This is a genomic window from Streptomyces sp. NPDC057307 (assembly GCF_042667665.1).
In the GTDB taxonomy this organism is placed as follows: domain Bacteria; phylum Actinomycetota; class Actinomycetes; order Streptomycetales; family Streptomycetaceae; genus Streptomyces.
Window position 1 is genome coordinate 1 of the sequence record NZ_JBHUZM010000021.1, and the last position, 56224, is coordinate 56224.

51 protein-coding genes are annotated in these 56224 nt (G+C 71.4%); 29 read left to right on the forward strand and 22 right to left on the reverse strand.

All coding sequences use genetic code 11. From position 1 onward, the window contains the following. Positions 1-29: 29 nt before the first annotated feature. The 5 genes from ACFUN8_RS11115 to ACFUN8_RS11135 form a co-directional block, all read right to left on the reverse strand. Positions 30-962 (reverse strand): LLM class flavin-dependent oxidoreductase, encoded by a 933-nt coding sequence (locus ACFUN8_RS11115; protein ID WP_383634496.1) that lies wholly within the window; start codon positions 960-962, stop codon positions 30-32. A gap of 105 nt (positions 963-1067) precedes the next feature. After that, on the reverse strand, positions 1068-1763 hold the full coding sequence (locus ACFUN8_RS11120; protein ID WP_383634498.1) for an HAD family hydrolase: 696 nt from the start codon (positions 1761-1763) through the stop codon (positions 1068-1070). 18 nt (positions 1764-1781) lie between these two features. Continuing rightward, positions 1782-2486 (reverse strand): phosphatase PAP2 family protein, encoded by a 705-nt coding sequence (locus tag ACFUN8_RS11125; RefSeq protein ID WP_383634500.1) that lies wholly within the window; start codon positions 2484-2486, stop codon positions 1782-1784. 33 nt (positions 2487-2519) lie between these two features. Beyond that, positions 2520-3455 carry a M56 family metallopeptidase gene (locus ACFUN8_RS11130; protein WP_383634502.1) on the reverse strand — a complete coding sequence of 312 codons (936 nt, stop codon included), beginning with the start codon at positions 3453-3455 and terminating at the stop codon, positions 2520-2522. Between the two features lie 163 nt (positions 3456-3618). Beyond that, on the reverse strand, positions 3619-4293 hold the full coding sequence (locus ACFUN8_RS11135; protein ID WP_383634504.1) for a DUF5134 domain-containing protein: 675 nt from the start codon (positions 4291-4293) through the stop codon (positions 3619-3621). Between the two features lie 371 nt (positions 4294-4664). Here ACFUN8_RS11135 and ACFUN8_RS11140 point away from each other — a divergent pair, with 371 nt between their 5' ends. Further along, complete coding sequence (locus ACFUN8_RS11140) at positions 4665-5936, forward strand: glycoside hydrolase family 71/99-like protein (protein WP_383634506.1); 1272 nt, start codon at positions 4665-4667, stop codon at positions 5934-5936. 77 nt (positions 5937-6013) lie between these two features. Here the strand turns inward: ACFUN8_RS11140 and ACFUN8_RS11145 are convergent, their stop codons facing one another. The 4 genes from ACFUN8_RS11145 to ACFUN8_RS11160 all read right to left on the reverse strand — a co-directional run bounded on the left by ACFUN8_RS11145 (position 6014) and on the right by ACFUN8_RS11160 (position 14501). Further along, the gene (locus ACFUN8_RS11145; RefSeq protein ID WP_383634508.1) at positions 6014-8713 is read right to left on the reverse strand and encodes an ROK family protein; all 2700 of its coding nucleotides are present in this window, start codon (positions 8711-8713) and stop codon (positions 6014-6016) included. Beyond that, complete coding sequence (locus ACFUN8_RS11150) at positions 8706-11894, reverse strand: alpha-mannosidase (RefSeq protein WP_383634510.1); 3189 nt, start codon at positions 11892-11894, stop codon at positions 8706-8708. Before ACFUN8_RS11150 ends, ACFUN8_RS11145 begins: the two co-directional genes overlap by 8 nt. A 427-nt stretch (positions 11895-12321) precedes the next feature. Beyond that, a complete protein-coding gene (locus tag ACFUN8_RS11155; RefSeq protein WP_383634512.1) occupies positions 12322-13608 on the reverse strand; it encodes an enolase C-terminal domain-like protein in 1287 nt (428 codons plus the stop codon). Positions 13609-13712: 104 nt separating this feature from the next. Continuing rightward, a complete protein-coding gene (locus ACFUN8_RS11160; RefSeq protein WP_383634514.1) occupies positions 13713-14501 on the reverse strand; it encodes an IclR family transcriptional regulator in 789 nt (262 codons plus the stop codon). A 191-nt stretch (positions 14502-14692) separates the two neighbouring features. On the opposite strand from ACFUN8_RS11160, the gene ACFUN8_RS11165 reads away from it, so the two are divergent. The 5 genes from ACFUN8_RS11165 (at position 14693) to ACFUN8_RS11185 (ending at position 19542) form a co-directional block, all read left to right on the forward strand. Next, entirely contained in the window at positions 14693-16039 is a 1347-nt protein-coding gene (locus ACFUN8_RS11165) for an ABC transporter substrate-binding protein (RefSeq protein ID WP_383634516.1), read from the forward strand. Then, on the forward strand, positions 16036-17052 hold the full coding sequence (locus ACFUN8_RS11170) for a carbohydrate ABC transporter permease (protein WP_383634518.1): 1017 nt from the start codon (positions 16036-16038) through the stop codon (positions 17050-17052). The genes ACFUN8_RS11165 and ACFUN8_RS11170 overlap by 4 nt, the downstream gene beginning before the upstream one ends. Beyond that, positions 17049-17969 carry a carbohydrate ABC transporter permease gene (locus ACFUN8_RS11175; protein WP_383634520.1) on the forward strand — a complete coding sequence of 307 codons (921 nt, stop codon included), beginning with the start codon at positions 17049-17051 and terminating at the stop codon, positions 17967-17969. Before ACFUN8_RS11170 ends, ACFUN8_RS11175 begins: the two co-directional genes overlap by 4 nt. Beyond that, positions 17969-18838 (forward strand): NAD-dependent epimerase/dehydratase family protein, encoded by an 870-nt coding sequence (locus ACFUN8_RS11180; RefSeq protein WP_383634522.1) that lies wholly within the window; start codon positions 17969-17971, stop codon positions 18836-18838. Before ACFUN8_RS11175 ends, ACFUN8_RS11180 begins: the two co-directional genes overlap by 1 nt. Positions 18839-18990: 152 nt before the next feature. Further along, complete coding sequence (locus tag ACFUN8_RS11185; protein WP_383634524.1) at positions 18991-19542, forward strand: GNAT family N-acetyltransferase; 552 nt, start codon at positions 18991-18993, stop codon at positions 19540-19542. Positions 19543-19550: 8 nt separating this feature from the next. On the opposite strand, the gene ACFUN8_RS11190 is transcribed toward ACFUN8_RS11185, so the two are convergent. Next, a complete protein-coding gene (locus ACFUN8_RS11190; RefSeq protein WP_383634526.1) occupies positions 19551-20234 on the reverse strand; it encodes a glycerophosphodiester phosphodiesterase in 684 nt (227 codons plus the stop codon). Between the two features lie 262 nt (positions 20235-20496). On the opposite strand from ACFUN8_RS11190, the gene ACFUN8_RS11195 reads away from it, so the two are divergent. The 4 genes from ACFUN8_RS11195 to ACFUN8_RS11210 all read left to right on the forward strand — a co-directional run bounded on the left by ACFUN8_RS11195 (position 20497) and on the right by ACFUN8_RS11210 (position 24604). Next, positions 20497-21897 (forward strand): DUF6421 family protein, encoded by a 1401-nt coding sequence (locus ACFUN8_RS11195; RefSeq protein WP_383634528.1) that lies wholly within the window; start codon positions 20497-20499, stop codon positions 21895-21897. Positions 21898-21950: 53 nt separating this feature from the next. Then, entirely contained in the window at positions 21951-22712 is a 762-nt protein-coding gene (locus ACFUN8_RS11200; protein ID WP_383634530.1) for an SDR family NAD(P)-dependent oxidoreductase, read from the forward strand. Next, a complete protein-coding gene (locus ACFUN8_RS11205; RefSeq protein WP_383634625.1) occupies positions 22709-23779 on the forward strand; it encodes a threonine aldolase family protein in 1071 nt (356 codons plus the stop codon). Before ACFUN8_RS11200 ends, ACFUN8_RS11205 begins: the two co-directional genes overlap by 4 nt. A 132-nt stretch (positions 23780-23911) precedes the next feature. Then, positions 23912-24604 (forward strand): B3/4 domain-containing protein, encoded by a 693-nt coding sequence (locus ACFUN8_RS11210; RefSeq protein WP_383634532.1) that lies wholly within the window; start codon positions 23912-23914, stop codon positions 24602-24604. An 89-nt stretch (positions 24605-24693) separates the two neighbouring features. Here ACFUN8_RS11210 and ACFUN8_RS11215 read toward each other — a convergent pair whose 3' ends face one another. Continuing rightward, positions 24694-25416: a lysophospholipid acyltransferase family protein gene (locus ACFUN8_RS11215; RefSeq protein WP_383634534.1), complete on the reverse strand. Its 723-nt coding sequence runs from the start codon at positions 25414-25416 to the stop codon at positions 24694-24696. A 176-nt stretch (positions 25417-25592) separates the two neighbouring features. Further along, entirely contained in the window at positions 25593-26009 is a 417-nt protein-coding gene (locus ACFUN8_RS11220; RefSeq protein ID WP_383634536.1) for a DUF4395 domain-containing protein, read from the reverse strand. A gap of 92 nt (positions 26010-26101) precedes the next feature. Here ACFUN8_RS11220 and ACFUN8_RS11225 point away from each other — a divergent pair, with 92 nt between their 5' ends. The 5 genes from ACFUN8_RS11225 to ACFUN8_RS11245 all read left to right on the forward strand — a co-directional run bounded on the left by ACFUN8_RS11225 (position 26102) and on the right by ACFUN8_RS11245 (position 30850). Then, the gene (locus ACFUN8_RS11225) at positions 26102-26524 is read left to right on the forward strand and encodes a TlpA family protein disulfide reductase (RefSeq protein WP_383634627.1); all 423 of its coding nucleotides are present in this window, start codon (positions 26102-26104) and stop codon (positions 26522-26524) included. A gap of 216 nt (positions 26525-26740) precedes the next feature. Next, a complete protein-coding gene (locus ACFUN8_RS11230; protein ID WP_382563832.1) occupies positions 26741-27541 on the forward strand; it encodes an electron transfer flavoprotein subunit beta/FixA family protein in 801 nt (266 codons plus the stop codon). Between the two features lie 73 nt (positions 27542-27614). Beyond that, positions 27615-28577 carry an electron transfer flavoprotein subunit alpha/FixB family protein gene (locus ACFUN8_RS11235; RefSeq protein WP_383634538.1) on the forward strand — a complete coding sequence of 321 codons (963 nt, stop codon included), beginning with the start codon at positions 27615-27617 and terminating at the stop codon, positions 28575-28577. Between the two features lie 182 nt (positions 28578-28759). After that, positions 28760-30064 carry a DUF6986 family protein gene (locus ACFUN8_RS11240; protein ID WP_383634629.1) on the forward strand — a complete coding sequence of 435 codons (1305 nt, stop codon included), beginning with the start codon at positions 28760-28762 and terminating at the stop codon, positions 30062-30064. Between the two features lie 93 nt (positions 30065-30157). Continuing rightward, positions 30158-30850 carry a hypothetical protein gene (locus tag ACFUN8_RS11245; RefSeq protein ID WP_383634540.1) on the forward strand — a complete coding sequence of 231 codons (693 nt, stop codon included), beginning with the start codon at positions 30158-30160 and terminating at the stop codon, positions 30848-30850. On the opposite strand, the gene ACFUN8_RS11250 is transcribed toward ACFUN8_RS11245, so the two are convergent. Beyond that, on the reverse strand, positions 30836-31879 hold the full coding sequence (locus ACFUN8_RS11250; RefSeq protein WP_382563836.1) for a LacI family DNA-binding transcriptional regulator: 1044 nt from the start codon (positions 31877-31879) through the stop codon (positions 30836-30838). The two genes, ACFUN8_RS11245 and ACFUN8_RS11250, sit on opposite strands and share 15 nt — an antisense overlap. A 173-nt stretch (positions 31880-32052) precedes the next feature. On the opposite strand from ACFUN8_RS11250, the gene ACFUN8_RS11255 reads away from it, so the two are divergent. The 4 genes from ACFUN8_RS11255 (at position 32053) to ACFUN8_RS11270 (ending at position 36461) form a co-directional block, all read left to right on the forward strand. Then, a complete protein-coding gene (locus tag ACFUN8_RS11255; RefSeq protein ID WP_383634542.1) occupies positions 32053-33036 on the forward strand; it encodes an ROK family protein in 984 nt (327 codons plus the stop codon). Between the two features lie 240 nt (positions 33037-33276). After that, a complete protein-coding gene (locus ACFUN8_RS11260; protein WP_383634544.1) occupies positions 33277-34635 on the forward strand; it encodes an ABC transporter substrate-binding protein in 1359 nt (452 codons plus the stop codon). Between the two features lie 3 nt (positions 34636-34638). Further along, the gene (locus ACFUN8_RS11265; protein ID WP_383634546.1) at positions 34639-35553 is read left to right on the forward strand and encodes a carbohydrate ABC transporter permease; all 915 of its coding nucleotides are present in this window, start codon (positions 34639-34641) and stop codon (positions 35551-35553) included. Beyond that, the gene (locus tag ACFUN8_RS11270; protein ID WP_383634548.1) at positions 35550-36461 is read left to right on the forward strand and encodes a carbohydrate ABC transporter permease; all 912 of its coding nucleotides are present in this window, start codon (positions 35550-35552) and stop codon (positions 36459-36461) included. The genes ACFUN8_RS11265 and ACFUN8_RS11270 overlap by 4 nt, the downstream gene beginning before the upstream one ends. Positions 36462-36510: 49 nt before the next feature. Here ACFUN8_RS11270 and ACFUN8_RS11275 read toward each other — a convergent pair whose 3' ends face one another. Then, complete coding sequence (locus ACFUN8_RS11275) at positions 36511-36687, reverse strand: hypothetical protein (protein ID WP_382563844.1); 177 nt, start codon at positions 36685-36687, stop codon at positions 36511-36513. 229 nt (positions 36688-36916) lie between these two features. Between ACFUN8_RS11275 and ACFUN8_RS11280 the strand changes: the two genes are divergently transcribed. Then, entirely contained in the window at positions 36917-37963 is a 1047-nt protein-coding gene (locus ACFUN8_RS11280) for an NUDIX domain-containing protein (RefSeq protein ID WP_383634551.1), read from the forward strand. Here ACFUN8_RS11280 and ACFUN8_RS11285 read toward each other — a convergent pair. Together ACFUN8_RS11285 and ACFUN8_RS11290 are read right to left on the reverse strand one after the other, a co-directional pair. After that, positions 37904-38647: an MBL fold metallo-hydrolase gene (locus tag ACFUN8_RS11285; RefSeq protein ID WP_383634553.1), complete on the reverse strand. Its 744-nt coding sequence runs from the start codon at positions 38645-38647 to the stop codon at positions 37904-37906. The two genes, ACFUN8_RS11280 and ACFUN8_RS11285, sit on opposite strands and share 60 nt — an antisense overlap. Before the next feature lie 196 nt (positions 38648-38843). After that, positions 38844-40208, reverse strand: coding sequence for a dipeptidase (locus tag ACFUN8_RS11290; protein ID WP_383634555.1), 1365 nt, complete (start codon positions 40206-40208; stop codon positions 38844-38846). 148 nt (positions 40209-40356) lie between these two features. Here ACFUN8_RS11290 and ACFUN8_RS11295 point away from each other — a divergent pair, with 148 nt between their 5' ends. The 3 genes from ACFUN8_RS11295 (at position 40357) to ACFUN8_RS11305 (ending at position 44133) form a co-directional block, all read left to right on the forward strand. After that, a complete protein-coding gene (locus tag ACFUN8_RS11295) occupies positions 40357-41754 on the forward strand; it encodes a geranylgeranyl reductase family protein (protein ID WP_383634557.1) in 1398 nt (465 codons plus the stop codon). Positions 41755-42226: 472 nt separating this feature from the next. Next, a complete protein-coding gene (locus tag ACFUN8_RS11300; protein ID WP_383634559.1) occupies positions 42227-43471 on the forward strand; it encodes a sensor histidine kinase in 1245 nt (414 codons plus the stop codon). Then, positions 43468-44133, forward strand: coding sequence for a response regulator (locus ACFUN8_RS11305; protein ID WP_383634561.1), 666 nt, complete (start codon positions 43468-43470; stop codon positions 44131-44133). The genes ACFUN8_RS11300 and ACFUN8_RS11305 overlap by 4 nt, the downstream gene beginning before the upstream one ends. Positions 44134-44146: 13 nt before the next feature. On the opposite strand, the gene ACFUN8_RS11310 is transcribed toward ACFUN8_RS11305, so the two are convergent. The 3 genes from ACFUN8_RS11310 to ACFUN8_RS11320 all read right to left on the reverse strand — a co-directional run bounded on the left by ACFUN8_RS11310 (position 44147) and on the right by ACFUN8_RS11320 (position 46769). After that, on the reverse strand, positions 44147-44518 hold the full coding sequence (locus ACFUN8_RS11310) for an SCO4225 family membrane protein (RefSeq protein WP_383634563.1): 372 nt from the start codon (positions 44516-44518) through the stop codon (positions 44147-44149). 123 nt (positions 44519-44641) lie between these two features. Continuing rightward, a complete protein-coding gene (locus tag ACFUN8_RS11315) occupies positions 44642-45466 on the reverse strand; it encodes an aldo/keto reductase (protein ID WP_383634565.1) in 825 nt (274 codons plus the stop codon). A gap of 91 nt (positions 45467-45557) precedes the next feature. Next, positions 45558-46769, reverse strand: a complete 1212-nt coding sequence (locus tag ACFUN8_RS11320) for an MFS transporter (protein ID WP_383634567.1) — start codon at positions 46767-46769, stop codon at positions 45558-45560. Between the two features lie 143 nt (positions 46770-46912). Here ACFUN8_RS11320 and ACFUN8_RS11325 point away from each other — a divergent pair, with 143 nt between their 5' ends. Beyond that, complete coding sequence (locus tag ACFUN8_RS11325) at positions 46913-47377, forward strand: MarR family winged helix-turn-helix transcriptional regulator (protein ID WP_383634569.1); 465 nt, start codon at positions 46913-46915, stop codon at positions 47375-47377. A gap of 47 nt (positions 47378-47424) precedes the next feature. On the opposite strand, the gene ACFUN8_RS11330 is transcribed toward ACFUN8_RS11325, so the two are convergent. Beyond that, positions 47425-48753: an MFS transporter gene (locus ACFUN8_RS11330; RefSeq protein WP_383634571.1), complete on the reverse strand. Its 1329-nt coding sequence runs from the start codon at positions 48751-48753 to the stop codon at positions 47425-47427. 76 nt (positions 48754-48829) lie between these two features. Here ACFUN8_RS11330 and ACFUN8_RS11335 point away from each other — a divergent pair, with 76 nt between their 5' ends. The 5 genes from ACFUN8_RS11335 (at position 48830) to ACFUN8_RS11355 (ending at position 54911) form a co-directional block, all read left to right on the forward strand. After that, a complete protein-coding gene (locus ACFUN8_RS11335; RefSeq protein ID WP_383634573.1) occupies positions 48830-50044 on the forward strand; it encodes an ROK family protein in 1215 nt (404 codons plus the stop codon). 147 nt (positions 50045-50191) lie between these two features. Further along, complete coding sequence (locus ACFUN8_RS11340; RefSeq protein ID WP_383634575.1) at positions 50192-51046, forward strand: YhjD/YihY/BrkB family envelope integrity protein; 855 nt, start codon at positions 50192-50194, stop codon at positions 51044-51046. A 168-nt stretch (positions 51047-51214) separates the two neighbouring features. Then, positions 51215-51550, forward strand: a complete 336-nt coding sequence (locus tag ACFUN8_RS11345; RefSeq protein ID WP_383634577.1) for an SHOCT domain-containing protein — start codon at positions 51215-51217, stop codon at positions 51548-51550. Continuing rightward, positions 51547-52344 carry an ABC transporter ATP-binding protein gene (locus ACFUN8_RS11350; protein ID WP_383634579.1) on the forward strand — a complete coding sequence of 266 codons (798 nt, stop codon included), beginning with the start codon at positions 51547-51549 and terminating at the stop codon, positions 52342-52344. The genes ACFUN8_RS11345 and ACFUN8_RS11350 overlap by 4 nt, the downstream gene beginning before the upstream one ends. Next, a complete protein-coding gene (locus tag ACFUN8_RS11355; RefSeq protein WP_383634581.1) occupies positions 52341-54911 on the forward strand; it encodes an ABC transporter permease in 2571 nt (856 codons plus the stop codon). Before ACFUN8_RS11350 ends, ACFUN8_RS11355 begins: the two co-directional genes overlap by 4 nt. 92 nt (positions 54912-55003) lie before the next feature. Here ACFUN8_RS11355 and ACFUN8_RS11360 read toward each other — a convergent pair whose 3' ends face one another. Then, positions 55004-55579: an ATP-binding protein gene (locus ACFUN8_RS11360; RefSeq protein WP_383634583.1), complete on the reverse strand. Its 576-nt coding sequence runs from the start codon at positions 55577-55579 to the stop codon at positions 55004-55006. Between the two features lie 214 nt (positions 55580-55793). Continuing rightward, positions 55794-56111 (reverse strand): hypothetical protein, encoded by a 318-nt coding sequence (locus ACFUN8_RS11365; RefSeq protein ID WP_383634585.1) that lies wholly within the window; start codon positions 56109-56111, stop codon positions 55794-55796. Positions 56112-56224 lie beyond the last annotated feature (113 nt).

Here is a 56224-nt window from a genome sequence, read left to right on the forward strand (position 1 = left end):
GCGTCCGCCTCCCCGTGATCCCCGCCGGCTCAGCCGCTCAGCAGCGCCGCCGTCCGCGCCAGCAGCTCATGACCGGTACGCCAGTCCCCGGCCGAGCCCCCGCTCAGTACGATCCGGTCGGCGCCGGCCGCGACGAACGCGGCGAGCCGCTCCGCCGCCTGCTCGGGCGTGCCCACGATCCCGACGCCCGCGGCCTGGCCGGGGTCGACCCCGTACGCCTCCACGACCATCCGGACCAGTGCGTCCCTGGCGTCGGCCACCTCCCCGGCCGGGACGTCCAGTTGGACCGGCACGGCCACGGTGACGGGCGGGACGGGACGGCCCGCCTCCTCGGCGTACCGTCGCAGTCTCCGTACACCGTCGGCGAGTTGCGCCGGTGAGATCACCGCCGGGAACCACCCCGCGCCGAACGCCACCGCCCGCCGCAGCACGGCCTCCTCCGGGCCGCCCGCGACGAACAGCGGCGGAGCGGACACCGCGGGCGCGAGCGTGATCTCGACCCCGTCCCCGACGCCGTCGGGGGTGATCCGGGTCGGCTCGCCCCCGACCAGCCGGGGCAGCAGCCGCAGCGCCTCCTCGGTACGCGCCTCGGCCGTCGTGCGCCGTACGCCCAGCGCGTCCCACACAGGAGCGTCACGCAGGCCCCCGTGCCAGCGTTCCCACGCGCCGCGCCCGTCCCCGACGCCCACCAGCAGCCGCCCCCGCGAGACGTACTGGAGCGACGCCAGCTCCTTCGCCAGCAGCGGGAGCGGGCGTACGGCGGCGAGCAGTACCCCGTAGCCGACGCGCACCCGCTCCGTGACGGCCGCCGCCGTCGCCAGCACCACCTCCGGGGCGAGCATCGCCGGGTACCGACCCGTGAAGTGGTCCCAGACCCAGACCGATTCGAAGCCCAGGCGCTCGGCGTCGCGCGCGCTCTCCGTGATCTCGTCGGTCCCGAGATAGATACCGATGTCGGTCATCCCTGTCGTCCCCTCCCGTGGCGGCCGTCGCTGTCCACCACGAGGCAACAACGTCAACCACGCTTGAGGTCAACATCCGCCGATCAGGACACGGCAGGGGCGTCCTCAGCGCGTGAGGGCGAGAACGGGCCGCAGGCCCGCCGGGCGTTCCTCCACCGGCAGATGCTCCACGAAGTGCACGGCGCAGCCCAGTTCGGCCGCCCCGCCGTCCGCCGCCCGGTCGTCCCCGACCATCAGCACGTCGCGCGGGTCCTGCCCGATGGCCTCGCAGGCCGCGCCGAAGAGTCGTACGTCCGGCTTCTGGATGCCGTGCTCGTAACTCAGCACGTACGCGTCCACATGGTCGTCCAGGCCGTGCGCGCGGAAGACCGGACGCAGGTCCCAGCCGATGTTGCTGATCACACCGACACCGATGCCCTCGCGCTTCAGAGTGCCCAGCACCTCGGCCGTGTCGGCGTACGGCCGCCAGGCGTCCGGCGTCCGATGGCGCTCGTAGAGCGCGTCGTAGAGCCGGGGGTCGGGGAGAGCGACCTGCCGGGCGAGGCCGGTGTACGCGGCCCGGTGCCGCTCGGCGCTCTCGTCGCGCGTGGCCCACAGCCCGGCCAGGTCCGGCGGCAGCTGCTGCGGCGTCGGACCGCCGGGCAGGGCGCCCGCGACGGCCAGTTGGACCGCGTACCGCCGGACCTCATCGGGCGGCACCGGCACACTCAACTCGTCGAGTACGGCCCGGAGCCAGGAGCCGGCCGATTCGATGCGGAACAGAGTCCCGGAGAAGTCGAAAAGCACACCCTTGATCTTCATGGTTCCGACCTTGCCGGGTCACCGCCACCGGGACAAGGCCCGTCCTTCGTACGTGGCGATCGACAGGGCCACAAGACACGTTCCGAACAGCCAGCCGCCGATGACGTCCGAACTCCAGTGCACCCCCAGCCAGACGCGGGTGAACCCGACGCCGATCACCGACACGATCCCCACCACCAGCAGCACGGTCCACAGCGGACCGGTGAGACCGTGCCGTCGCAGCAGCCACAGGAGCATGCCGACGGTGACGGCCGCGGTCATCGCGTGCCCCGAGGGGAACGCCGCGTAGTGCGCCGAGTCGACCGGGTCCGGCCAGGTGGGGCGCTCGCGCCCGACGGCGGACTTCACACCCTGCGAGATCAGGGCGCCCACCAGGCTCGTCAGCGCGACCCAGCAGGCCAGGAGGCGCGAGCCGCGGAACCAGAGGACGAAGAAGGCGACGGCTGTCAGCAGGCGCATCGTCCAGGGGTCCCACGCCCAGTCGGTGAGAATGCGGTTCGCGTGCGTGAGGCCCGGGTCGGCCACCGCCTGCCGGTGCAGGTCGACGGCGACGCTCCGGTCCCAGGAGAGCAGCGGACCCCACTCGGCGGCCACCAGGGCGACCAGCACCAGGGAGGCCAGGCCCAGCACGACACCCGCACGGGCCGGCGTCACGGCTCCCGGCGGCGTGGACGGGGACGGCGAGTCCGGTCGGGACGGCGGCGGGACCGCGGGGGATTGCATGGACTGATCCTTAACGACGAAGGGCCCGCAAAGCTATCCCAGGGCGCGCAGCGCCGGAACGAAAGCCACCACCAGCGGGACCGCGGGCACCAGTGCCGCCGCGGCCGTCAGCCGCAGCCTGCGGCCCGCCGTGAGCCGGGGGAGCGGGGTCAGCAGCCGGTCCACCCGGCGCGGCAGCTCGGCGTCGGGGGTCGGGCAGGGCCCGAACACCCCGCGGTCCTCGTTCAGTTCGACCAGCGCGAGCGCGATCGTCAGCCGGCCGAAACGGCGCGAGGCGACATCGTCGGCGGCCAGCTCGACCAGTCGGTGCATCTCGCCCTGGAACGCGGCGAAGACCGGCACCTGCGGGAAACCGTTGGCGAGCGCGGACGAGCAGTGCAGCAGCCAGTCGTGCCGAGCGCGGGCGTGGCCCTGCTCATGGGCCAGTACGGCGTCGAGCTGGCGGCCCTTGAGCCGCCGCAGGGCGGCCGTGGTGATGACGAGCTGCGGTGCGGCGCCCGGCAGCCACCAGGCGCCCGGACGCTCGCCCTCCAGGACGACCAGCGGGCCGCCGCCGGACTCCTCGCCGGGCAACAGCGGTGAGCGGACGAGCAGTTCGGTACGGCGCTGCTTGCGGCGCGTGTGCGCCCGGTGGATCTCGCGCGTGAGCATCGCGCCCGTCCACACCCCGCCGGCCGCGAGGATCACGGCCAGCACCGCCGACCACGGACGGTGCGCCCCGAGCGCGTACGCCTCGACGACGCCGCTGGGGGCCGGGGCGAAGACATGTCCCCGTACGGCCAGCCAGGCCGCCGCAGCGCTGAAGGTCATGGCGAGGGCGAAGCAGAGCAGCACGGCGGCCACCACGCACTGCCAGACCCAGAGAGCCACCACGGGCTCGCGCTCGGGCCATTCGGCGCGGGCCAGCAGCCGCGGGGCGACCACGGCGGCCAGCGCGGCGAGCGTCAGCAGCACGAGGGAGACCATCATGGTCACCAGCTTATGAGTGCGGTGCCGCTCAGAGGGTCGGCCGCGGGCGGCAAGTGACGCAGGACACGGTCGTCGTACGTGCGGTACGCGCCGTATCCGAGGTCCGTCCGCCCGCCGTGTCGGTACCTGTCCTCCGTACCCTCCGTGTCCTCCGCTCCGTACGTCAGAGCGTCAGCAGCATGGCGAGCATCGCGATGCCCATGGAGAGCCGGCAGGCCAGTGCCAGCTCGGGCCGGTCCGTCCGCACGCCGGTCTCGGTCCGCGTCACCACTTCCGTCACCACTCCCACTTCCGTCACCACTCCCGCCATCGGTCCGGCAGCAGGACCCGGAAGCCCCGAGCCGCCGCCCTCCGGCGCGGTGACGGTCTGCAACGGGAGCAGTCGCGCGCCCGTCCACAGCACGAAACCCGCGTAGTAGATCAGCAGCACGCCCGTGGCCAGCGGTGTGCCGCCCGCGCCGCCGTCGCCGTGAGCGCTGTGCGCGCCGCCCGGGAGCAGGGCCATCGCCACCGACATGTAGACCATGGCGAGCATGCCCACGAGATGGTGCAGATGGTGCGACGTCCTACGGGCCGGGCCCAGCGTGCGCAGCGCGGCGACCCCGAACACCGCCGCGTACGACAGCCAGACCCAGCGCGGCGGTGTGATCACCGCCGCGGGCACGGCCATCGCCGCCATCCCGAATCCCATCAGCGCCTCGCCGCCCGCCGTGCCGCGTCCCGCGCCAGGGGCGCCGCGCAGCCTCAGCAGACAGTAGGTCCCGGCCGCCACGCAGAGCGCCACGACCAGCCAGCCGGCAGTCGCGGGTCCGTGCACCGCGCACCTCCCCCTCGTCATGCTCCAACGATGTCCACACAAACGGTGTCAACGGAGAAATGCCCCTGTCGTTCGAGGCGCATGCGAGCGCAGAGAGACACGGGGGGAGCGCACCGGGGGGACACGGCCCGCGATCAAGAGGCGTGGAAACCGTGTGCTTTTCGCATTCCATTCGCATTCCACTGGAAACGGAAAGCGTAAAGAAAATAGGCTGACACTTCCTCTGGATTGGTCTGGACAAAGGCCCTGCGCGGGCCTTGTGGTGGCCATCTCGAAACGGTTACTTTGCGATGGTGCGCCACGGAGGCGGGCGGGCTGCCGCCGCCTGTAATTCCCCCCACCCCCGTGGATCCGCGTATTTCAGGCAGATTTCTAGTGGGAGGAAATACTCCGTGAGTATTTCAAGACGCGCCGTGCTCGCATCGGCGCTGGCCGGTACAGCAGCGGCCGGTGGTGTTCTCGGCAGCCAGCAGGCGGGCGCCGCCCCCGCCCCGCGAGGCAGGGCGCAAGCGGCACCCGCCGCGAGTCCCCCCGGCGATGTGGTCGGCAAGATCAGCGTCGGGTATCAGGGCTGGTTCGCCGCCAAGGGCGACGGCTCGCCGATCGACATGTGGTGGCACTGGAGCCAGAACGCCGGCCAGCCGCCGTCCCTCAGCAATAACACCATCAAGTCGTGGCCGGATATGCGGGAGTACACCCGGTCATTCCCCACGGCGTACCCGAATCTGAACAACGGCCAGCCGGCCACGCTCTTCTCCTCGCACGATCAGCAGACCGTCGACACCCACTTCCGGTGGATGCGCGAGAACAACTGCGACACCGCGGCACTCCAGCGGTTCAACCCCGTGGGCGGCGAGGGCCCGATGCGGGACGCGATGGCGCGCAAGGTGCGTCAGTCGGCCGAGGCCAACGGCCGGAAGTTCTACATCATGTACGACGTCACCGACTGGCGGGCCATGCAGTCGGAGATCAAGCAGGACTGGACGAACAAGATGAAGGCGTACACGTCTTCGAGCATGTACGCCAAGCAGAACGGCAAGCCGGTCGTCTGCATCTGGGGCTTCGGCTTCGCCGACGACAAGCGCCCGTTCGCCCCCCCGGAGTGCCTGGACGTCATCAACTGGTTCAAGGGGCAGGGCTGTTACGTCATCGGAGGCGTGCCGACGCACTGGCGCAACGGCAACAGCGACTCCAGGCCCGGCTTCTCCGGCGTCTACCACGCGTTCAACATGATCTCGCCGTGGATGGTCGGGCGGATGGGCACCGTCGCCCAGGCCGACCAGTTCTACCGGGACGTCAACACCCCCGACCAGGCCGACTGCAACGCCAGCGGGATCGACTACCAGCCCTGTGTGATGCCGGGAGACCTCCAGTCCCGGCATCGCGCGCACGGCGACTTCATGTGGCGGCAGTTCTACAACATGTGCCGGCTCAACGTCGCGGGGATCTACATCTCCATGTTCGACGAGTACAACGAGGGCAACCAGATCGCCAAGACCGCGGAGAACGGCTCGCAGGTTCCGGCCGGTTCCGGTATCTGGGCCCTCGACGAGGACGGCACGTCCTGCTCGTCGGACTACTACCTCCGGCTCACCGGTGACGGCGGCCGGATGCTCAAGAAGCAGATCGGGCTGACCGCGACCCGGCCGACACCGCCGAGGTAACTCCCACGCCGACAGCCGACGTGCGGGCCACCGGCTCCTCCCGGTGGCCCGCACGGTCGTGTCGTGTCGTGCGCGGGTCAGCCGACGGGCAGATGCCGCGCCCGCGTCTCCCGCCCCCGCAGCCTCGGCGTGAACGTCGCGTGGAAGATCGTGGACGCCGCCCCGACGGCGGCCGCCCCCGCACTCAGCACGGAGGGCTCCACCTCGACCCGGCGCAGCCGCCGCGCGGTCGGGAACTCGTTGACCGTACGGGCGATCTCGGACAGGTAGAAGTCGGCGACGTCGTCCGTGAAGAACGGCCCGCCGAGCACGATCAGATCGATGTCCAGCAGGTCGATCAGCCCCAGCGCGCCCCGCCCGACCGCCTGGGCCACCTCGCGTACGGCCGCCGCCGCCGCCCGGTCGCCCGCCGCCGCCGCGCGGCCCACCGCCAGATACGCGGCGGTACTCCCGTTCGTCGTGGCCACCGGGCGCATACCGCCGCGCGCCGCCAGGTCGGGCACGGACACCGGCGGATTGCACTCGGGCAGGATCTCGGGACGGCCGTCCTTGTCCACCCGTCCCAGCGCGATGGCGCAGAGCTGGCCGAACTCGCCCGCGTTCGAGCTGACGCCCCGGTAGATGTCGCCGTTCAGATAGAGGCCGGTGCCCACGCCCGTACCGAGGTAGAGATACGCGAAGTCCCTGGCCCGCCGGTCACGGCCGATCCAGCGCTCGCCAGCGGCCGCGGCCGTCGAGTCCTTCTCCATGATGACCGGGCACGGGAAGTGGTCCTTGAGGAGATACAGCAGCGGAAGATCACCCCAGGCCGACATCAGCGGCGGCCCCAGGACGGTCCCGGACGCGATGTCCACCGGCCCCGGCACCGCGACCCCGATACCGAGGAACCCCTCGGGCCGTACCGCCCCGCCCGCCTCGGCCAGCGTCTCGCGGCCCAGCGCCGCCACCCGCTCCACGAACTCCGCCGGGTCGGTGTCCGCGCTGACGGACCGGGTGCGGGTGCACACGATCGCCCCGTCGAGGTCGATCACGACCGCCGTCAGCAGCTCGGGATCGATATGGATACCGAGCGCGTGCGCGGCGGCCCCGCGCAGCCGTACCGGCGTACGCGGCTTGCCCGACGTGGCACGCAACTGCGCGTCCTCGATCAGGATGCCCCGGTCGAGCAGGGAGCGGGCGATGCGGGACACCGACTGCTGGGTGAGGCCGGTGCGGTGGGCGATCTCGCCGCGCGTGATGGTGCCGGACAGCCGGACGGTCTCGATGACCACGCACTCGTTGAACGACCCCAGGTCGATCTGGTTGACGCCGCTCCAGGTGTGGGCGCGCGCCGAGGTGTCCGCCGGGTGCTCGGCCCGCAGATGGCCCGCGACGTTCTCGCGCAGCCAGCGCACACCGCGGTACGGGTCGTCGGCGCGGCCCGCCGCGTACCGCTCCAGTTCGGCGGCCAGATCGAGATAGACACGGCGCGAGGACTCCGGATGGCTGGTGCTGTCGAGGGCGATCATGGCCCGGAGGAACGTGCGCCAAGTGGCGCGCGCGGGAATGTGATGGCGCGTCATTCTGCTTGCGGCGCCGGGTGGTTGGAAGACCTCGGTGGCCGGGGCGGGGTCGCTCCCGGGTGCGTCGTCCCACAGGGTGATCGCGTGCAGGGCGAGCTCGGGGTGCCGTCGGCCCGCCTGTGCGAGATAGCCGGCGAGCGCCCGGTCGGAGGCGATGACGTCCGGGCGGTTCGGGGAGTCCGGGCCGGGTGGCGAGTTCCCTGTGCCCGCGCCGGGCCGGGCGGTGGAGCCGGAGCCCGAGCCGTCCGCCGGACCGGTGATCGAGTCCCCGACGGTGCTGTTCGCCGTGTCGCGCCCGGCGTCCGCGCCGGGCCGACCGGCTCCGGTGCCGGTGCGGACGCCGGGCCGGGTGGTGGAGTCGGGGACGACGGCCGCCGGGCGGGCGTGCCGCCCGGTGCTTCCGTCAGGGGTGGGGGGCGCCGCCTGCTCCGGCTCCGCGCCCGCACCGGACCCCGGCCGATTAACCCGTCCCGCGCCGGGACCGGGCCCGGTGGGAGGCCCTGGATCCCGGTCGTCGGCCGGCCCGGGGCCCCGGCGCCGCGTCGACGCCAGCGCCGCGTCCAGTGAGCTGTCGAGGCCCGCCAGGACGTCCGCCCCTATCACCGTGCCCGCCCTGGCCGGAGTGCTCGGGATCAGGCGGGTGCCCGCCAGGAGGACCCCGCGCAGCGCGTCCACGTAGAGGCCCATCACCCATACGTCGGCCCCCGGCAGAGGTGGGCGGGTCGGGACGGACGGGGACACCGGCTCGTCGGGGACCAGACGCCAGCGGCGGCGGATGCCGGCGACCGTGGCGTGCGAGAGGCCCAACTCCCGTGCCACCGCCCGCGACGCGCCGCTGCCGCCGGGGGCGAGCAGCGTACGCGTCACGACCTCGGCCTCGTCGACCGTCGCCGGTCGGCCGGTCCGCGGCCGGTGTTCGAGACCGTCGATACCCGCGCTCGTCCAGCGCTGGCGCCAACTGCCGACGGTCTGCCGCGACACCCCGAGCCGGCGCGAGATCTCCGCGTCACGCAGCCCGTCGGCCGCCAGCAGTACGACACCGGCCCGGGTGGCGAGCGGGCCGCCTTCGTCGGCCCAACGGCGCAGCACGGCGCGGAGTTCGGGGGAGAGCGCCCCGTCGCCCGGCCGGGTGTCGCCCGGCCGGGTGTCGGACGGTCGGGTGTCGGGCGGTCGCGTGTCGGAGGGGCGGATGTCGGACGGTCGGGTGTCAGACACCGGGGACGCCCTTCGGGCCCGTCCCGCGGACCAGCCGCAGGGTCAGGATCTGGAAGGGCCGCAGCGTCAGCGCCACCGACCGGCCGTTGTGCGCGCGCACGGCGAGCGTGTCCTCCAGGAGGTCCGTCTCGCGCACGGCGGTGAACGGGAAGCCGGCGGTCAATGTCGTACGGGCCCGGCCGCCGCGCGACTCGTACAGCCGGACCACGACATCGCCCGACCGGTCGTCGGCGAGCTTCACCGCCTCGACCACGACGTCCGGACCGGCCACGGTCACCAGCGGTTCCACCGGCGCTGCCGCCGGGCCCGGCCGCAGCGGGAGGTTGAGGGCGTAGCCCTCCGAGATCGCGTCACCGACATCGGCGCCGGGCCGCAGCGTGTGCCGGAAGTGCTGCGGCCCGCGGTCCGCGTGCGGGTCGGGGCTGTGCGCGGCACGCAGCAGCGAGAGCCGTACGAGCGTGGTGGTCCCGGCGTCCGCGCGGGTCAGGCGCGACACGTCGTAGCCGTAGGTGGCGTCGGAGGCGAGCGCCACGCCCCAGCCGTGCTCGCCGACATGGATCCAGCGGTGCGCCCACTGCTCGTAACGGGCCGCGTCCCAGCTGGTGTTCTCGTGCGTGGGGCGCTCGACATGGCCGTACTGGATCTCGCCGCGACTGTTCTCGGCGTGCACGTCCAGCGGCCAGACGGCCTTGAGGAGCGTGTCCTGTTCCCGCCAGTCGACGTCGGTGTCGATGCTCAGCGCGCGACTGCCGGCCGTCAGGGTCAGCCGCTGGGTGACGGTGGACCTGCCGGTGCCGCGTTCCACCCGTACCCGCGCCAACAGCGGTCCCTCGTCGGTCACTTCGACAGACGACGCGACATCGAGATCGCGGTGCGTGTCGTGTCGTGGTGCGTCGAGCCCGGTCGCGCTCCACAACGCCGGGTCGTCCCGGTGCAGTTGAAGCAGATTGCCCGCGCCACCGGGCGCGATGGCCTCGCGGTCCGCCGTCAGGTCGAGCGCGGAGCGTACGAGCCCCGCCGAGTCGACGTGGATCCGCAGCAGCCCGTTGTCCAGCAGATGCCCGCCGCCGCGTTCGGGGCCGGCGGGGGTGACGGTCACCGGGGCCGTGCCGTCGAGCGGCAGTCCCGCCGTGCCCCGGCCGAGCGCGGGAGCCTCGGCCAGCACGGCGAGCCGCCCGCCGGACAGCGGCTGACCCGCGCCCGGCTCCGTCAGCCGGTCCTGGTCGAGCACGACCACCTCGCGGCGGGCGCGCGGCCCGGCGTTGAGGACCGTGGCCCCGTCCGGCCCGCCCGCCGACCGCCGGATCAGGCTCTCCAGCCTGCGGTGGATCGCGCGGTACGTCTGCTCGGCCTCCTCGTGCACCCAGGCGATGGCGCCGCCCGGCAGGATGTCCCGGCTCTGGTGCAGCAGGACCCGCTTCCACAGGGCGTCCAGTTCCTCGTACGGGTAGGGCACCCCGTCCCGTACGGCCGCCGTCGCCGACCACAACTCGGCCTCCCTCAGCAGGGATTCACTCCGGCGGTTGCCGCGCTTGGTGCGGGCCTGGCTGGTGTACGAGCCGTGGTGCGTCTGCGCGTACAGCTCGCCCCGCCACACCGGGGCGTGCGGGTACTCGTCGAGCGCGTCCCGGAAGAAGTGCGCGGGGTGCTGGATCTCGACGCGGGGCGAGCCCTCCAGATCGGCCAGCCTGCGGGCGCGTTCCAGCGTCTCGCGGGTGGGGCCCGCGACCTCGTGGTCCGCGTCGTCGTCGGACCCGTTGGAGGTGTCGGAGGTATCGGAGTCGTCGGGGCTGTGGGAGCCGACGGGGCCCTGGCCGAACGGCATCAGTGAGCGGCTGCCGCCGCCCTTGTCCGCGTACGCCGCGACCGCGTCGGCCAACTCGGGCCCCGTGAGCGCCGCGTGGCGCGGACCGGCGGGCGGGCAGTGGGTGAAGATCCGGCTCCCGTCGGCGCCCTCCCACCAGAACGTGTGGTGCGGAAGGGAGTTGGCGTCGCGCTCGGCGAGCGTGTGACCGAGCAGCCAGCGCGCCCCCGCCAGCACGGCGAGTTGAGGGAGCGCGGCACTCATGCCGCCGGGGCCGGGCAGCCACACACCGTCGGGGTCCAGGCCCAGCTCGTCCCGGTAGAAGCGCCTGCCGAACGTGAACTGCCGTGCCAGCGACTCCCCGCCGGGGAGAGTGAGGTCCGGCTCCACCCACATGCCGCCCACGGGGACCCAGTTGCCCCGCGCGACGGCCTTGCGTATCCGCTCGAAGACATGCGGGTGCTGGTCCTTCATCCAGGCGTGCTGTTGCGCTCCCGGCGCGGCGAACACCAGCTCCGGGTACTCGTCGGCGAGCGCGGCCACGCTGCTGAAGGCGCGGGCACTCGCGCGCACGCTCTCGCGCATCGGCCGCAGCCGGGCGGATCCGGAGCGCGTGTGCCCGACGGCGGCGACGGTGTGCGCGGACTCGTGCGCCCGGCGGGCCAGCACCGGCGCGAGAACGTCCCGCGCGTCGGCGGCCGTCCCCGGGATGTCGCGGGGGTCGACGGCGTCCACGGCCCGGTCCAGCGCCCGCAGAATCTCGTGGCGGCGCGGCAGTTCGGCGGGAAGCGCGCGCATCAGACCGTTCAGGACATCGATGTCATGGATGAGCTGCCAGATGTTCTCGTCGCGTACGGCGAGATCCGCGCGGAGCAGCCGGTGAAGGGGTTCGTCGCCGGCGGTGACCGGGTCGCCGAAGTGGGCCCCGGCGCCCGTGGCCGGATCGATCGCCGGATTGGCCGCGGCCTCGACGAGCAGCCGTACGGGCTCGCCGCCGCGCGCCTGCGTCGCGACGGTCACGGTCCTGTTGTGCGGGTGCAGGCCCTGGAGCGGTGTGCCGTGCTCGTCGTGGACCAGCCCCTCGGCCCGGTCGCCCCCGAGGTCGATGACCGCCTCCACCCGGCGGCCGGCCCAGCGCTCGGGCACCTCGGCGCCGAAGCGGAACCAGCTGGTGGACCAGGGGCCGCCGCCCCAGTTCTCGCCCACGACGAACGGCGTGTACCCGGCGCGGAGCGCCACGTCGACGGGCACCGGCTCGCCCGGGATGTGCCAGGCCCCGACCTCCATGGGAAGCCGCCCGGTGTACAGCGCGGGGCGCAGCCGACGGTCGAGGAAATGCGCTGTTCGCGCCTCTCCGGACTTCCTTCGGTCATGCATGGGCGGCCCTTCCTGTCCAGCCAGTAACCGCCATGTAAAACCAAGAGTGTTATCAAGTCAACGCCTGTCCCGATTACTTCTGAGTTCCTGGTGGTGGGGGCTCTGCGATTGATTTGTCAGTCGAATTCCCGCCCGTAAAGTTCCCCTACTGGACATTAATTCCCCTGACGAATCGGAGAGCGGAAAGCCGTGGGAAACCGCAGGAGAAGCACAAGGGAGGCGCGGAGGGACGCGTAGGAGAGGCGCCGGGGATGCGCAGGAGAAACACGCGGAAGAACGGCAGGAAGGCCGCCGCCTTCCTGCCGTTCGTGTGGGGGGTGGGGGCGGTCGGGCCCCGCGCCGGGAGACTACGGCCGCACGGCCTCCGGCCTCACCCGATCGCCGATCGCCGCGCACTGGCGGCGGGGGCCGGGAGGCGCGGTGGCTGTCACGGTCGTTGCACGCTCCCGTCGGTGTTGCGCAGCAGGGCCCAGCGGTCGTGTTCCAGCGGCTCGGGCACCGGATGTCTGCGTGCCGCCGCCTCGTCGAAGTCGACGCCGTGGCCGGGCCTCTCGTGCGGGGACAGCGCGCCGTCGTTCGCCACGACCGTACCGGGGAAGACGTCGAGCACGGCGGGCTTGAAGACCGCGGCCTCCTGTACGCCGAAGGCGTGGCTGCTGATGTTCATGGCGAGCGTGGCGGCCTGGGCGACGGGGCTGACGTCGGCGGGACCGTGCGGCGCGAGCCGTACGCCGCGCAGTTCGCAGTACGCGGCGAGCTTGCGGGCCGGGGTCAGACCGCCGAGCGTGGGGACCCGGATCCGGGCGAAGTCGATGGCGGGGCCGTCGAGCAGCGGCAGGAACTGGCCGACGTCGTGGAAGAGTTCACCCACGGCGAGCGGTACGGGGGAGCCGGCGCGCAGCGCGGCGAAGTGGCGCGCGTCCTCCGGGGCCAGCACGTCCTCCACGAAGTACAACCCGGCGTCCTCGACCCGGCGCAGGAAGTCCCGGGCCTGCCGCGGGTCGAGGCGTTCATGCACGTCGTGCAGCAACTCGACCTCGTCGCCGACCTGTTCGCGTACGGCTGTCAGGACGCGCGGCACGGTCCGTACGTACGCGGCGGAGTCCCACGGCACCGAGCGGGTGCGCAGCGCGTGGGCGTCGGCGGTGCCCGTGGCGCCGGTGCCGTAGGTGTCGGAGCCGGGCACGGACGCCTGGACGCGGACATGGCGGTAGCCGCGCTCGCGCGCCGCCACGACCTTGTCGGCGATCTCGTCGGCGCTGTCGCCGCTGACATGGGTGTACGCCTCGGCGTGGGTACGGACTCGGCCGCCGAACAGCGAGTACAGGGGTGCGCCGAGGCGCTTGGCCTTGAGGTCCCACAGGGCGACGTCGATCCCGCCCAGCGCGTTCCCGGTGACCGAACCGCCGCGCCAGTAGGCGCTGTTGAGCAGCAGCCGGTGGATGTCGTCGATGTCGTCGGGATCGCGTCCGACGAGCATGGGGGCCAGATAGTCGTCGAGCACGGACCGTACGGCGAGGGTGCGTTGCGGGTCGCTCGCGCAGCCGAGGCCGTACAGCCCCGGTTCGTTGGTCTCGACGCGGACGACGAGATGGGGGCAGCCGTGCGGTGCGGTGAGGAAGGTGGAGACGGCCGTGATGCGGATCTTCGCACCGCGTTCCTCGACCCAGGGAGCGGGGGCGAGGATGTCGGAGCGGGCACCAGGCTGAGCCATTCGAACTCCCACGTACAGATAGCAGGATGATGTACTGCTATCCGAACGTAGAGAGAGCATCTTTAATTTGTCAATGACTCTACCAAATATGGGTCGAACAGTCTTCAGTGCTGTCCGAGCCGTTTGAGGAGGGTCCGCAGCGAATGTGCGGCCTCCGTGACGGCCCCGGCGATCTCCTGTGCGCGGGCGTCGTCCATCCGGCTCTTGGGGGCCGAACAGCTGATCGCGTCGCCGCCGCCGCCGTGCCCCGTGCCGAGCGCCACGGCCACGCACCGGATGTCCACGGAGTTCTCGCCGTCGTCCATCGCCCAGCCCTGCAGCCGCGCCTCGGCGAGCTGGCGGATCAGCTCGTCGGGATCGGTCACGGTGTCGGGCGTGAGCCGAGCCAGCGGCCAGTCCAGCCGGCGCTGCACCTCGGCCGCGTCGTACTGCGACAGCATCGCCTTGCCGAGGGCCGTGGCGTGCGCCGGCAGCCGGCGGCCCACCGCCGAGTACATCCGCAGGGCATGCCGTGACTCGCGTTTGGCCAGGTAGACGACGTCCGTCCCGTCCAGCCTGCCCAGATGCACCGACTCACCGGTCTCCTCGGCGAGGGCGTCGAGCACCGGTCCGGCCAGGCTCGCGACGTCGTCGCCCTCCAGATAGGCCGTGCCCGTCAGCAGGGCCTTGAGGCCGAGGCTGTAGCGGGTGCCCGAGGCGTCCAGGTCCACCCAGCGCCGCGCCTCCATCGTCCGCAGGATCGCGTGCAGGCTGCTTTTCGGCACGGCCATCGCGCTCGCCATCTCGGCGAGCGAGAGCCGGGCGCCCTCGGTGCCGAGCAGTTCGAGCACTTCGAGCACCCGAGCCGCGGACTTGACCTCCTCGGGCTTACGCCCTCGCGCTGCTGCTGCCACCGATTCCACGGAACCTCCGCTCCCCGCACCGGCGCCCCTCGGCGATCCGGTCAGCACGATTCTCGACGTGCGTCTTGACGCTATATCACCGCAACCATAAGTTCAGTCACTCCAACGTCATTCGGCCTTCTGAACGGGTTGATTCTTAGGTAGGGGCCATGCGCATACCTTTCGCACGGAATGTCCGGCTCGTGGCTCTGGCCGCGACCACCGCGCTCACACTCACCACCCTCTCCGCCTGCGGCGGCTCCGACTCCGGCTCGGACTCCAAGTCGCTGGAGATGTGGACGTTCAAGCAGTCCCATGTCGGTGCCCTGCGCGCGGCGGCCACCGAGTTCAAGAAGGAGACCGGCATCTCGGTCAAGGTCGAGGTGTACACACCCGACGACGCCTACACCACCAAGGTGCAGAGCGCGGCCAAGACCGGCGGCCTCCCCGATGTCCTCGAAGTGCACTCCGACGGTGAGGACTTCGTCCTCGGCGCGGCCGGCGTCACCGCCGACCTCAAGGACCAGATCCCGGACGACTGGAGCGGCCGCTTCCAGGAGGCGATCAAGGGCTCCGGCACCGTCACCCCGCAGAAGTTCAAGGAGTCGCAGGCCAAGGACTCCACGTTCAAGGGCGTCGAGGAGGGCCAGCGCTTCAGCGTGCCCCTGACCGCCGGCACGTTCGGCATCGTCTACGCCAACAAGCAGAAGCTGGCCGACGCCGGCATCACCAAGGCCCCCGCCACCTGGGAGGAGTTCCTGGCGGCGGTGAAGGCGACCCACCACAAGGACCCCAAGACGGGCGGGATCAGCCTCGGCCTGAAGGTCAAGTCGACCGGACTGACCTGGGTGCTCCAGCCGCTGGCGTTCGCCCAGCTCGGCAAGCAGCCGTACTGGGACCTCTTCGGCAAGGACAAGGCCACCGACTTCGGCTCGGCCAACGGCACCAAGGTCCTGGGCATGTACGACCAGCTCACCCCGTACTGGATGCCGGGCTCCCAGACACTCAGCATCGACGAGGCCGACCAGGCGTTCGCCCAGGGCAAGTCGGCCTTCGCCGTCGGCGGCACCTTCACCCTCGCCTTCCTCCAGCAGAACGACATGAAGGCCGACGACGTACTCGCCTTCGGACTGCCCGCGCCGAAGGACGGCGCCGTGCCCGACCGGGCGCTCGGCCCGCTCGCGCTGACCGGACTGAGCCTCACCGCCACCAGTGAGCAGCCCGAGAACGCCAAGAAGTGGATGGAGTTCCTCTCCGGCAGCGACGTCGCAGCCCGGTTCGCCAAGGACTCGGCCGACCTGCCCGCCACCGAACTGGGCGCCGACTCGGCGAAGGTCCTCGGCCCCGCGCTGACCTCCATGATGGAGAGCTTCGACGGCACCGGGGAGACCACCTACGACCCGAGCGACAACTCCTTCCGCCCGCCGGGTTACGACCAGGACGTGGCCGGTGAGATCGTCACCGATCTGAGCCCGCTCGGCCGGGACACACCCGCTCAGACGGGAGCCAAGCTCCGCGGACTCAACAGCGACTACTGGGCGACCCAGTGACCACAGCACCTCGGCCCACCACGGTGGGGGAGGCCGGGAGCGTCGGCAAGAGCCGTACGCTCCCGGCCGGGGCGGCGGACACCGCCCCCGGCCCCGGCAAGCGGCCCCGGCGCCGTAAGTTCGGCGGCGAGGCCCTCTCCGGATATCTGTTCGTCGCCCCCGCGGTGGTCCTCTTCGCCGTCATGGGCCTGTACACCGTCGGTTACGGCTTCCTGCTGAGCTTCGCGTCCTGGAACGGCTTCATGCCGCACTGGACCTGGGTCGGCCTGGACAACTACGCCGACCTGCTCTGGCGCAGCCCCGTCTACGCGCCACGCGTGCGCAGCGCGGGACTCAACACCCTCTGGGTGATGATCGCCGTACCGGCGCTGACGGTCATGGTGTCGTTTCCGCTGGCCGTCCTGCTCAACCGGGCCCGCAGGATGCAGGGCGTCCTGCGCTCGGTCTTCTTCCTGCCGTACGTCACCAGCGGTATCGCCGTCTTCTTCGCCTGGCAGTACATCCTCCAGCCCGACGGCGCCGTCAACCTGCTGCTCGGCCAGCTCGGCCTCGGCTCGCTCCAGCAGCCCCAGGGCTGGCTGGGCAACCCCGACACCGCGCTGCCCACACTCATCGTGGTGACCGTCTGGGGCGCCGTGCCCGTCTCCATGCTGCTGTATCTGACCGGGCTCCAGTCCATCGACCGCAGCCTGCTGGAAGCGGCGCAGCTCGACGGCGCCGGCTGGTGGCGGACGAACACGTCGGTCGTCTGGCCGCTGCTGCGCCCCATCACGGCCATCGTCGTCCTGCTCAATCTGCGCGACTCGCTCCAGGGCTTCCAGACCTTCCTGGTGATGACCAACGGCGGACCGGGCGACCACACCAATGTGCTGGGCCTGGAGGCGTACAGCCTGGCCTTCCTGAAACAGCTCCGTCCCACCCTCGGGCTCGCCAGCGCACTCGGCTGGCTGCTGTTCGCCGCCGCCCTGGTACTGGCCCTGATCAATCTGCGAGCGCTGCGGAGCAAGACATGACCTCGATCCCCGTGGCGGACAAGCGCGCCCACGCGACCGCACACCCCGACAAGGGCGACAGGCCGGCCAAACGGCCGGGCGGGACCAGGGCCCGCGGGCGCCGCACCCTGGCGCGCGTCGTCGTCGGTCTGCTGCTCGCCGGATACGGACTGGTCAGCGTCTATCCGTTCCTCTGGATGGTGTCGGCCGCCTTCAAGGACCAGCTGGAGGTGGTCAGCGGCGGTCATCTGATCCCGAAGAACCCCACCTTCGACACCCTGATCGACACCTGGAACAACCTCCACTTCTTCGACTTCTTCCTCAACAGCCTGCTGGTCACCCTCTACACGGTGGTCCTCACGCTGGTGATCTACGCGGCGGCAGGCTACGCCTTCGCCGTGCTGCGCTTCCCCGGCCGCACCTTCCTGCAGCGGCTGTTCATCTCCCTGCTCTTCGTGCCCGGCGTGACGGTGATGCTGCCGATCGTGCTGCTGGAGAACGAGATGGGCATCCTCGGCACCCACTGGGGACTGGTGCTGCCCTTCGTCAACGGCGGTGCCCCGCTGTCGATCCTGCTGATGACCGGGGCGTTCAGCACCATCCCGGCCGAACTGCGCGACTCCGCGCGGGTCGACGGCGCGAGTGAGTTCCGAATCTTCCTGAACATCTATCTGCCACTGGCCCAACCCGCCCTGATCACCGTCGCGTTGCTCACCGCGATCCCGACCTGGAACGAGTACCTGCTCACCCGGGTCTCGCTCACCGACCGGTCGACCTTCACCCTCCCGCTCGGCCTCCAGACCCTCGCGGCCGAGAACGTGCCCCACTACAACAACCTGATGGCCGGAGCCCTCATCGTGGTCATCCCCGTCGTGCTGCTCTTTCTCTGTCTCCAGCGCTACTTCGTCAACGGCCTCGTCGGGGCGGTGAAGGGCTGATGCGCGTCCTGGTCACCGGAGCCGCCGGACACATCGGCGGCCATGTCATCGACGACCTGCTGGCCCACGGCCACCGGATCGTCGCCACCGACCTCGTCCCCGTCGACGACCCACGGCTGGACCGTGTCCACACCGGCGATCTGCGCGATCCCGAACTGGTACGCGACGCCATGGCCGGCGCCGAGGCCGTCGTCCATCTCGGCGCCATCCCGCACCCCAACTCCGACGACGACAGCGCCCTGTTCGCCACCAACTGCCTCACCGCGCACCGGGTCCTGGACGAGGCGGGCCGCACCGGCGTACGCCGCGTCGTCGCCGCCTCCAGCCTGGCGGCGGTGGGACTCGCCTGGTCGCCGAAGCCGCAGTCCCCGCGCTACGTACCGCTGGACGAGGAACATCCCACGCTCGTCCAGGACCCGTACGGCCTCTCCAAGGTGGTCCTGGAGGAGACGGCCCGCGCCACGCACCGGCGCCACGGCACCGACATCGTCTGTATGCGGTTCCCGTTCACCGGCACCGGCGAGCGGCTGGCGGCACAACTCGCCGCCGTACGCGACGATCCGGCCGCCCACCGGATGGACCTCTGGGGATGGCTCGACACCAGGGACGCGGCCAGGGCCGTCCGGTACGCGCTCCGCGCCGAACTGACGGGCTGTCATATTCTCAATGTCGCGGCGGACGACACGTCGTCGCCCGTGCCGACGGCCCAACTGCTCGAAGAACACCACCCGGGCGTGCCGTACTTCGCCGAACTGACCGGCCACGCCTCGCTGTTCGACACCTCGGCCTGCGCGCGGCTGCTGGGCTTCGCCCCGGAACACCGCAGGAGCCCCCTCGCCGCGGAGGCCGACACGGACGCGAAGGGGTGAGGAGAGGTGAGGAGGGAGCGGCGTGACGAGGGGCGGCACGGCCCGGGCACGGAGTACGGCTCCGCGCACCCCGCCGATCCGTGCCCCCGGGAAATGGGGTTAGGCTCGGGCGCGCCGCCGGCCCGCGGCGGAGAAGACGGAGAACGCGCACCATGGACACCACCCCGCGCCCCGCTCCCGGTCAGCTCATCTACCGGGACGCCACCGCAGACGACGTCAAGCCGCTCGTCGCGCTCATAGAGTCCGCCTACCGGGGCGAGAGCGCCCGCGCGTCGTGGACCTCCGAGGCCGACCTGCTGGAGGGCCAGCGCACCGACGAGCGGGGCGTCCTCGACGTGATCGAGGCCGACGGCAGCCGGCTCCTGATGGTCGAGTCGGACGGCGCGCTGGTCGCCTGCTGCCAGCTGGAACACCGCGGCCCCGCCGCGTACTTCGGCATGTTCGCCGTCGACCCCGAGGCGCAGGGCGGCGGCCTCGGCAAGCGCATCATCGCCGAGGCGGAGCGCCGCGCCCGCGCGGACTGGGGCGTCGGCGAGATGCACATGACCGTGATCGTCCAGCGCGAGGACCTGATCGCCTGGTACGAGCGCCGCGGCTACCGCCGTACGGGACAGCTGACCCCGTTCCCGTACGGCGACGAGCGCTTCGGCATCCCGCAGCGCGACGACCTGGCGTTCGAGCTGCTGGTCAAGCCGCTCGGCTGAGCCAGGGCTCAGGCCGTGAAGCGGCCGGTGCGGCGGATCTCCGGGAAGTCGGTGGTCGCGCCGTCCAGGCCGAACGCGCGGACCAGCCGCAATTGGTCGGGGGTGTTCACCACCCACCCGATGATCCCGAGCCCCGCCGCGTGCGCGCGCTCGACGACCTCCAGCGTCAGCCGCCGGATGTTCAGCGCCAGCGAGTCCGCGCCGACCGCGACCGCCCGGTCCACGATGTCGCCGCCCCAGCGGCTGGCGATCAGCACCGTCCGTACGCCGGGCACCAGCGCGGAGATCTCGGCGACCGCCTCGTCGTGGAACGAGGACACCTCCACCCGCCCGACCAGCTTCCGCCGGTGCATGACCTCGGCCAGCGCGCGCGCCGCCGCCACGTCCTTGATCTCCGCCTGGAGCGGTGCGCCCACCGCGTCCAGGACCTCCTCGAAGACCGGCACCCGCTCACCCTGCCCCGCGTCGAGCTCCCGCAGCTCGGCGAGGGTCCGGTCGGCGATCGGGCCCGTTCCGTCCGTCGTGCGGTCCAGCTCGGCGTCGTGCATGACGACGAGCGCGCCGTCCTTGCTCAGATGAAGGTCGAGTTCGATGGCGTCCATACCGGCCCGCTCGGCGTGCAGGAAGGAGCGCAGGGTGTTCTCGGGTTCGACACCCATCACTCCACGATGACCGATGGTGAGGAAAGTCAAGGCTGACTCGCTTCCGTCGTCGGCGGCTCCCGCGCGGCGCTGGTGCCCCACGCGGCACGGCGGCAGCCTAACGGCCACCGTGCCGGTCTGGACCCGTGTCGTACCCGTACAGGCAGGGACCTACCGTCAACGGTATCCATGGCAGGAAAAACGCCCGCAAACATAAAGCGCGGCAGGATAATTTGTCTCGTCCGCCCTTGTACGGGAGAATCGAAGACCGATACGGTGCTTTGACGCCAGCTTCTCCCGTGGAGGACATGACATGACGGAAATTCTTGTGCAGGACCGACCCGGAGGGCACGCGACCGACGACCAGCGGGTGGTCGAGCACCCCGCCTGGACCGAGCTCAAGAACGCCGTCGAGGAGATCCGTCCCTGGCAGTCCAAGGACGGCTCCATAGATTTCGACGCCGACGACGCGCCCCCGCGCGCCCTCGCCGAGGTCACGCTCGACCGCGTGACCGCCGCCGTCGAGCAGCTGACGCCCCTGCTGCCGCACGACGCCGCCTACCACGCCGCGCTCGTCTCGGACCTCCGTAAGTGGGCCGACAGCGCCTTCGACGTACCCGACTTCCTGGACTCGCTGCTGGCCTTCCAGCCCGCGGCCGACCGGGTGGACCGGCTCCAGCACCTGGTTGTCTTCCCCATGTACACGCAGAACGGCAACCCGGACCGCAACCTCGAAGCGGTCGTCCTGCGCATGGTCTGGCCCGAGTGGCTCGCCGAGCTGGAGCGCACCCGCTACGACAACCCCCTCTTCTGCGGCATCACCTTCGAGGACTTCACCGCCGGCTACGACACCAACTCCGCGGTCCTCTTCCCCGAGACGATCGCCGTCCGGCAGGCCCCCGAGCGCTTCAGCTGGGGCGGCATCTTCTGCGACCGCGAGGCCGCCCGCTTCCGCCGGGTCAGCGAGGCCGCCGTCGGCATCCTCGGTGTCGAACTCCCCGACGACATCCGCGAGATGATCGGCGACCAGGACCGCTGCCAGCAGGCGTTCGTCCTCTGGGACATGATCCACGACCGCACCCACAGCCACGGCGACCTGCCCTTCGACCCCTTCATGATCAAGCAGCGGCAGCCGTTCTGGATGTACGGCCTGGAGGAACTGCGCTGCGACCTCACCGCTTTCAGGGAAGCGGTGAAACTGGAGGCCGACGGCGTCGCGCAGGGCCGCGACGTGCAGTACGCGGTGCTCTTCGACCGGATGTTCCGCTTCCCCGTCACCGGCGCCCGTGAGCGCAACTACGACGGCCTCGGCGGCCAGCTCCTCTTCTCGTACCTGCACAAGCACGACGTGGTGCGCTGGACCGACAACACCCTGCGCATCGACTGGGACCGGGCCCCGCAGGTCACCCAGCAGCTGCTCGGCGAGATCGAGAGCCTCTACCGGGCCGGCATCGACCGCCCGAAACTGGTCCACTGGTTCGCCGCGTACGACCTCGTCTCCACCTATCTGGCCCCGCACCCGGGATCGCGCTGGGCCAAGGGCCCGGACGCCCTCGACCTGGATCTGCCCCCGCGCAAGCTGGTCGACGACGTGCTTCCGGACGAGTTTCCGCTCAGCATGTTCTACGAGGCCCTGGGCAAGAAGCTCAAGACCGTCATCGCGTCGACCCGGGGCATTCGGGCGACGGGCAGCACCGAGCAGCGAGCCGCGTGAGCTCGTACGACAGCGGAGACACGGGGGACACCGGCATGACGGAGAAGACGACCATGAGCACAAGCACCGGAGCGGGCGGCGCACTGGACGGCGCCGTCGTCGCGGTCGCCGGAGCGGGCGGCCCCGCCGGGCGCGCCACGCTGCTGCGCCTGGCCTCGGCCGGTGCGACGGTGATGGCCGCCGACGCGGACGCCGCGAGCCTCGCCGAGGCCGTCGAGGCGACGCGCCGCGTCCACGGCGACGCCACCGTCACCGGTGACACCGTCGACCTCCTCGACCCGGCGGCCACCCGCGCCTGGGCGGCCAGGACCGAGAAGGACGCCGGCCGGGTGGACGGACTCGTCCATCTCGTCGGCGGCTGGCGCGGCGGCAAGACCTTCGCCGACACCGATCTCGCCGACTGGGACCTGCTGGAGAAGCTGCTGATCCGCACCGTCCAGCACACCTCCCTGGCCTTCCACGACGGCCTGCTGCGCAGCGACCGCGGCCGCTACGTGCTGGTCAGCGCGGCGGGCGCCGGCAAGCCCACGGCCGGCAACGCCGCCTACGCGGCGGCCAAGGCGGCGGCCGAGGCGTGGACACTGGCGCTGGGCGACGACTTCCGCAAGGCCGGGGGCGACGAGGGGCCGCGCGCGGCGGCTGCGATCCTGGTCGTCAAGGCACTGGTGCACGACGCGATGCGCGCCGAGCGCCCGAATGCGAAATTCGCGGGCTTCACGGACACCGGAGAGCTGGCCGACGCCATCGCCGGAGTCTGGGACCGGCCCGCCGGTGAAGTGAACGGAAAACGCCTGTGGCTGACCCCCGAGTCATGAGGTCCCGTACGACGGCCGCGCGTGCGCACCACGACCCCGACACGCGCGGCTTCGCCAGCGACAACTACGCGGGCGCCCACCCCGAGGTGCTGGCCGCGCTCGCGCTGGCCAACGGCGGCCACCAGATCGCGTACGGCGAGGACGAGTACACCGACCATCTCCAGCGCGTCATGCACGGCCACTTCGGCCCCACCGCGCAGGCGTTCCCGGTCTTCAACGGCACCGGGGCGAACGTCGTCGCGCTCCAGGCGATGACCGACCGCTGGTCCGCGGTGATCTGCGCCGAGTCCGCGCACATCAATGTGGACGAGGGCGGGGCGCCCGAGCGGGTCGGCGGGCTCAAGCTGCTCGCCGTGCCGACCCCGGACGGCAAGCTCACCCCGGAGCTGGTCGACCGGCAGGCGTGGGGGTACGACGACGAGCACCGCGCCATGCCGCAGGTCGTGTCGATCACCCAGAACACCGAACTGGGCACGGTCTACACCCCGGACGAGATCCGCGCGCTCTGCGAGCACGCCCACGAGCGGGGCATGAAGGTCCATCTCGACGGGGCCCGGATATCCAACGCCGCCGCCTCCCTCGACGTACCGATGCGCACCTTCACCAACACCGTCGGTGTGGACGTGCTGAGTTACGGCGGCACGAAGAACGGCGCGATCTTCGGCGAGGCCGTCGTCGTGATCGACCCCGACTCGGTGCGCGCGATGAAGCGGCTGCGCAAGCTGTCGATGCAGCTCAGCTCCAAGATGCGGTTCGTCTCCGTGCAGTTGGAGGCGCTGCTGGCCGGCGACCTGTGGCTGCGCAACGCCCGGCACAGCAACGCCATGGCGCGGCGGCTCGCCGACGGCGTGCGCGCGGTCGGCGGCGTCGAGATCCTGCACCCCGTCCAGGCCAACGCCGTCTTCGCGCGGCTGCCGCACGACGTGAGCGTGCGCCTCCAGAAGCGCTTCCGCTTCTACTTCTGGGACGAGGCGGCCGGCGACGTGCGCTGGATGTGCGCCTTCGACACCACCGAGGACGACGTCGACGCGTTCGTCCAGGCGCTGAAGGAAGAGATGGCCAGGTAGCCGACGGCCGGGATCCCAGGCGGCCGACGGCCGCGACCTCGCACGGGCGGCGCAGCTCCGGCGGTGCATTACAGTAGACCTCTCGGTGTGCTGTGATGCACCGCTTCCGTATGTCCCGAGGCAAGGCTGACGATGACCCTGACACTCACCGTGTCGGACGAGGTGCACACCCTCGTCCCCGGCTTCACCCCGCTCGCCGTCGAGGCCCACGGGCTGGTGAACGGCCCCAGCAACGAGGCGAGTTCGGCGCTGCTCGACGACGCGGCCCGGCGACTCGCCGCCCGGCTCGACGGGCGCGCCCCGCACGAGGACCCGCACATGGCCGCCTGGCGCGCGGCGTACACGGCCTTCGGCAGCAAGCCGTCCCGTACCCGCAACTCGGCCGAGGCGCTGGCCAAGCGCGCCCTCGCCGACGGCGGTCTGCCCCGGATCAATCTGCTCGTGGACCTCTACAACGCGATCAGCGTGGCCCATCTGATCCCGGTCGGCGGCGAGGACCTCGACCGGATCACGGGTCCCATGCGCCTCGTACGGGCCGCCGGCGACGAGCCGTTCCACACCGCCGCGGGCGGCGAGAGCGTCGTCGAGCACCCGGACGCGGGCGAGGTCGTGTGGCGCGACGACGAGGGCGTCACCTGCCGCCGCTGGAACTGGCGCCAAGGTGTGCGCACCCGGCTCACCGAGGAGTCTGTGAACGCCGTCTTCCTGCTGGAGAGCCTGGCCCCGACGACCCGCGCGGAACTCGACGCCGCCGGCACCGAACTCGCCGAATCACTGGAGAAGTTGAGCCCCGGGGCACGGATCACGGTGCACCCCGCGGGCTGACGCACCACCGGACGGCAGGGCGGGGTCACGGACCGGGCATGACGGACCAGCAGTGACGTTTCGGTGCAGTCGTCCGTAGGGCCGTGGGCTCAGCCGGCTTCGCGGGCCTCGGCCGGCGTCGGAGCCGTACCGCCCAGGTGCGCCGGCACCCACCAGGTGTCGTTCGCGTCCTTGGGCCGTACCGGATAGGCGCGCTGGGCGGCTTCGAGCAGCTCCTGCACCCGCTCGCGCAGCCGCCGGGTGATCGCACCCGCGTACTGGTCGGCGGGGGCCTCCAGCGGCTCGCCGACCCGCATCGTCACCGGGATGTGGCTGCGCCGGAAGTTGCGGGGGCGCCCCTTGGTCCAGAGCCGCTGGGTGCCCCACAGCGCCATCGGGATCAGTGGCACGCCGGCCTCCTGCGCCAGGCGCGCCGCGCCGGACTTGAAGGACTTGAGCGTGAAGGACTGCGAGATGGTCGCCTCCGGGAACACGCCGATGATCTCGCCGGAGCGCAGCGAGTCGAGCGCGTGCGAGTAGGCGGTCTCGCCCTGGTTCCGGTCCACCGGGATGTGCTTCATGCCGCGCATGAGCGGGCCCGAGACCTTGTGCCGGAAGACGGAGTCCTTCGCCATGAAGCGGACGAGACGCTTCTGGGGGAGCGCGGTGAGCCCGGTGAAGATGAAGTCCAGATAGCTGATGTGGTTGCTGACGAGCACGGCACCGCCGGTACGCGGAATGTTCTCGGAGCCCTGAGTCTCGATCTTGAGGTCCAGCGCCTTGAACATCGTGCGGGCGGCGCCGATGACCGGCCGGTAGACGAGCTCTGCCATCTGGAGGAGACCCTTCTGTTCCCGGGGAGGGTTCTCCCGACGGAAGCTACGCAGCCGTAGGTTTTCGGCATTGGGCAGATCGTGCCCCAAACACGGCCTTGTGGCCAGTCCTGCCGACGGCGCGGAGCGAGATTCTCATCACGTCATTCCCGGGTGATCAGGGCGTTTGCCGCAGCTCAGCGCAGCGCCGCGGTCGTACGGCGCAGCAGGAGGTACATCTCGCAGCCGAGGCAGTAGCCGAAGACGGCGTTGAGGAAGGCGGCGGCGAGCGCGCACGCCGTGGCGGCCAGTCCGAGCCAGGCAGGCCCCCACAGATAGCCGACGAGCCCCACCACCGCGAAGACCAGCCCGACCGCCTGCGCGAAACGCGGCGGCTCCGGGGACTCGAACTCCGTGGGCGGTCCGAGCCTCGGCCGTACGACGGCGCGGAACAGGAAGCCGTACGGCGACCGCCCCACGCCGGCCAGCGCGCCCACCGCGAAGACCAGCGCCTGCCAGCCGAGAAGCGCGCCGCTGCCGGTGACGAGGACCACGGCCAGCACGACGGTGGTGACGGCCGCGCCGAAGCGGGGACCCCTGACATCAATGTTCATGACACCAGCATCGCTCAGGGCCGCACGCCCGTGACCGCGGAATATTTTGCGGTCGTGTGAACGCTGCACCAGGGATGACGACGACAGGACTCATGGTGTGCGTGGCGGTGCTCGCGGCGGCGAGTCTGTTCGGCGTGCTCCACCGCCGTACGAACGGGAGGCTCAAGGTGCGCGGGCGTGACGGCGAAAGACGGCTCGGCGCGGCCGAGTTGGGCACGGAGTTGGGGGAGCGCGCCACGCTCGTGCAGTTCTCCAGCGCGTTCTGCCAGCCCTGCCGTGCCACCCGGCGCACGCTCGCCGACGTCACCGGCATGGTCGACGGCGTCGCCCATGTGGAGCTGGACGCCGAGGACCGACTGGAGCTGGTCCGTGAGTTGGGCATCCTCAAGACGCCCACGGTGCTCGTCCTCGACGCGGCGGGCCGGATCGTCCGCAGGGCGGCGGGGGCACCCCGTAAGGCCGATGTGATCGCCGCCCTGGGTGTGGCGGTGTCCGGCGCGACGCCCGGCGACTGAGGGAACTCCCGGCCGGCGGGCCGGTGGGGCGCCGGGTGGGCCGCGTTGGCAAGGTCACAGTTCACAGCGCTTGCTCAGCGGGCATCAGGTGGATGTACTGGCGAGTAATATTATGGTCGGTGCGCGGGTCGACCTGACCGGAAAACCCCCCATCAGGCGCCTATGCTGCGAACGACAAGGCAGCCCGGAAAATGACGATGCAGTAGGAGAGCCGGCGTGAGCTTGAGGATCGTTGTCTGTGTGAAGTACGTGCCCGACGCCACGGGTGACCGGCATTTCGCCGATGACCTGACGCTGGACCGTGACGATGTGGACGGTCTGCTGTCGGAGCTGGACGAGTACGCGGTCGAGCAGGCGTTGCAGATCGCCGCGGCCCACAACGACGCCGGCGACGGCGACGCGGAGGTCACCGTTCTGACCGTCGGCCCCGAGGACGCCAAGGACGCGCTGCGCAAGGCGCTGTCGATGGGCGCGGACAAGGCGGTCCACGTCGAGGACGACGATCTGCACGGCACGGACGCGCTGGGCACCTCGCTGGTCCTGGCGAAGGCCGTCGAGAAGACCGGCTACGACCTGGTGATCTGCGGCATGGCCTCCACCGACGGCACGATGGGCGTCCTGCCCGCGATGCTCTCGGAGCGCCTGGGCGTGCCGCAGGTGACGCTGCTGTCCGAGGTGTCGGTCGAGGGCGGCACCGTCAAGGGCCGCCGCGACGGCGACGCGGCGACCGAGCAGCTCGAAGCCTCCCTGCCCGCCGTCGTGTCGGTGACGGACCAGTCGGGCGAGGCCCGCTACCCCTCGTTCAAGGGGATCATGGCGGCGAAGAAGAAGCCGGTGGAGTCCCTGGACCTGGGGGACCTGGACATCGAGGCCGGGGACGTCGGCCTCGAAGGCGCGTGGACGGCCGTCGACTCGGCCACGGAGCGCCCGGCCCGTACGGCGGGCACGATCGTCAACGACGAGGGCAAGGGCGGCGACCAGCTGGCCGAGTACCTCGTGAGCCAGAAGTTCATCTGACGGGTGCGGTCCACCGCCCCCGTAGCCGGTCCCGGTTCCTTCACGCACACGCATTCGCAGGAGAACACATCCCATGGCTGAAGTCCTCGTCTATGTCGATCATGTGGACGGTGCCGTCCGCAAGCCCACCCTGGAGCTGCTGACGCTGGCCCGCCGCCTCGGCGACCCGGTCGCCGTCGCGCTCGGCGCGGGCGCCGCCGCCACCGCCGCCACGCTGGCGGAGCACGGCGCGGTGAAGGTGCTGACCGCCGACGCCCCCGAGTTCGCCGACTACCTCGTCGTCCCGAAGGTCGACGCCCTCCAGGCCGCGTACGACAGCGTGTCCCCGGTCGCCGTACTCGTCCCCTCGTCCGCCGAGGGCAAGGAGATCGCCGCCCGCCTCGCGGTGCGCATCGGCTCGGGTCTGATCACCGACGCGATCGACCTGACCGCCGACGACCAGGGCCCGGTGGCGACGCAGTCGGTGTTCGCCGCCGCGTACACCACCAACTCCCGCATCACCAAGGGCACTCCGGTCATCACCGTGAAGCCCAACTCCGCCCCCGTCGAGCCGGCCGCGGTCGCGGGCGCCGTCGAGGAGCTGGCGGTCACCTTCGGCGCGGCCGCCACCGGCACCAAGGTCGTCGCCCGTACGCCGCGCGAGTCCACCGGCCGCCCCGAGCTGACCGAGGCCGCGATCGTCGTCTCGGGCGGACGCGGCGTCAACGGCGCCGAGAACTTCGCGATCATCGAGGCGCTCGCCGACTCCCTCGGCGCGGCCGTGGGCGCCTCGCGCGCCGCTGTCGACGCCGGCTGGTACCCGCACTCCAACCAGGTCGGCCAGACCGGCAAGTCGGTCTCCCCGCAGCTGTACATCGCCTCCGGTATCTCGGGCGCGATCCAGCACCGGGCGGGTATGCAGACCTCGAAGACGATCGTCGCGGTCAACAAGGACGCCGAGGCGCCCATCTTCGACCTCGTCGACTACGGCGTCGTCGGCGACCTCTTCCAGGTCGTGCCCCAGCTCACCGAGGCCGTCAAGGCCCGTAAGGGCTGAGCCCGAGCAGCACCCGAAGGGGCCGTGCGGCGCACCCGCCGCGCGGCCCCTTCGTGCTGCGCGCTCGCTTCCCGGGCCACTCCGGGCGACCATTGACGCAGCCCGGGTCAGACGATTAACTTCACCATGCGGATGATGAATTCCATATAGCGGAAAGTGGAGGCGTAGGAATGGGCGTGGGAATGGGGCAGGACCGGCAGGACACGGTGACGACGAGCCTTCCGGACGCGGTCGGGACGAGCATCAGCGCCTCCCTCGCACCGGTCGACGCGGAACTCGCCCGCCGGTACCCGGGAGACCCCGGTACCCGCCAGCCCGTCCACACCGTCTACGTCCCCGCGGACGCCTTCGACGCGGGCACCGTCCGCTCCTGGGGCGACCAGGCACTCGCCGCCCTCGACGAACACGCCCCCGACGCCGCCTCCCTGGCACGCGCCCTCGGCCTCTCCGACGAACTGGCGGGCCCGGTGTACGAGCGGGTGCGGGCCAAGCTGGAGCGCGAGCCCGTCGAGGATCTGCGGATCGACTTCGAGGACGGCTACGGGGCGCACTCCGACGAGGAGGAGGACCTCGCCGCCGCGCGCGCCGCGCGCCTGGTCCACGAGGCGTACGCCGACGGCACCGCCGCCCCCTACATGGGCATCCGGATGAAGTGCCTGGAGGCCCCCGTACGGGACCGGGCCATCCGCACCCTCGATGTCTTCCTCAGCGGACTCGTGGCAGCCGGCGGGCTCCCCGCCGGGCTCGTCCTCACCCTGCCGAAGGTCACCTATCCCGAACAGGTCACCGCGATGGTGCGGCTGGCGGAGGAGTTCGAGAAGGCGCGCGGCCTGGAGCACGGCCGGATCGGCTTCGAGATCCAGATCGAGACCAGCCAGTCCATCCTCGCCGCCGACGGCACGGCCGCCGTGGCCCGGATGATCGGCGCGGCGGACGGCCGCGCCACCGGACTGCACTACGGCACCTTCGACTACAGCGCCTGCGTCGGGGTCAGCGCCGCCTACCAGTCCAGCGACCACCCGGCCGCCGACCACGCCAAGGCCGTCATGCAGGTCGCCGCGGCCGGCACCGGCGTACGGGTCTCCGACGGCTCGACCAACGTCCTGCCCGTCGGCCCCACCAGCCAGGTCCACGAGGCATGGCGGCTCCACTACGGGCTCACCCGCCGCGCCCTGGCCCGCGCCTACTACCAGGGCTGGGACATGCACCCCGGCCACCTGCCCACGCGCTACGCGGCCGTCTACGCCTTCTACCGCGAGGGCCTGGAGGCCGCGGCAGCGCGACTCGCGGCGTACGTGGCGAAGGCCGGCGGCGACGTGATGGACGAACCCGCCACCGCCAAGGCCCTCAGCGGCTATCTGCTGCGCGGACTGGACTGCGGAGCCCTCGACAGCGCCGAGGTCACCACGCTGACCGGTCTCACGCGCGCCGACCTGGAGAGCTTCGCGTCCCCGCGCCGCGCGGCCCTCACGGTCTCGGCGCCGTAGGCCCGGTCGGTCCGGTCGGTCCGGTCGCTGTCCTCCCGGCACCGTGCCGGGCCCGGCGACGGCTCCGGCGGACGGAGCCGTAAGAAGTCGCGCGTGCTCGTCGCCGCGGCGGTCGCGGCCGTGCTGCTCGCCGGGGGCGGTGCGACCTACGCGCTCGTCGACCGTGGCGGCTCCGCCACCGACGAGGACGTGGCCGGAGGGTCGCCGGGGAACCCCGACAAGGGCGCCGACGGCCGGGTCCTCGATCCGGGCGCCGTCACGCCCGAGGACAAGAGCCCGAGCGCGAAGCCGAAGGAGCAGGGCGACAAGAAGTCGAAGCCCCCGAAGGGCGACGCGACGTCGCCCGCGCCCGGCGGCGGTCCCGGTGGCTCCGACGCGGGCGGCAAGGGCAACGGCGGTTCCGACGGCGGAAGTTCCGGGTCCGGCGACGGGGGCACGGGCGGGAACGGCGGAGGCGGCGGCTCGAACGGCGGCGGCGGAGGCGGTACGGATCCGGCCCCCGCGCCCGTGTGCCACCCGATCGGCGGCGGCAAGTACAACTGCCAGGTCTGGCGCCAGGCCAACTCGTACACCGCGGACGGCACACAGGTCGGCGTGCTGAACGCGGGCACGAACTACTTCTACTGCCAGCAGAACCTCGGCCGCCGTGAGACGTCCGGCCGGTGGACCAATGTCTGGTGGGCCAAGACCGACGACGACAAGGGCAACACGAACGTCTTCGTCAGCGACGTCTACATCTCCGGCGGCGACAACGATCAGCCGCTGCCGGGCCTACCGGTCTGCTGACGGCGGCAGTTCGCCCGAGCCGCGCGCGATCAGCCGGGTGGGCAGCACCACCTGGCTGGGCGCGTCGGCCGCCCCGTCCAGCCGGCGGAACAGCCGCTCCGCCGCGGTACGGCCCAGGGTGGCGGCGTCCTGTGCGATGACCGTGACGCCGGGCTCCAGCAGGTCGGCCAGTTCGATGTCGTCGAATCCGACGAGGGCGACGGGCCGGTCGTGCGCGGCCAGTGCCCGTACGACGGTCACCGTCACCCGGTTGTTGCCGGTGAAGATCGCCGTGACCGGCTCCGGGGCGCCGAGCATCGTGACGACGGCCTCGTGCACCCGCTCGGGCGCGGTCGTGCCCAGCGACACCCAGGAGTCCTCCACCGGCAGACCCGCCTCCGCCATCGCGGCGCGGTAGCCGCCGAGGCGCTCCACCGCCGTATGGATCCGGGGCTGGTCACCGATGAACCCGATCCGCCGGTGGCCGTGCGCGACCAGATGGGCCGTGCCCGAGCGCGCGCCGCCGAAGCTGTCGGACAGCACGGCGTCCGCGTCGATCTGCCCGGCGGGACGGTCGACGAAGACCGTCGCGACCCCGGCCTTGATCTCCGGCTCCAGATAGCGGTGGTCGTGACCGGCCGGAATGATGATCAGCCCGTCCACCCGGCGCGCGCACAGGGCGAGCACCAGCTCCTGCTCGCGGTCCGGGTCCTCGGCGCTCGAACCGTTGATCAGCAGCGCCCCGTGGGCGCGCGCGACCTCTTCGACGGCGCGGTTCAGCGGGCCGTAAAATGGGTCCGCGAGATCTTCGAGCACCAGACCGATGCTGGCGGTACGGCCCTTGCGCAGCACGCGCGCCGAGTCGTTGCGGCGGAAGCCGAGCGCGTCGATGGCCTCCTGGACGCGCCGCTCGGTGTCCGGTGTCACGCCCGGCTCCGCGTTGACCACGCGGGACACCGTTTTGAGCCCCACTCCGGCACGGGCTGCCACATCTTTCATGGTGGGCCGATTACCGTAGCGGGGCTCGGGGTGACGGGCGGTGTCGGCCACTGTGCGCTGTCCTGTCGTCGTTCGGTTGTCATGCAAGGCTTGTGGCGTTGAGCATAGGCCCTGGACAACGTTGTCAGGTGAATGGAGACTGTTCCACGAACCCGCAGGTCCCACGCGCGTCCGCGACACCCCCGCCCGCGGGGACCCTCTCGTCCACTGGAGATCCGACACTGATGCATACCGACCTCGTAGCCGCTCTCGACATCGGCGGCACCAAGATCGCCGGCGCGTTGGTGGACGGCGGCGGGAAGATCCTCGTACGCGCCCGTCGGCCGACCCCGGCGACCGAGGACGGCGAGTCGGTGATGCGCGCGGTCACGGAGGTGCTCGAAGAGATCGGCGCGTCGCCGCTGTGGGCGCGCACGACAGCCGTCGGCATCGGCAGCGCGGGCCCCGTGGACGCGGCGGCCGGCACCGTCAGCCCGGTGAACGTTCCCGGCTGGCGTGGCTTCCCCTTGGTGGAGCGGGTCCGGCGGGCCACCGGCGGGCTGCCGGTGACGCTCGTGGGCGACGGCGTCGCCATGACGGCGGCCGAACACTGGCAGGGCGCGGCCCGCGGCTACGACAACGCGCTGTGCATGGTCGTCTCCACCGGCGTCGGCGGCGGTCTGGTGCTCGGCGGCAAGCTCCACGCCGGTCCGTCGGGCAACGCCGGTCATATCGGCCACATCAGTGTGGATCTCGACGGCGACCTCTGCCCCTGCGGCGGACGCGGCTGCGTCGAGCGCATCGCCAGCGGTCCCAACATCGCCCGCCGCGCCCTGGAGGGCGGCTGGCGGCCCGGCCCGGACGGTGACACCTCGGCGGCGGCGGTCGCCGCGGCGGCCCGTACCGGCGACGCGGTCGCCATCGCCTCGTTCGAGCGCGCCGCGCAGGCACTGGCCGCGGGGATCGCCGCGACCGCCACGCTTGTGGAGATCGGGATCGCGGTCGTCGGCGGGGGAGTGGCGAACGCGGGCGACGTGCTCTTCCTGCCGCTGCGCCGCGCGCTGCGTGACTACGCGACGCTCTCGTTCGTCCAGAACCTCACCGTGGCACCGGCGTTGACCGGTACGAACGCGGGACTGGTGGGCGCGGCCGCGGCCGCCACGCTGGGGCGCGGGCCGGCCGCCCCGGCCCACAACAACGCGGCGATGACCGCTCCGACGAGCTTGTGACGGACCGTGACGCGCCCTGTTCCAGGGGTATGTGACGGGCCGTCAAAAGCCGTCCCGTACAGCCGTTTTCACCCCTGTGCCATTGCGCGCGTTTGCGGTGGAGGCTGTTCGGCTCTGTTGGAAGAGCCCCGGTAACGGTTGTTCGATATCGCGTCAGAACCCTTGACGACTCCTTCTCAGGGGAGTGAGATCCAACCCTCGCGTTCGGTTGTGTTGGGTCGCACCCCTGAGGAGGGGGACATGTCTCAGTCTCCGTTCAACGGTTCGGTGGTACCGGCGAGTCTGGCCGGACACCGGATCTCCCGGCGAAATCTTCTGCGTGGTGCGGCGGCCGGGGCGGGTGCGATCACACTGCCGTCACTGCTCGCCGCGTGCGGCGGCGGCCCCGGCGGTGACGGAAAGACCGTCACGATGGGCTCGAACGCCTCCGACCCGGTCCCCAAGAAGGCGTTCGCCCAGGCTTTCGCGGCGTACGAGAAGCAGTCCGAGGACAAGCGGACGGTCGACGTGAACACCGTCGACCACAACAGCTTCCAGGAGAACATCAGCCGGTATCTGCAGAGCAAGCCGGACGACGTCTTCATGTGGTTCGCCGGCTACCGGATGCAGTTCTTCGCCGAGAAGGGGCTGCTGCACGACATCAGCGACCTCTGGGGCGACTACACCGGCTTCTCCGCCGCGCTCAAGGCCCAGTCGACCGGCTCCGACGACAAGCAGTACCTCACGCCGTACTACTACTACCCGTGGGCGGTCTTCCACCGGAAGAGCGTCTTCGAGCGGTACGGCTACGAGGCGCCGCGCACCTTCGACGAGTACGTGGCGCTCGCCAGGCGGATGAAGAAGGACAAGCTGATCCCCATCGCGTTCGGCGACAAGGACGGCTGGCCCGCGATGGGCACCTTCGACTACATCAACATGCGCAGTAACGGCTACGAGTTCCACAAGTCGCTGATGGCGGGCGAGGAAGCCTGGACCGACAAGCGCGTCAAGGACGTCTTCGACACCTGGCGCGGCATCCTCCCGTACTGCCAGCAGGGCGCCAACGGCCGTACCTGGCAGGAGGCCGCGTCCAGCCTCCAGAAGGGCGAGAGCGGGATGGCCGTCTTCGGACTCCCGCACCCCGGCCAGCAGTTCGCCGAGGACGAGCAGGACGACATCGACTTCTTCGCCTTCCCCGAGATCAACCCGGAGCACGGCCAGGACGCGGTCGAGGCGCCCATCGACGGATTCCTGCTGGCGAAGAACTCCAAGAGCCTGAAGAACGACCGGACCATGGAGAGTGCCAGGGACTTGCTGTCGTGGCTGGCCACCGGCGAGGCCGAGGACCTCTATCTCGCGGGTGACCCCAACAACGTCGCGGTCAGCGAGGACGCCGACATCTCCAAGTACACGCCGCTGCAGAAGAAGGCGGTGGACCTGATCTCGGGATCGAAGCAGATATCGCAGTTCATGGACCGCGACACCCGGCCCGACTTCGCCTCCACGGTGATGATCCAGGCCATCCAGAGCTTCATCAACGACCCGAACGACGTGGACGGGCTGGTCAACGGGATCGAGCGGCAGAAGAAGACCCTCTTCGCCTCCGACGCCGGCAGCTGATCCGTGGCGTCCCTCACGACGCGTCGCACCCGGCGGCGGGGCCCGCGGCGGTTCTCCGCCCGGGACCGTGCCGTCCTGTGCGTGCTGCTGGGCATACCGCTCCTGCTCGACCTCGTCATCGTGTGGGGTCCCACCGTCGCCTCGATCGTGCTGTCCTTCACCGGCTGGGACGGCATCAGCGACATCGAGTGGGTCGGCACGGAGAACTACGAGAACCTGTTCACCAACTACCCGCAGTTCTGGCCCGCCGTGCGGCACAACCTGCTGTGGCTGGCCTTCCTCGGCCTGATCGCCACACCCTTCGGGCTGCTGCTCGCCGTACTCATCGACCGCGGTGTGCGCTTCAGCCGTTTCTACCAGTCCACGATCTATCTGCCGGTCGTGCTCTCGCTCGCCGTTGTCGGCTTCATCGCCCAACTCGTCTTCTCCCGCGACCAGGGCGCGCTCAACGCGATCCTCGGCGACACCGAGAGTCCCACCGACTGGCTCGGCGATCCGGACCTCAACATCTGGATGGTCCTGCTGGCCGCCGCCTGGCGGCACACCGGCTACGTGATGATCCTCTATCTGGCCGGTCTGAAGGCCGTCGACGCCTCTCTCAAGGAGGCGGCGGCCATCGACGGGGCGAGCGAGACTCAGACATTCTTCCGGGTCGTCTTTCCCACCCTGCGACCGGTCAACGTCATCGTCGGCGTCATCACGGTGATCGAGGGGCTGCGCGCCTTCGACATCGTCTACGCCGTCAACAAGGGCAGGAACGGCCTCGAACTGCTCTCGGTGCTCGTCACGGACAACATCATCGGGGAGGCGAGCCGGATCGGCTTCGGATCGGCCATCGCCGTCGTCCTGCTCCTCGTCTCCATGGGCTTCGTCGTGACGTATCTGGTCCAGGAGATCCGAGGGGAGAAGTCCCGATGAGCGCCACCGTCCACCCCGCCCGCGGACGCCGCGGCACGCCGGGCCGCGGACGCCGCGTCACGCCCGGCCGGCTCGGTGTCCACGCCTTCCTGATGGCGGTCTCGCTCGGGTTCCTGGCGCCGCTGCTGCTGGCCGTGTACGCCTCGCTCAGGCCGTACGACGAGACGGCCGAGCGTGGGTACTTCTCGCTGCCCGACACGCTCTCCTTCGACTACTACCGGCAGGCGTTCACCGACTCCGGGATGACGAAGTACTTCGTCAACACCCTGCTCATCGCCGTCCCCGGCGTGCTGCTCGCGCTCTTCCTCGCCTCGTTCGTGGCCTTCGCCGTGGCGCGGCTGAGGATGCGCGGATCGATCGTGCTGCTGATGCTGTTCACGGCCGGCAACCTGCTTCCGCAGCAGGTGATCATCACGCCGCTGTACGTCCTCTTCAACCGCATCCCGCTGCCGTACTGGATGTCCGACTCGATGACGATGTACGACTCGTACTGGGCCGTCGTCGCCGTCCAGGTCGGCTTCCAGATGGGCTTCTGCGTCTTCGTCCTGGCCAACTTCATGCGCACGCTGCCGATCGAGATCCTGGAGGCGGCGATCGTCGACGGCGCGAGCGTCTGGGCGCAGTACTGGCGGATCACCCTGCCGCTGTGCCGGCCGGCCCTCGCGGCCCTCGGCACGCTCCAGTTCACCTGGATGTACAACGACTTCCTGTGGGCGCTGGTCTTCATCTCCGACGGGGACAAGCTGCCCGTGACGTCGGCGCTCAACAATCTGCGCGGCCAGTTCTTCACCGATTACAACCTGTTGGCCGCGGGCTCGATCATCGTGGCGCTGCCGACGATCATCGTCTTCCTGCTGCTCCAGCGGCACTTCATCGCCGGGCTCACCCTCGGATCCAGCAAGGGCTGACAACCGGAGCCATGACTCCCCTCGCGGCACCCCCGCGGCCGCGACTTCCTCAGGAGGCGGGTTCTCTGGACTGCTGCGGCACCACCACCAGGAAGACGTCCGACTCCAGATCCATCACCACCTCGGCGGGGGTGCCCTCCCGGCGCCGCGCCCGCGCGAACTCCTCGGCGCGCCAGCTTCCGCGCGGGTCCCCGGCGGGAAATCTCTCCAGTACGTCGCGGTGCATCGCGTACCCCCTTGTCATATCCCGCTCCAACGACCTTCTGTCCGCATGTGTTACGGCTCCGGCTGAAAACGCTTCATGAGACAGGACGCGCCGCGGCCTCCGTAAGAGGTGGCGAACTGGCCACGGACCGACAACAGCAAGGTGTCGACGGGGCAGCCGGAATCGGCCACGTGTTTCCACTGCCGGGTGTTGCGGGCAATCCACATGGGGCTACGGAAGAGGGGGAACCGTGATCGTCTGGATCAACGGTGCGTTCGGAGCGGGCAAGACCAGTACGGCGCGCGAGCTGATCGACATGATCCCGAACAGCACCCTGTACGACCCCGGGCTGATCGGAGCCGGGCTGCGGGAGCTGCTGCCACCGAAGAGACTCGCCGAGGTGAGCGACTATCAGGACCTGCCCATCTGGCGCCGACTGGTCGTGGACACGGCCGCCGCGCTGCTCGCCGACGTGGGCGGCGTACTCGTCGTTCCGATGACGCTGCTGCGGCAGGAGTACCGGGACGAGATCTTCGGCGGTCTGGCATCCCGTCGCATTCCTGTCCGGCATGTGCTGCTGGCGCTGGACGAAACGATTTTGCGCGGGCGAATATCGGGGCGCGCCGGTGGTGGGGCGGGCGGCGGCGACCCGGCCCGGACCGAGCGCGCCCGCCAGTGGGCGTACGAACACATCGAGCCCTACCGCTCGGCCCTCGGCTGGCTCACGTCCGACGCGCTCGTCGTCGACGGCGGAGGGCTCACCCCGGCGCAGAGCGCGGCGGTGGTCGCCGAGGCCGTCCACGCGGGCACGGCGGGGCTCTGCGAGATCGTGCAGACACCCGAGCCGACGGCGGAGACCGTCGCGGCGGGTGTGCTCCTCTTCGACGAGCGGGACCGGGTACTGCTCGTCGATCCCACCTACAAGCCGGGCTGGGAGTTCCCCGGCGGTGTGGTCGAGCGCGGCGAGGCGCCCGCCCGTGCCGGGATGCGCGAGGTCACCGAGGAGATCGGGATCGAACTCGACCACGTACCGAGGCTGTTGGTGGTCGACTGGGAGCCGCCGAGGCCGCCCGGCTTCGGCGGTCTGCGGCTGCTCTTCGACGGTGGCACGCTGCCGGCCCACGACGCGGAGCGGCTGCTGCTGCCCGGCTCGGAGCTGCGCGGCTGGCGTTTCGTCACCGAGGACGAGGCGGCGTCGCTGCTGCCGCCCGCCCGCTTCGAGCGGCTGCGCTGGGCGCTATGTGCCCGGGAGCGGCGGACCGTGCTCAATCTGGAGGCCGGTGTCCCGGTCGGCTGACACCCGCAGTACGGAGGCGGCGTCCGTGGTGGCGTCGGTGACGAGCGGATCGCCATGCCCGAAACAGACGGTCGACGGACCGAGCGAGGCCAGCCGGATCATGGACCGCTTGGCGCTCTCGCGGTTGACGTTGAACACGCCGAGCATCACCCGGCGTTCGGCGGCGGCCACGGCGTCGCCCGTGAACAGCACGCCGTGGTACGGCAGATGGACGGCGATGGATCCGTACGTGTGCCCCGGTACGTGCACCACCCGGGCGCCGTCGCCGAAGGGCAGCTCGTCGCCGTCCTCCAGCTCGCGGTCGACCCGGGTGGGCGGCGCGGGCGGCACGGTCAGCCCGTGCTCGTACAGCGGTATCTCCCAGTCGAGGAGCAGCGGGTCGGGCACGGGCCACTCGCCGCGGATGATCGGTGCGTCGAGCCGGTGCGCCATCACCTCGGCGCCGTACCGCCCCGCCAGCTCCTGCGCCGCGCCCACATGGTCGCGGTGGCAGTGGGTGAGGACGACACGGCGCAGATTCCCGGGGGTCAGACCGAGATCGCGGATGGCGTATTCGATGTCCGGTGCCGCGTAGACATGACCGGAGTCGACGAGAGTCAGCTCGTTCTCGTCCTGCCACAAGTACGCCTGACCGATGGGGAAACGGAGCATATGCAGCCGTGGACTGATCGCAACGAGATCCATATCTCGAATGTATGCAGTGTGGAAGGGCTGTGCGCACCACTTCGCTGACGGCGATTTCCGCTGTCCGCAGAACGGCGGAGTGAACCTCCGCGCGGACTCCCGCGTCAGGGCCCGTGACCCACCCCGTGACCCACCCCGTGACCCACCCGGTGACCCACCCGCCGTCCCACCGGCCGTTCCGCGATGTGACGTTCCGTCAGGCTTGCTTCGACCGGGCGTAGTTGACCAGGAAGTGCGCCTCGGCCACGGACAGCCGCTCCAACTCCCGCGGCGACACACTCTCGTTGACCGCGTGGATCTGCGCCTCCGGCTCGCTCAGCCCGATCAGCAGGATCTCCGCGTCCGGGTACAGCGCGGCCAGCGTGTTGCAGAGCGGAATGGAGCCGCCCATGCCGGCGGTTTGCATCTCCTCGCCCGGGTAGGCGACGCGCATCGCCTCGGCCATCGAGGCGTACGCGGGGCTGGCGGTGTCCGCGCGGAACGGCTGCCCCTGCCCGACCTGTTCGACCGCGACGCGCGCGCCCCACGGGGTGTGCGCCTCGATGTGGGCGGTGAGCAGCTTCGTCGCCTCGGCGGCGTCCTGGCCCGGCGGCACCCGCAGACTGATCTGCGCGCGGGCGCTGGCCTGCAGCGACGGGGTCGCGCCCACGACGGGCGGGCAGTCGATGCCGATGACGGTGACCGCGGGCCGGGCCCAGACCCGGTCGGCGACGGTGTCCCGGCCGATCAGCCCGACACCGTCCAGCACCTTGGCGTCTTTACGGAAGTCGTCCTCGGGGTAGGCGAGTCCGTCCCAGTCGGCGTCGGCGGCCAGTCCGTCCACGGTCGTCGAACCGTCCTCGGACCGCAGCGAGGCGAGCAGGTGGATGAGCGCGGCGAGCGCGTCCGGCGCCGCACCGCCGAACTGCCCGGAGTGCAGGTTGCCTTCGAGGGTGTCGACCTGGACGCGCAGCATGGTCATCCCGCGCAGCGTCGCCGTGACCGTCGGCAGCCCGACCCGGAAGTTGCCCGTGTCACCGATGACGATCGTGTCGGCGGCCAGCAACTCCGGGTGCTCCTCGGCGTACCGCTCCAGACCGCCGGTGCCCTGCTCCTCCGAGCCCTCCACGATCAACTTGACACCCACCGGCACGCCGCCCGTCGCCTTGAGGGCACGCAGCGCCAGCAGATGCATCACAAAGCCGCCCTTGCAGTCGGCGGCGCCGCGTCCGTACCAGCGGCCGTCGCGCTCCGTCAGCTCGAACGGCGGAGTGGCCCAGGCGCTCTCGTCGAGCGGCGGCTGTACGTCGTAGTGCGCGTACAGCAGCACGGTCGGGGCCCCTTCGGGGCCGGGCAGGAAGCCGTAGACGGACTGGGTGCCGTCCGGGGTGTCGAGCGCCGCGACGTCCCTGAAGCCCTCGGCCCGCAGGGCGTCGGCGACCCATGCGGCGGCGGCCTCGCACTCGCTGCGGGGGAACTGCGCGGGATCCGCCACCGACCGGAAGGCCACCAGCTCCGCGAGTTCCGCCCGCGCGCGGGGCATCAGCGAAGCGACGGTTTCTGCGATCGGACTGACGGACATGGGCACGCTCCTGGCGGGTGCGACGTTGTGTGTTTGTGTGTGCGTCGAAGACAGGACCGATCCTCCCACAACGGACCGGGTCCGAAGGCGCCGTAGGATGCCGTGCGACAGCAAGGGCCACCGGTCGGATCAGGAGCAGAAGCACATCGTGAGCAGCGAGAACGCAGACGCCGGAAGTGAACCTGGAAGCGCGCCCGGGACTGGTCCTGAGGCCGTTCCCGAGACCGTTCCCGAGGCCGGTCCGGCGGGTGAGCACGACCGGTCGGTGTGGGATGTCGTCGTGGTCGGCGCGGGCCCGGGAGGAGCGTCCGCGGCCTACGCGGCGGCTGTCGCGGGCCGCCGCGTGCTGCTGCTGGAGAAGGCGGAGTTGCCCCGCTACAAGACCTGCGGAGGAGGCATCATCGGCCCCTCGCGCGACTCGCTGCCCCCCGGGTTCGAACTGCCCCTGCGCGACCGGGTGCACGCGGTCACGTTCTCGCTGAACGGCCGGCTGGCCCGGACCCGCCGCTCCCGGCGCATGCTCTTCGGGCTCATCAACAGGCCCGAGTTCGACGCGAGTCTGGTCGAGCACGCCCAGAAGGCGGGCGCGGTGCTCCGTACGGGCGCCTCGGTGTCCCGGGTCCAGCAGCACGGCCCGGCCGTGCCCGACCGCCGCACGGTCGCGGTGGTCCTCGCCGACGGCGAGACGATCCTGGCGCGCGCGGTCGTCGGCGCCGACGGCAGCGCGGGCCGGATAGGCGCTCATGTCGGGGTGAAGCTCGACCAGGTGGACCTCGGTCTGGAGCTGGAGATCCCGGTGCCCCCGACGGTCGCCGAGGACTGGGCCGGCCGGGTCCTCATCGACTGGGGCCCGCTGCCCGGCAGTTACGGCTGGGTGTTCCCCAAGGGCGACACGCTCACCGTCGGCGTCATCTCGGCGCGCGGCGACGGCGCCGCGACCAAGCGCTATCTGGAGGACTTCGTCGCCAAGCAGGGGCTGGCCGGGTTCGAGCCCGCGCTCTCCTCGGGCCATCTGACGCGCTGCCGCAGCGACGACTCGCCGCTCTCGCGCGGCCGGGTGCTGGTGTGCGGTGACGCGGCGGGGCTGCTGGAGCCGTGGACCAGGGAAGGCATCTCCTTCGCGCTGCGGTCGGGGCGGCTCGCGGGGGAGTGGGCGGTACGGATCTCAGAGGCGCACGACGCGGTGGACGCCCGCCGCCAGGCGCTGAACTACGCCTTCGCCATCAAGGCGGGTCTCGGTGTGGAGATGAGCGTCGGCCGCCGGATGCTCTCCGTCTTCGAACGCAGGCCGGGGATGCTGCACGCGGCGATCACCGGATTCCGCCCCGCCTGGAAGGCGTTCGCCGACATCACGCGTGGGGTGACGTCGCTGGGTGGTCTCGTACGGACACATCCGCTGGCCCGGCGCGCGCTCGACGTGCTCGACCGGCAGAAGGCGGGCGCCGCGCAGGGCGCGGAGAAGGGCCGACGGGAGCAGGAACGGGAACCGGCGCGGGACGACGACGACCGGGACAAGGACCAGAAGGACGGCGCGGTCACCACGTAGTCCGGTGTGTCCGGGGGCCGCCGCCAGGACCTTCACGCCCGGGGGACCCGGCGGTGCCTCCGCCGTTCTGGCCCGGTCCCCGGCCTCCCGCACGAGGTCCGTCCGTCGGCCGCCGTGTTCCCGCGCGGACCGCGGACTGCCGCCCGTCCGCCTTGGGCCGTATCCGCGAAGCAGCGCCGTCCGCCCGTGGGGCAGGGGTCCGGGGCCGCCATGTAGCGGCCGATCACACGGTGCCTCGCACGGCGGCGGATCGGCGGTGTCGACGGCCCGCGCGTCCCGTGCCGGTTCCGGCGACGCGGGGGCACCTCCCGTGCCCGAGGGGCTACGAGGTGAGGTTGCCGTCCGAGCGTCGCGGGCCCGGCGGACCGTGCGGACACAGCCGTGCCGGGCAGGGCGTACTCCGCCGGGAGTACGCGCGATCACCACGCCCGGCTGACGCCCGGGGCCCGTCGGCCGGTCTAGCGTGACGGGTATGGCAGAGCAGATCAGACGCACCGGATTCGGTCCCCCCTGGCTCAGGGGTGCGCTGGTGCCGGGCGCCGACGGGACCGGTGACGGGCCGGACCGCGGCGGGAAGTTGTCACGGCTGCCCTGGTTCACCAGTGTGCTGATCGCCGTCTTCGTCATGGTCGGTACGGGCTTCGCCGCGCAGGCGCAGCCCGACCGGGAACCCCTCGACGCGTTCGCCCGCGTCCTGCTGCTCGCCGGACCCGCGCTGCTTCTGCTGCGCCACCGGTACCCGGTCCGCTGCGTCTTCGGCGTCTGCCTGTCGGCGATGATCTACCTCGGGGCGGGCTACCCCTACGGACCGATCTTCATCACCGTCGCGGTCGCCTGCTTCGCCGCGATCGTCTCCGGACACCGCAAAGCGGCCTGGTGGGCGATCGGCCTTCTCTGGGCCGGCCATCTGCTCGTCGGCCATCTGCTCTACCGCGTCCTGCCGCCGAGCGGCGACGCCGCCGCGCCCTGGGGCCCCGAGGCGGGCGTCTCCGCCTGGGTGGTGGCCGTTCTCGTCGGCTCCGAACTGGTCAGGGTGCGCCGCGAGCAGTGGATCCACGACCGGGCGGAGCGCGCCGCCGCCGAGGCGCGCCGCGCCGACGAGGAGCGACTGCGTATCGCGCGCGAACTCCACGACGTGCTCGCCCACTCGATCTCGGTCATCAATGTCCAGGCGGGCGTGGGGCTGGCGCTGCTCGACTCCGATCCGGAACAGGCCCGCACCGCGCTCACCACCATCAAGGCCGCGAGCAAGGAGGCGCTGGGCGAGGTACGGCAGGTCCTCGACACGCTCAGGACCTCCGGCGACGCCCCCCGCACACCCGCGCCGGGCCTCGACCGGCTGCCCGAACTGGTCGAACAGGCGGCGGGCGCCGGTCTGACCGTCCAGCTCCAGAACGAGGGCGAGCCCGTCGCCCTGACACCCGGCGCCGATCTCGCCGCCTTCCGTATCGTCCAGGAAGCCCTCACCAACGTGGTGCGGCACTCCGGTTCCCGTACGGCGCGTGTCCGGGTCGGTTACGGCGCCGGCCTGCTCACCCTCCGTATCGACGACGCGGGACCGGCCACCGGCGACGAGGCCGGCGGCAGTGGCAACGGACTGGTCGGGATGCGCGAACGCGCGGCCGCCCTCGGTGGCACCATCGAGGCGGGTCCACGCCCGGACGGCGGCTTCCGCGTACGGGCCACCCTCCCCCTGAAGCCCAAGGAGACACCGTGATCCGTGTCCTGCTCGCCGACGACCAGTCATTGGTACGGGCAGGCTTCCGCGCCCTGCTCGACGCCCAGCCGGACATCGAGGTCGCGGGGGAGGCCGCCGACGGTGACGAGGCGCTGCGCAAAGTACGCGAACTCGCCCCGGACGTCGTCCTGATGGACATCCGGATGCCCGTGATGGACGGGCTCGACGCCACCCGCAGGATCACCGAGGACGGCGGCCTCGACCAGGTGAAGGTGGTCATGCTCACCACCTTCGAACTCGACGAGTACGTCTTCGAGGCGCTCCGCTCGGGCGCGTCGGGCTTTCTCGTCAAGGACACCGAGCCGGAGGAACTGCTGCGCGCCGTCCGGGCGGTGGTGGACGGCGACGCGCTCCTGTCGCCCGGTGTGACGCGGCGGCTGATCGCGGAGTTCGCCTCGCGCTCCAAGGCGCCGGCGGCCTCGGACGGACTCGGTGAACTCACCGAGCGGGAGCGGGAGGTGATGGCGCTCGTCGGGATCGGGCTCTCGAACGAGGAGATCGCCCGCAGGCTGGTCGTCAGCCCGCTCACCGCCAAGACACATGTGAGCCGCACGATGGTGAAGCTCGGTGCCCGTGACCGGGCCCAACTGGTCGTCAGGGCCTACGAGTCGGGGCTGGTACGGCCCGGCTGGCTGGGCTGACGAACCGTCACGATCACGCCTCGCGCGGAGCGCGCGCGGGACCGGTCCGGTCGCTCAGCAGCCGGACGAACGCCCCGATGGCCGCCGACTGGATGAGCACGGAGGCGATGAGCGCCACGTAGCCGAACGTGGACGACGAGGCGAACGACTCGCCGACCATCGATCCACCGGCGAGGAAGAGGAAGACGGTGGGCGCGGCGAGGAAGTACAGCCACACTCCCGCGAACGACGCGTCGTCGTGGTGCACGAACAGCGTGTCGACGGCGACGAATACCGCCGTCGCGGCGACCACGGCGAGGTAGATCCGCGAGGCCCGGTTGCCGTAGACCAGCCGGGCGGGGCCTTGGGCGAGCCGGACCAGTGCGTTCAGGCGTCCTGACTTCATGATGGGTTTCTCCCGTGTCGGTTGAGTTCCTCCATCGTGGGACGGGCCGAACGGATGTGCCTGAGTACGGCTACTCATCCGTCCCGGCCGCCCCCCCCCTGGACCCCGGTGCCGGCCTACGGGTCAGTTGAGGGTGTCCGGGTCCGGGCCCGTACGCATGCCCCGGTCCAGCGCGTCGAGCGCGTCGATCTCCCGCGCGTCGAGTTCGAAGCCGAAGACGTCGAGGTTCTCGTGGATCCGGGCCTCGGTGACCGACTTGGGGATGACCACGTTGCCGATCTGCAGATGCCAGCGGAGCACGACCTGCGCCGGACTCCTGCCGTGCCGCGCGGCGATCGTGGTGACCGCGTCGTTTTTGAGGACGGCGCCCTGGGCGAGCGGGCTCCACGCCTCGGTGGCTATGCCGTGGCGCGCGTGGAAGTCGCGCGACTCGCGCTGCTGGAGGCCCGGGTGGAGCTCGATCTGGTTCACGGCGGGCACGACCGAGGCGGCCCCGAGCAGGCGCTCCAGGTGGGCGGGCCGGAAGTTGGAGACGCCGATGGCGCGGGTACGTCCGTCGGCGTACAGCTTCTCCAGCGCGCGCCAGGTGTCGAGGTAGCGGTCCCGGGCCGGGGTGGGCCAGTGGATGAGGTAGAGGTCGACGTGGTCGAGGCCGAGCTTGTCCAGGGAGGTCTCGAAGGCGGCGAGCGTGGAGTCGTAACCCTGGTCTGCGTTCCACAGCTTGGTGGTGATGAACAGCTCGTCGCGGGCGATGCCGGAGTCGGCGAGCGCCCGGCCCACGCCGCGCTCGTTGCCGTAGATCACGGCGGTGTCGATGCTGCGGTATCCGGCCTTGAGGGCGGTGGCGACGGCGGCGGTGGTCTCCTCGTCGGGGACCTGGAAGACACCGAAGCCGAGCTGGGGCATGGTCACGCCGTTGTTGAGGGTGACGGTGGGGATGGCGGTCATGGGGTACTCACTTGTCCTTCTCTGTTTCTGTTCTTCTGCGCGGGTCGATCCCGCTGGTCGCCGGTGGGCGACGGGGGTGGGTCGCGTGCGGTCAGCGTCGCGCCGCGACGGACCGCCGGGCCGGAGCCGGAGCCGGAGCCGGAACCTCGGCCGGTACGGCGGCGCGGCGCTCCAGGGTGCTGGAGACCACGGCGAGGACCAGGGCCGAGGCGGCGAGGGCCGCGCCGACCCAGTTGGGCGCGGTGTAGCCGAATCCGGCGGCGATGACGACACCGCCGAGCCAGGCGGCGAGCGCGTTGCCGAGGTTGAAGGCGCCGATGTTGACCGCCGACGCGAGGGTCGGCGCGCCGTGCGCGTAGTCCAGTACGCGCTTCTGCAGCGGTGGCACCGTGGCGAAGCCGAGGGCTCCGATCAGGAACACGGCGACGGCGGCTGTCGCCTTGTTGTGCGCACCCGCCGTGAACAGGGCCAGGACCACGGTCAGACCGCCGAGCGCGGTGAAGAGCATCGGCATGAGCTTGCGGTCGGCGAACCTCCCGCCGATCAGGTTGCCCACGACCATGCCGAGACCGAACAGGACCAGGAGCCAGGTCACGGACGATTCCGCGTAGCCGGCGACCTCGGTCATCATCGGCGCTATGTAGGTGACGGCCGCGAAGACGCCACCGAAGCCGAGCACCGTCATCGCCATGGCCAGCAGCACCTGTACGTGCTTGAAGGCGGCCAACTCGTGGCGCAGCCGTACGCCTTCGGGCTTCGGCGTGTCGGGTACGAGCTTGGCCACGCCGACCAGGCCGACGACACCGAGCGCGGCGACGATGAAGAAGGTGACCCGCCAGCCGGCGCTCTGCCCGACGAAGGTGCCCAGCGGCACGCCGACGACATTGGCGACGGTCAGGCCGGTGAACATCATGGAGATGGCGCCGGCCTTCTTCTCGGGGGCGACCAGTTCGGCGGCGACGACGGAGCCGATGCCGAAGAACGCGCCGTGCGCCAGCGAGGCGACCACCCGGCCGATGAGCATGACCGCGAAGACCGGTGCGACGGCCGAGATGACGTTGCCCACGATGAACAGACCCATGAGCAGCATCAGCATGTTCTTGCGGGACATCCTGGTGCCGAGGGCCGTCATGAGCGGGGCGCCGACCATGACGCCGAGGGCGTATCCGGTGACCAGGAATCCGGCGTGGGGCACCGAGACGCCGAAGTCGGCGGCGACATCGGGCAGCAGACCCATGATGACGAATTCGGTGGTTCCGATACCGAAGGCCCCGATGGCGAGAGCCAGGAGCGCGAGGGGCATGGGTGTGGCCTTCCGAGGCGAAGTTGCGGTAGCTCTTTATGAGCGGCCACAATAATTGCACACGCGCGTTAATTGCAAGCGCGGTATAGTTGCGTACGCCTGGCCGGCCGCCGAAGGCTCTCAAGGAAGGACGCGTGACAACGATGACCGCAACCGACCCCGCGCTCACCGCCCTCGCCCAGGGCTGGTGCGCGCTGTCCCTGCTCCACGGCAGGATCGAGTCGCACGTCGAGCGCGCGTTGCAGGCCGAGCACGGCCTGAGCGTGCGGGAGTACTCGCTGCTCGACGTCCTCAGCCGCCAGCACGACGGCGAGGGCGGTCATCTGCAGATGAAGCAGGTCGCGGACGCCGTCGTCCTCAGCCAGAGCGCCACCACCCGGCTGGTCACCCGACTGGAGGACCGGGGTCTGCTCGCCCGCTACCTGTGCCCGACCGACCGGCGCGGCATCTACACCAACGTCTCCGCCACGGGCCTCGCCCTGCTGGAGCAGGCCCGCCCGACCAACAACGAGGCGTTGCGCGAGGCCCTCGACGCCGCCGCGTCGGAGCCCGACCTGGCCCCGCTCGTACAGGTCGTCAGGCGGATGCCGCAGCCGGTCGAGGTCTGAGGGCCCCTCCGTCCTCCGTCCCGCCCTGCTGCCGGATGTAGGCAGTCTCAGTGACGCGGAACGGCCGGTGCGTCGGCCGGTGCGTCGGCCGGTACGCCCGCTCGCGCCCGATCGGCCGGGACGTCCGTGGGGAGCGCCGGTTCGGGCGCCGAGAGGTTGCGCGCCGCGTACGCGATGAGCGCGGCCGTGGCGGCCAGCAGGGCGACGGTGGTCAGCGCGACGGGCAGGGAGAACCAGTCGGCGAGGAAGCCGATCGCGGGCGGCCCCAGCAGCATGCCGCCGTACCCCAGCGTGGACGCGGCGGCGACGCCGCTCGGACCCGCGAGCGCGCCCGCCCTGGCCACGGCCACCGGAAAGATGTTGGCGAGGCCGAGTCCCGTGACGGCGAAGCCGGCCAGCGCGAGCCAGGTCGTCGGCGCGAGGGCGCCGAGGAGCATGCCGAGCGAGGCGAGCAGGCCGCCGGCGACCAGCGTGCGGGTCTGACCGAGCCGTTCGAGCAGCGCCGTACCGGACAGGCGCCCCACCGTCATGGCGAGGGCGAAGAGGGAGTACCCGGCGGCGGCGAGCCCGGCGCCGGCGTCCAGGTCCTGGGCCAGATGCAGCGCGCCCCAGTCGGCGAGGGCACCTTCCCCGTACGCGGTGCACAGCGCGATCACGCCGAAGAGAACGACGAGCCGGCGCGTACGCCGGTCGAGCCGCCGGGGAGCCGGCGTCCCCTTCGAGGGGGCGGCGGGACCGGCTGCGGCGGGCACCGTGTTGCGCAGCAGCGAAGGACCGGCCAGTGCCGTGACGAGCAGGCCGACGCCGGTGAGGGCGAGAAGGTGCGTCGAGACGGACAGGCTGCCGGCCACCAGACCGCCGAGTCCCGCGCCCGCCATGCCTCCCAGGCTGAACGCGGCGTGGAAGCTGGACATCACGGGGCGGCGCAGTACGGCGACGAAGTCGACGGCCGCGCTGTTCATCGAGACGTTGAGTGAGCCGTACGCGGCACCGAAGACGAGCAGGACCAGGCCGAGCGTCAGCGCCGAGTGCGTCTGCGCGGGCAGGGCGATGCTCAGGGCCAGCAGCGGCATGCTGACCACGGTCACCGGATGGCTGCCGACCCGCTTGCACATCCGCCCCGTGAACATCATCGTCACCACGGCCCCGGCGGACACCCCCAGGAGGGCCAGACCGAGGTCGCTCGCCGACGCGCCGGTCTGCTGCTTGATGGCGGGGATACGGACCACCCAGCCGGCGAAGAGGAAGCCGTCCAGGGCGAAGAACACGGTCAGGCTGATACGGAGGCGGGCGAGGCGGGACAGCGAGGCGTCGGTGGCGGGATCTCCGCCGCGGCCCCCCGATATGGCCGTCCGGAGTTTGTTTAGGTTCGGCACAAAAGAAGGATAGGGGCTCGGGGCCGATCCGTACAAGACGGCGGTTCACCGCCGGGATCATGGGAGACTCACCCATATGAACGGCAAGGCGACGACGACCAGAACACGACTGGAGAGAGGCCGCAGCGCGCTCGGCCCCGCACTGGAACTGGTTCACACGGGCCGCGCGCCCACCCGCGCCGTGCTCACCACCGAACTGGGCGTCACCCGCGCGACAGCGGGCGCCGTCGCCGCCGAACTGGAAGCACTCGGCCTGATCCGGGTCGACTCCCGCCCCGGCGCCGCGGCCGGTTCCCAGGGCCGCCCCTCGCACCGCCTCTCCGTGGACGACACCGGCCCCGTGGTCCTCGCCGCCCAGGTGCACGCCGACGGCTTCCGCGCCGCCCTGGTCGCCCTCGGCGGCCGTACGGTCGCCACGGCGCCCGGCTCCGTGATCGTCTCCTCTGACCCCGCCCAGGTGCTCCGCGCCGTCGTCGCGGAGGGCGCCGCCCTCCTGCGCGAGAGCGGACGGCGCTGCGTCGGCGCCGGACTCGCCGTCCCGTCGGCGGTCGCCGAACCGGAGGGCACCGCGCTCAACCCGCTGCACCTCGCCTGGCCCGCGGGCGCCCCCGTACGCGCCCTCTTCGTCGAACAGGTACGCGCCGCCGGCATCGAGGGCCCCGCCTTCACCGGCAACGACGTCAACCTGGCGGCCCTCGCCGAACACCGGCACGGCGCGGGCCGGGGCGCCGGTCAACTCCTCTGTGTCGCCACGGGACATCGCGGTGTCGGCGGCGCGCTCGTCGTGGACGGCCGTCTGCACACGGGCAGTTCGGGGCTGGCGCTCGAAGTCGGCCATCTGACCGTCAACCCCGAAGGCAGGCCCTGCCATTGCGGCAGCCGCGGCTGTCTCGACGTCGAGACCGACCCGCTGGCGTTCCTCGACGCGGCCGGCCGGGACCCCGGCCCCGAGGTGTCGCTGCTCCAGCAGTCGCGCGACCTGCTCCGTACGGAGTACGCGGACCGGTCCGTACGCGCGGCGGCCGAGGAACTGATCGACCGACTCGGCCAAGGGCTCGCCGGACTCGTGAACATCCTCAACCCGGACCGTGTCATCCTCGGCGGCCTGCACCGCGAACTGCTCGACGCCGACCCGGCTCGGCTACGCGCCGTCGTCGCCGACCGCAGTCTGTGGGGCCGCAGCGGGAGCGTGCCGATCCTCCCCTGCACGCTCGACCACAACAGCCTCGTCGGCGCCGCCGAACTGGCCTGGCAGCCGGTCCTGGACGACCCCCTGGCCGCACTTGCCTGACGGTCCCGGCCCCGATCGCGCGGCCCGCCCGGACCCACCGCCCGGACCCACCGTCCGAACCCGCCGCGTGACCCATGCCCCGGCCCCACCACCCGTCCGGCCGCACCACGGACGGTCCGGCGCGTCATCGCGGGTAGGTCACCACCCATGACCGAGAAGCCGTCCGGCAGCGAGCCCCTGCCGCCCCCGCCACGCTGGTTCCAGCGCCTCGACCGGTGGCTGCGCGCCTCGCCGCTCGGGCTCACCTGGACCCGCGGGCGCGAGATGGAGCTGATGCACCGGGCCATGGGCTTCGCGGCGCTCGGATTTCTCACCCTCGTACCGGTGCTGGTGCTGGTCGCGGCGGCCCAGCCCGAGAGCGGCCACGGCTTCGCGCGCTGGCTCGGCCAGGCCATCGGCGTCACCCGCGAGTCCCAGCTGCAGGTCGAGCGGCTGTTCGGCGTGCCGGACACGGCACTCCAGCGCACCACCGCCTTCGGCCTCGCCGCGCTGGCCGTCTTCGGACTGACCTTCGGCTCCGCCGTCCAGACCGGCTACGAGAAGGTCTGGGACCTGCCCACCGCGCGCTGGCACACCATGTGGCGGCATGTCGTCTTCCTCGCCGTGCTGGTCGCCGCGCTGCTCGGCTTCGTCAACACGCCCTCCCCCTCCGGCGACATCACCGGCCCGCTCACGGTCATCGTGATCGACGTCATCGGCACGTTCCTGTTCTTCTGGTTCGCCCAATGGGTCCTGCTCGGCGGGCGCGTCCGCTGGGACGCGCTGCTGCCGGGCGCCGTCGCCACCACTCTCGGCCTGCTCGGTCTGCGGGGCTTCTCGCAGCTCGTCTTCTCGCCGCTGATCGCCTCCAGCGCCGTCACCTACGGCCCGTTCGGGACCGTCCTGGTCCTTCAGTCCTGGCTCGTCGGTGTCGGATTCGTCGTCTACGGAGGGGCGCTGGTGGGCCGTCTCGCCCACGAAGGCCGGGTGTTCCGCCGGCTGAAGGACCTCGACGAGAGCTGACTCCCTCCGTTCGGCCCACCGGGGGAGCAGCCGGGCAGGGCCCGCGTACTCCCCGCGAGGTACTCGTACTGCCGCTGGCCGTACGACGACCCGGACCCCCTTCCCGCGCGACTCTCGGAAGCGACGGAGAAAGACGGAGAAGAGTCGCGAACCGAGGAGTTGACCGAGATGAACACCTTCGCCGACAGTGGCGGACCCGGCCCCTGGATCCTGCTGTTCCCGATCGTCTGGGCAGCGGTGATCGTCGGTGGCATCACCCTCCTGCGCCGCACCGTCCGGCGCGGACGCCGGGGCGGACCCCCGTGGCGATCCGGCGGTTTCGGGCGCGACGCGCGGGACGCCCGGGACGTACGGGAGACGGCCGACACGCACCACGCGCAGTCACCGATCGCCCTGCTGGGCCGCCGGTTCGCCGCCGGTGAGATCGACGAGGACGAGTACTGGCGCCGGCTGTCCGTCCTGGACGAGCAGTTCGGCCGTACGGGCAAGGGCGGTGCCGCGTGAGCACCACCAAGGCGGCCACCGCCACCGCCGGCCCCAACGTCGCCCGGGTCGTCGACGCCGTGAAGGTCTACGGCAGGGGCGACACGGAAGTGAGGGCCCTGGACGGGGTGAGCGTCGACTTCCCGGTCGGCCGCTTCACCGCGATCATGGGGCCCTCGGGCTCCGGCAAATCCACACTCATGCACTGCGCGGCCGGACTCGACACACTCACCTCCGGCGCCGCGCTCATCGGCGACACCGACCTGAGCACGCTGGACGACCGCGGACTGACACTGCTGCGCCGCGAACGCGTCGGCTTCGTCTTCCAGGCGTTCAACCTCATCCCGACCCTCACCGTCGCCGAGAACATCACCCTCCCGATGGACCTCGCCGGCGCCCCGCGCGACGACGAGTGGTACGACGCCCTCATCGACACCGTCGGGCTGCGCGACCGCCTGCACCACCGGCCCGGCGAACTCTCCGGCGGCCAGCAGCAACGTGTCGCGGTGGCCCGCGCCTTCGCGGGCAGCCCCGACGTCGTCTTCGCGGACGAGCCGACCGGCAATCTCGACTCGCGCTCCGGCGAGGAGGTCCTGCGGCTGCTGGGCGGCACCGTACGCCGTACGAACCGCACGGTCGTGATGGTCACGCACGACCCGGTCGCCGCCGCCCACGCCGACGAGGTCGTCTTCCTCGCCGACGGACGGCTCGTGGACCGGATGACGGACCCGACGGCCGAGCGCGTGCTAGACCGGCTGAAAGCCTTCGACACCACGACGAACATCACCCCCGCGACCCAGGGGGCGCGGTCATGAGCGGGACACGCGCCTCGCTGCGTATCAGCGTCTCCTCGCTCCGCGCGCACAAGCGGCGCTTCGCCGGGACCTTCACCGCCGTCCTGCTCGGCGTGGCCTTCCTGACCGGCACCCTCGTCATGGGCGACACCCTGCGCGGCAGCTTCGACACCATGTTCGGCGAGGCCGCGGGCGGCACCGACGCCGTCGTCCGCGGCGCCGACGTCGTGACCGTGCCCGGTGACGCGCTCGGCACCCGCGAACCGGTCGACACCGCCCTGATCGAGCGGATCGAGAAGGTCCCCGGCGTCGCCGCCGTCGCACCCAGGATCGAGGGCGCGGGACAACTCGTCGGCTCCGACGGCGAACCCGTCGGCGGCCAGGGCCCGCCCACCGTCGCCGGCAACTGGATCGACGACGCCCGGCTCAACCCCTACCGGCTCGCCGCCGGACGGCTGCCGCGGAAGAGCGGCGAGGTCGTGCTCAACCGGGGCGCCGCCGAGGCGGGCAAGCTGGAGATCGGCGACACCACCGTGCTCCGCACGCCTGACCCCGTACGCGTGACGGTCGTCGGACTCGCCACGTTCGGCGGCGAGGACGGCATGGCCCAGGTCACCTACACGGGAATGACCAGGGCCGACGCGGAGAAGTACCTCATGCCCAAGCCCGGCGAGGCGTCGAGCATCCAGGTGCGCGCCGGCCCCGGCACCGGCCAGAAGGAACTCGTGGACTCCCTCCGCACCGTCCTGCCGTCCGGCGTGGAGGCGATCACCGGACAGCGGTCCGCCGACGAGAACCAGGAAATGATCTCCGGACAGTTCCTGAGCCTGTTCACCACACTGCTGCTCGTCTTCTCCGGCATCGTGCTGCTCGTCGCGACCTTCTCCATCCACAACACCTTCGCCATCGTCGTGGCCCAGCGCACCCGCGAGAACGCGCTGCTGCGGGCCCTCGGCGCCTCCCGGCGCCAGGTCGTGGGCGCCACGCTCGCCGAGGCGACCGTCGTCGCGCTGGTCGCCTCGGCCGTCGGACTCCTCGGCGGCATCGGCGTCGCCGCCGGGATGCGGGCCCTGTTCCCGGTCATCGGATTCCCCTTCCCCGAGGGGGCGTTGGTGATCAGCGGGCTCTCGATGCTGCTGCCGCTCGCCGTCGGCGTGGTCGTCTGCCTCGGCTCGGCGCTCCTGCCCGCCGTACGGGCCGGGCGCACCGCACCCCTGGCCGCGCTGCGCGAGACGGCCGTCGACGACTCGGCCGCCTCCAGGACCAGAGCCGTCGTCGGTACGGTGCTCGGCCTGGCCGGGATCGCCACGATCCTGGTCGGCGTGTTCGCCGCACCGTCCCTCGTGCTCGCCGGAACGGGAGCCGTCCTCGCACTCGCCGCCTTCGTGGTACTCGGCCCGGTGGCCTCCTCCTACGCCGTGAGGCTCCTGGGCGGGCCCCTGGACCGGCTGCGCGGTGTCTCGGGCGCCCTGGCCAGACGCAACGCCCTGCGCAGCCCCAAGCGCACGGCGGCGACCGCCACCGCGCTGATGATCGGCGTCGCCGTGGTGTCCCTGTTCACGGTCTTCGGCGCCTCGCTCAAGGCCACCATGGACCAAACGGTGTCCCGTTCCTTCGCCGGGGACCTCGCGGTCAGCGTGCCTGCGTTCGGCGGCGGTGGCAGCGGGCTGAGCCCCAGACTGACGCCCGCCCTGGCCGAACTCCCCGAAGTGGGCTCGGCCGTGGGGCTCGGCAGGGGAGTGGCGAAGGTCGACGGGGACGGCCGTCAACTGACCGTCACCGAACCGGCCGCGCTCGCCGAGGGATTCGAACTCGGGTCAGTGGACGGCTCGTTCGACGGATTCGGCACCAAAAACATCGCCGTGTCGCGGTCGCAGGCCGACGACCGGAAGCTGAGCACCGGCGATACGACACAACTCACCTTCACCGACGGCCGGAAGGAGACCTTCACGGTCAAGGCGGTCTTCGAGCGGTCCGAACTCGCCGGCGACTACGTCATCACCCGCGCGGCCTGGGCCCCGCACCGTACCCAGGACGCGGACACACTCGTCTCCGTCACCTTCGAGGACGGGGTGCCCGCCGCCGAGGCCAGGGCCGCCGTGGAGAGGACGGCGGCGACGTTCGGCGATCCGGACGTCCAGACGCGCGACGAGTACGCGCGGACCTCCGCCGGAGCCATCGACATGATGCTCACCCTGATCTACGCGCTGCTCGCCCTCGCCGTGGTCATCGCGCTCCTGGGCATCGCCAACACCCTCACCCTCGCCGTCCACGAACGCACCAGGGAACTGGGCCTGTTGCGCGCGGTCGGCCAGACCAGGGCGCAGCTGCGGGCGATGGTCCGCTGGGAGTCCGTGCTGGTGGCCGCGTTCGGTACGGCGGGCGGACTGGCACTCGGCGGGCTGCTCGGCTGGGTCGTCGTCAAGGCGTCCGAGGGCGCGGGGGACACGGCCTTCGCCTTCGCCGTGCCGCCGGTGCAGCTGGTACTCGTCGGCGTGGTCGGGCTGACGGCCGGTGTGATCGCGGGCTGGCGGCCCGCGCGCAGGGCGGCCCGCCTGGACGTGCTGCGCGCCATCGCCACCGAGTGACGTGGTGGCGCCGGGCTCGGTCGCGCCGTGACGCGGTGGTGCCGTGACGCTGTTGCGCCGTGACGCGCCGGGGCAGGGCGCCCCCCGCCCGGTCAGCCGACGACGGCTGACCGGGCGGCGGTATGTTCGCGCTTCCCGGCCACGGCGCGGATGCCCGCGAAGGGACCGTCCGCGAAGGGGCCGGACGAGAAGGGACCCGACGAGAAGGAGGGGCCCGTGAAGGGGCCGTCCGTCGTCGCGCCGTACAGCGGATGCCGGGGCGGAGCGGCGCTCGACGGGGCGGGAAGCGTGAACCAGATGACCTTCCCCGTGTCACCCTCCGCGCGTGCGCCCCAGCTCTCGCTGACCGCCTCGATCAGGGCGAGACCGCGCCCGCACATGTCGAGCGGGTCGGCCTCCTTGACGGTCGGCAGGCGCGGATCGTGGTCGTGGACCGCGACCGTGAGCCGGTCGAGCAGGAGTTTGATGTCGACGGTGCACATCTTGTCCGGCTGTGCGTGCCGGTGGACGTTGGTCAGCAGCTCGGTGACACCGAGCGCCGCATGGTCGATGAGTGGGTCGAGCTGCCAGTAGCGCAACTGCGCGGAAACGATTCTGCGGACCTGGCGGATCCGCGACGGCAGGGCCTGGAGCTCCACCGTGCACTGCCTGCTCGGCTGGCTGATCACGGCTGCGACTCCCCGATTGAGGTCCGGAAGAAGGCATGGATCACATCCAGCAGCTCACTCGCGAGCTCGCTGCTGTCTTGCCCGGCGGGGCTGGATCGCAGCGTCACCACCGGTTCACCCTGAGTGATGTACACCAGAGTGAACCACGCGGTACGGGACCGCAACTCGCGCGCCGTGACCGCCCCGGCTCCGGGGCAGGCCACGGCGCCCGGCGTCAGGTCTTCGCCGTACTCGCCCTGCGTACGGTCTCCAGGAAGCGCCCGGCCAGCAGCCGGCCCTCCGGTCGGTGGCCGTCCCCGCCCATGGTCAGCCGGTAGCGCTTGCCGTTCACGGTCGCCACCGTGCTGTCGTCACCCCGGAACCACGGCCTCGCCGCCTGCACCGCCCGTAGGGGCGCACTGTCGATGACCCGTCCGTAACTGGTCAGAAGCGCCAGTCTGCCGTCCTGGATGAGCACCCGGCCCGCTTTGGTGAGCGAGCGGGGCCAGCGCTCTATCTCGACGCCGCTCGCGCTGAACTCCGGTTCCGCCACGGCTGATCCGCCCCCTTCGTGCTGTTCCCTGTAGGGAAGTCTGCACAACTCGACGCGCGGACGCCAGAGCGACTTCCCCGCCAGCCCCTGACGACACGTCACGACCCTTCACC

Bases quoted from the DNA above. Each gene is read 5' to 3' on its own strand.
- ACFUN8_RS11115 (WP_383634496.1), bottom strand. From the start codon at position 962: ATGACCGACATCGGTATCTATCTCGGGACCGACGAGATCACGGAGAGC.
- ACFUN8_RS11120 (WP_383634498.1), bottom strand. From the start codon at position 1,763: ATGAAGATCAAGGGTGTGCTTTTCGACTTCTCCGGGACTCTGTTCCGC.
- ACFUN8_RS11125 (WP_383634500.1), bottom strand. From the start codon at position 2,486: ATGCAATCCCCCGCGGTCCCGCCGCCGTCCCGACCGGACTCGCCGTCC.
- ACFUN8_RS11130 (WP_383634502.1), bottom strand. From the start codon at position 3,455: ATGATGGTCTCCCTCGTGCTGCTGACGCTCGCCGCGCTGGCCGCCGTG.
- ACFUN8_RS11135 (WP_383634504.1), bottom strand. From the start codon at position 4,293: ATGACGAGGGGGAGGTGCGCGGTGCACGGACCCGCGACTGCCGGCTGG.
- ACFUN8_RS11150 (WP_383634510.1), bottom strand. From the start codon at position 11,894: ATGCATGACCGAAGGAAGTCCGGAGAGGCGCGAACAGCGCATTTCCTC.
- ACFUN8_RS11155 (WP_383634512.1), bottom strand. From the start codon at position 13,608: ATGGCTCAGCCTGGTGCCCGCTCCGACATCCTCGCCCCCGCTCCCTGG.
- ACFUN8_RS11175 (WP_383634520.1), top strand. From the start codon at position 17,049: ATGACCTCGATCCCCGTGGCGGACAAGCGCGCCCACGCGACCGCACAC.
- ACFUN8_RS11180 (WP_383634522.1), top strand. From the start codon at position 17,969: ATGCGCGTCCTGGTCACCGGAGCCGCCGGACACATCGGCGGCCATGTC.
- ACFUN8_RS11185 (WP_383634524.1), top strand. From the start codon at position 18,991: ATGGACACCACCCCGCGCCCCGCTCCCGGTCAGCTCATCTACCGGGAC.
- ACFUN8_RS11195 (WP_383634528.1), top strand. From the start codon at position 20,497: ATGACGGAAATTCTTGTGCAGGACCGACCCGGAGGGCACGCGACCGAC.
- ACFUN8_RS11200 (WP_383634530.1), top strand. From the start codon at position 21,951: ATGAGCACAAGCACCGGAGCGGGCGGCGCACTGGACGGCGCCGTCGTC.
- ACFUN8_RS11205 (WP_383634625.1), top strand. From the start codon at position 22,709: ATGAGGTCCCGTACGACGGCCGCGCGTGCGCACCACGACCCCGACACG.
- ACFUN8_RS11210 (WP_383634532.1), top strand. From the start codon at position 23,912: ATGACCCTGACACTCACCGTGTCGGACGAGGTGCACACCCTCGTCCCC.
- ACFUN8_RS11215 (WP_383634534.1), bottom strand. From the start codon at position 25,416: ATGGCAGAGCTCGTCTACCGGCCGGTCATCGGCGCCGCCCGCACGATG.
- ACFUN8_RS11220 (WP_383634536.1), bottom strand. From the start codon at position 26,009: ATGAACATTGATGTCAGGGGTCCCCGCTTCGGCGCGGCCGTCACCACC.
- ACFUN8_RS11225 (WP_383634627.1), top strand. From the start codon at position 26,102: ATGGTGTGCGTGGCGGTGCTCGCGGCGGCGAGTCTGTTCGGCGTGCTC.
- ACFUN8_RS11235 (WP_383634538.1), top strand. From the start codon at position 27,615: ATGGCTGAAGTCCTCGTCTATGTCGATCATGTGGACGGTGCCGTCCGC.
- ACFUN8_RS11240 (WP_383634629.1), top strand. From the start codon at position 28,760: ATGGGGCAGGACCGGCAGGACACGGTGACGACGAGCCTTCCGGACGCG.
- ACFUN8_RS11255 (WP_383634542.1), top strand. From the start codon at position 32,053: ATGCATACCGACCTCGTAGCCGCTCTCGACATCGGCGGCACCAAGATC.
- ACFUN8_RS11260 (WP_383634544.1), top strand. From the start codon at position 33,277: ATGTCTCAGTCTCCGTTCAACGGTTCGGTGGTACCGGCGAGTCTGGCC.
- ACFUN8_RS11270 (WP_383634548.1), top strand. From the start codon at position 35,550: ATGAGCGCCACCGTCCACCCCGCCCGCGGACGCCGCGGCACGCCGGGC.
- ACFUN8_RS11275 (WP_382563844.1), bottom strand. From the start codon at position 36,687: ATGCACCGCGACGTACTGGAGAGATTTCCCGCCGGGGACCCGCGCGGA.
- ACFUN8_RS11285 (WP_383634553.1), bottom strand. From the start codon at position 38,647: ATGGATCTCGTTGCGATCAGTCCACGGCTGCATATGCTCCGTTTCCCC.
- ACFUN8_RS11290 (WP_383634555.1), bottom strand. From the start codon at position 40,208: ATGTCCGTCAGTCCGATCGCAGAAACCGTCGCTTCGCTGATGCCCCGC.
- ACFUN8_RS11300 (WP_383634559.1), top strand. From the start codon at position 42,227: ATGGCAGAGCAGATCAGACGCACCGGATTCGGTCCCCCCTGGCTCAGG.
- ACFUN8_RS11310 (WP_383634563.1), bottom strand. From the start codon at position 44,518: ATGAAGTCAGGACGCCTGAACGCACTGGTCCGGCTCGCCCAAGGCCCC.
- ACFUN8_RS11315 (WP_383634565.1), bottom strand. From the start codon at position 45,466: ATGACCGCCATCCCCACCGTCACCCTCAACAACGGCGTGACCATGCCC.
- ACFUN8_RS11320 (WP_383634567.1), bottom strand. From the start codon at position 46,769: ATGCCCCTCGCGCTCCTGGCTCTCGCCATCGGGGCCTTCGGTATCGGA.
- ACFUN8_RS11325 (WP_383634569.1), top strand. From the start codon at position 46,913: ATGACCGCAACCGACCCCGCGCTCACCGCCCTCGCCCAGGGCTGGTGC.
- ACFUN8_RS11335 (WP_383634573.1), top strand. From the start codon at position 48,830: ATGAACGGCAAGGCGACGACGACCAGAACACGACTGGAGAGAGGCCGC.
- ACFUN8_RS11340 (WP_383634575.1), top strand. From the start codon at position 50,192: ATGACCGAGAAGCCGTCCGGCAGCGAGCCCCTGCCGCCCCCGCCACGC.
- ACFUN8_RS11345 (WP_383634577.1), top strand. From the start codon at position 51,215: ATGAACACCTTCGCCGACAGTGGCGGACCCGGCCCCTGGATCCTGCTG.
- ACFUN8_RS11355 (WP_383634581.1), top strand. From the start codon at position 52,341: ATGAGCGGGACACGCGCCTCGCTGCGTATCAGCGTCTCCTCGCTCCGC.